The following is a 40,649-nucleotide window of genomic DNA, read 5'->3' as shown; positions in this document are numbered from 1 at the left end:
GGCCCCCCCCCCCCCCCCCCCGCCTAGCGGACCTGTTCGGCCTGGCCGGTTGATCCACGGGTGAACGAATCCGTGTCGCCGCAGCTGTGCACGTGGCGCGGCCGAACGGTGGCGACCGTGCAATGAGTGTTCGCGCTCGGTACGGCTCTCGACGGTGTTGTGGGCCGTGATGGTGGGCGTCTACGCCTGTGGAACGGTCGCGGCCGTGCTGGAACTCGCCTATACGCGCGCGCTCGCGGACACCGCCGGCCGGTCGCTGGTCGAGGTCGTGAACACTACTTCGTACACCACGGCTCCGTGGGTCGAGGAACTGGTGAAAGTGTCACCGCTCCTGCTGGCCGGGCTGTACGTCAAGGTACGTCGCCAATGGGGCCTGACCGACTTCACCGTGCTGGGGGCGGCGCTCGGCGCCGGCTTCGGGCTGCTGGAGGCGTTGCTGCGCTACTCCCTGGATGTCGACCGGTCGCTCGTCCGCTACGGCGGCTGGCTGGTCCCGGACAGCCTCTCGCCGCCGTACATCCCGGGGCCGGCCGGGGTGTTCACCTCCTGGCTGCCTGCTCCGGCCGCTGCGCTGGACCTCGGCCCGACCGGTGACGTCACCGTCGCCGCCTTCAGTCACCTGGCGTGGACGGCCGTGACGGGACTCGCGGTCGGGATCTTGTGGCGGGCGCGGGGCTGGTGGAAACCGCTGGCGGCGGTGCCGTTCGCGGCCGCGGTGGCGCACCACACGCTCACCAACTACGTGATCCGGCACCCGGGCGGACACCCCGAACGGTGGCTCAACTCCCTCGACGTCAAACTGTGGGCCGCGCCTGTGGTGGCGCTGCTCCTGGCGATGACAGCAGACTGGGCGTGCCTGCACCGCGCAAAGAGCAGCCTTCCAGACAGGGGTGGCCCTCGCCCGGTTCAAGACCCGGGAAGGACGTCTGCGAGTGCCCAGGGCGCACGTGGAACGACTCGAAGACGGCACCGAGATGCGGCTCGGAGTGTGGATCATGAACCAGAAGGCCCGGCGCATCAAACTCACTGGGGCCAAGCTTCACGCACGGGCCCACCTCGGACTGGAGTGGGCCGCGGCATAGGTGCTTGGGAGTGTGCTGGGGTTCGTTCTGGAAGCAGTGGTCGCCCGGTGCGGCGGCTGCAGGGGGCGGATCATGCGTCCGGCCTCGTGGGAGTCGGTGTAGGTGGCGTTCTTCGGGGACCTGAGTACAGCTGTTTGAGCAGCGTGGACGAGGGGATGGTCTCCTCGCTCATTTCCCTGGCCTGGGGGTTCATGGAACTGCGGACGGAGCGGCGAAATCGGCCGGGGCTGTTCCTCGCTTTCCCTGTGGTTGACCGCTCAGGCGCGAGTGGTGGCGCCGGTTCTTGGACTGGTCGGCCGTCGGAGGCGATACCGAGGGGGCGGGCGGTGGGCTGAAGCATGCTCGGTGGGGGTGGTGAGGCCCGCGCTTGTTCTTGAATGGTCGCTCATGTATCTTCGTGCCATGCCCAGACCCCGAGAGTTCGAGCCCGACGCCGTGGTGGACCAGGCCATGTTGCGCTTCTGGTGGCGGGGCTATCGGGCCACGTCTGTCGAGGATCTCGTCAAGGCGACAGGGGTGAAGCCCGGCAGCCTCTACAGCGCGTTCCCCGGCGGCAAGCACGCGCTGTTCCTGCGGTCGCTGGAGCGGTATTCCAAGCTGATCGTCCCCCAGAAGCTGGGTGAGCTGGCTGCGTCCGGCGCCTCGCTGGCCGCGCTCCGCGGGTACTTCGACGGGCTGGTGCACGACCTGCTCAGCCCGGAAGGCCGGCAGGGGTGCCTGCTGGTGAACACGGCGATCGAGAACGCCGCCGAGGACGACGAGGCCGCCGCCGTCGTCCGCGGGCATCTCGCCCGCCTTGAGCAGTGCATGACCACAGCCCTGCGCAACGCCCTCGACGCGGGCGAGGTGCGCGCCTCGGTGGACCCGGCCGGTAGCGCCAAGGTGCTGGTCGCCACCTGCCAGGGGCTGATGGTCGTGGGGAAGGCGAACCCCGACGCGACGGTGCTGCGCGCCATCGTCGACAACGCTTTCGCCGTGCTCGTCTGACGCTCGATCTGTGGAGCCACCGCATGCGGTGGCTCTTTTTCCGGACCAATAGTTGAACCACTATTCAAGAATGGATCCGTTCATGAAGGCCATCGTCATCTCCACCTACGGCGCACCCGAGGTCCTGCACATCACCGACCTGCCCGATCCCGTGCCGGCGCAGGGGGAGGTGTCGATCCGGGTCAGGGCATTCGGCCTCAACCACGCGGAGGCATACATGCGCGCGGGTGCCTGGGGCGAGGTCGCGGCCGTCCCCGGCATCGAGTGCGCCGGCGTGATCGAGGCTGACCCTTCGGGTCGCCTTGCCCCCGGAACCCCGGTCGTGGCGATCCTCGGCGGCATGGGCCGCACCCGCAACGGCAGCTACGCCGAGCTGGTCACGGTACCGGCCACCAACGTGGCCGTGGTGAACTCCTCACTGGGATGGGCCGAGCTGGCGGCCGTCCCCGAGGTCTATGCGACGGCGTGGTACGGCCTGTTCGGCAATCTGGGCCTGCGGCCCGGCGAGCGGGTCCTGGTGCGCGGAGCGACCTCCTCCCTCGGCCAGGCCGCTGTCAACCTCGCCGTCGACCACGGTGCGAGGGTGCTCGCGACCACCCGGAATCCCGCGCACGCGCCGCTCCTGAAGGAACTCGGCGCCGAGGACGTCCTCATCGACGACGGCCACCTGGCCGCGCAGGTCGACAAGGGCACGGCCCCGATCGACGCGGTGTTCGATCTCGTCGGCAACACCGTCCTGCGCGACTCCCTGGCCACGGTCCGCGTTCGTGGACGAGTCTGCCAACTCGGTTTCCTCGGGGGCTTCGAGCCGGTGCGCGACTTCGATCCCATCGCCGATCTGCCCACCGGCGTGCAGCTCAGCTTCTTCGGCAGCGCGTTCGTCATGGGCAGCCCCGAGTTCCCGCTCGCCGCCGTTCCCCTGGAAGCGATCTACGCCAAGGTCGAGTCAGGGACCTTCCCGGCAAGGCCGGCACGGGTCTTCCGTTTCGACGAGATCGTCGAAGCCCACCGGGTCATGGAAGCGGGCAGCGCGCTGGGCAAAATGGCCGTCACCGTCGGCTGAGACCTCGCCCGGCCTCACCACAGCCACAGGGGGCAAGCCGTCAGAACCAGGTTCGGCCTGCGGCTGGAGGAATCCCGGTCTGCTGAAGGCCGCGCAGCATTTCTTGGCCGAGGTGCTGGCCCGGTCCGAGGACTTGGATCCGGACAGTGACGATCTGACACCTGGCCTGGGGGTGCCAAACTACGGCGATGAGGCCATGTGGGAGGCGACGGCCGCGCTCGCCAGCTATGACGCCGATGAGTACGACAGCGACCGCTGCCCCTGCGGGCCATGGGGCGGGCGGGAGGGGTTCTCTGAGGCGGTCCAGCCGTTCGTAGAGGGCCCGTGCGAGCCGGGCGCGGTCTGGACGCGGGCGGTGCCTTCTCAGCCGCGTCCGCCACAGCTCTGGCTGGGACTGGGCCCCAGCTCCGAGTCGGCGATCTTGGCCTTGATGCGCGGATCGTCAGCGATCTCCGGCGGTAGGACCGACCAGAAGTCCCACTTCGCGGCGGTCAGCTGAGCAGCCGTCACCTGAGTGGCCTTACGGGAAGTCCAGCCGGTCGGCCTGCCCTTGACGATCCGCTGGCTGCCCGTTGCGCAGATACGCTCCCCGCAGATCCGCATTCGCAAGGACGGCGCCGCGGAGGTCTACACCGCGCAGGCCGGCATGGTGCATGTCCGCGTCAGGCATCGTGGCATGTGCGAGCGAAGCATCCACCAGGCTCGCTTCTGCCAGCTTGGTGTGCTCCAAACGGGCGTGGCCTAGATCGGCCTGGTCCAGCCAGTCCCCGCGCAGGTCGGCGTCCGTGAGGGCCGCCGTGCCGAGGGGCGCTCCGACCAGGCAGGCGCAGTGGATGTCCGCGCCGGGGCGGTTGGCATGGCTGAGGTCCGCGCCGCTGAGGTTGGAGTTCGGCAGGTGAGCCTGGTCCGCCCCGGTCAGATCCAGTTCGATGGTTCCCTTGCGGCTGGCGCTGCGTACGCCGATGTGGCGCAGATGGGATTCGCGCAGGTCCACCTCTGAACCGCCGTCTTGGCCTGGATCGCGCCGTGCCAGGACCTCGAAGGCCGCCTGCACGTCGGCCTCGGGACGGCCCGAGCAGCCGGCACTCTCCTTTCCGGCCGGCCGCGAGTGGGTGCGGATGTACGCGGAGAGGACGTCCACGACGGATGCCTGATCGGACGGGGAGTCCTTCATGATGCGCTGAAGGGCGTCGATACCGCCCAGCCGGACACCTGCCGAGGAATTGCCGAGGTTGTTGACGGCCGCCGTGTAGCGGTCAGTGATCTGCCCTGCCCTGGCCGTCTCCGTTTCGCTGCGGTTGCTCCACACACTGATGCCCAGCGCAACGAGGGCGGCGAGCACCGTCAACGTTCCCCCGACCGCGGCACTGAGCAGCTCAACGCGACGTGTCCAGCCCGGCGCCGGCTCGCCGTCGGCCCCCGCACGTCGCCGCCGAGCCGCAGGGCGCAGACGCTGCGATCTCCTCCTCCCAGAAGCTCCTCTCACCACAGCGCCATGGCAGCCGGTCGCCCAAGCCGAGCACAGGAATTCCGTACGCCACGCGCGGTCTTTCCTTCGGCCGGCCGCAGAATGCTCGGCTCCATGCAGGGCGGACGTGAAGAGGCTGGCTCATCCCCCCGGGTGACCGGCTGAGGCCGACCACGGCCAGCGCGTGGCCGCCGGGCCCCATGCACCCTGCTGGTATGTCGGTCAGCCGGTAGGCGGCTGGGCCGCGGGATTGATGTCGGCGCCGAGGCGGACGCTGGGATGTCGAGGCGGGCGGCGCGCAGCGGGGCCTTCAGGGGGAGCGTGTCCGCTGCGCGACGCCGGGGTGCCGAGACGGTGAGGTGTGCTCTGTCAGAACGGTGGCGGCCCCGTCCCGACGATGCGGATGGAGCCGGTCACGCCGTTCACGGAAGTCCAATCGGCAGCAAATGTGCCCTCGCTGCCGTCGGGCAAGCGCAAGGTGAGCTGATCGCCGCTTTCGAGCAGTGGATACAGGTCGGTGCGCAAGTTGCTGGGAGTGAGGCTGCCGAACCACTTCCCCGACAACTGTGCGTGGGACTTCCGGAGCCTGCCGTGGACCGGGATCTGGGCAGATCGGGCGATGACGACAGCGTCGTCGTTGTATGCCTTTGCTGTCATGCGCCTATTCTGGATCTTTCAGGCGCATTCGGCCGGATTGATCGGCGCAAGGTTCCGGTGCCTGCCGGCTGCGACGGCAGCCGATGGCAGGCGCGCAGCTGCGCGAGTGGTTCGGCCGACGCTCCCGGTGCGGGCGCATACCCGGCGGTCGCGAAACTGCGACACCGGCCGGCCGGGCACATCGAGCGCACCGGCGAACCGTTCTCGGCGATCAGGTTCACGCCGGCGACAAGCCGGTGCCGCGAGGCTGGTCAGGTGCAGCCCGTGCTCGCGGCCCTGCTCAAGGCTGTACGAGGCTCTTCCGGGCGGACTTGCGCCTCTTCCGCGGGAATGGCCGGCCGTGCCGCGTAGCGGGTGCGCATCGCGTCGCTGGCCGCGGGGCCCGCGGTGAAGACGTAGGCGGCGCTGTCGTCGAGCCGGCGGCCGGTTTTGGCGTCGACGACGACGGGCTCGGCTTCCTCGCCGGTGCGCGCGTCGACGAGGATCATGCTGCGCTCCGTCGGCGCGAGGCGGGAGTTGCCCCACGCGGCGAGGGCGACGATCACCGGGCGCAGGGAGCGCCCGAGTTCGGTCAGGACGTACTCGTGCCGGACGGGGCTGGTCTGGTAGGGCCGGCGCTCCAGCAGACCGTCGGCGACCAGGGTCTTCAGCCGGGTGGTGAGCATGCTGGAGGAGATGCCCAGGCTCTCCTGGAACTGGTCGAAGCGGGTGTAGCCGTCGAAGGCGTCGTGGAGGATCAGCAGTGTCCACCACTCGCCGACGTGTTCCACCGTCGTGGACAGCGGGCACTCCCGGTCCTCCAGCCTGATGCGGCTCGCCACGGCGACCATCCCCTCCGTTACTGCTAATGTCGAAGTCAGTAGCTTCTATTTTAGCAGTCTGGACGGGAGCGGCGCCTCGTATACCCGCGCCCGGGAACGGAGCACAACGTGACCACATCCATCAGCGAGTCCCTCGAAGGCCGACGCGCTCTGGTCACCGGCGGCACCAAGGGCACCGGAGCCGCGATCGCCCGACGGCTCGCCGAGGCCGGCGCGACCGTACTGGTCACCGCCCGCAGCCGCCCCGACGACGTCGAGGAGAAGACGTTCATCGCCGCCGACCTGTCCACCGCCCAGGGCGCCGCCCACGTCGCCTCCGAGGTGGACGCCCGCGTGGGAGGCGTCGACATCCTGGTCAACACCCTCGGCGGCTCCGAGGCCCCGGCAGGAGGATTCGCCGCGCTCGGCGAGGACGACTGGGCAAGGGAGCTGAACACGAACCTGCTGGCCGCCGTCCGCCTGGACCGCGCACTCCTCCCCCACATGATCGCCAAAGGCAAGGGCGCGGTCGTACACGTCACCTCGATCCAGCGCCGCATGCCGCTGTGGAACGGCACCCTGGCCTACGCCGCCGCCAAGGCCGCCCTGACCACCTACAGCAAGGGCCTGGCCAACCAGGTCGCCCCGCACGGCGTCCGCGTCAACACCGTCTCGCCCGGCTTCGTCCAGACCTCGGCCGCCGACAACCTCGTCACCCGGATCGCCCACGACGCCGGCATCAGCCAGGAAGCGGCGCTGGGCCGGCTCATGGACTCCCTGGGAGGCATCCCGCTCGGCCGTCCCAACCGGCCCGAGGAGGTCGCCGAACTCGTCGCCTTCCTCGTCTCCGACCGCGCCTCGGCCATCGTCGGCGCCGAACACGTCATCGACGGCGGCACCACCCCCACCGTCTGAACCCGCCACCACCAACAGGAGCGTCATGCACGACAACCGGACCCGGACCATCACCCCGGACGACCTGCCCGAGGTGATCACCCGCTACCTCACAGCGCACCGCGCCCACGACACCGCCACCGCGGTCACGACGTTCACCGACGACGCCACAGTGATCGACGACGGCAACACCTACCAGGGAAGCGCCGCGATCGAGCGGTGGCTGGACCGATCCGCCACCGAATTCACTTACACCATCCACCTCACGAACGCCCAGCAGACCGACACGGCCCACTACGTCGCCACACACCACCTCGAAGGCAACTTCCCCGGCGGCACCATCGATCTCCGCTATCGGTTCACGCTGCGCGACGACCTCATCGAACACCTCGCCATCGAACCCTGAACCCGCTCCCACACCACCTGTTCCCGCCCACGAGAGAGCCCTTTCGGACCGCCCCTTCCCAGCTCTCGTGCCCGCCCAGCCACCCGACCAAGAGCCAGCCCCTCAAGTTCGGCAACCCGCAGATCAGCACTTGCACGCCTGAGGAATCAAGGCGAGCAACTCCGGGGCCATCCTCAGCACAGGGTGAGGAGATCCAAGGCTCTGTCCGCAGTTTCGTGAAGCCCTGAGACGTGGCTGGATGTGGGGTCTGCCCCACCTCGTGCCCGGGGGGTTGTAGGAGTGCCTGAGGCCAGACGCGCATGATCCCCTGTTCGCACGTGAACCGTGCGAGAGAAGGTGGATATGAAGTCTCGGATCGGATACGCCGCGTGGGTTGCAGGTGTGGCGCAGTTCTTTGTGGCCCACGTGATCGCCGAATCAGGTTGGGCCAGACCATACAGTTGGGCGCGGAACAACATCAGCGACTTAGGTAACGCGCACTGCGCCATGCAGTCGGAACCCGAACCCCGCTATATCTGCTCGCCCGAACACGGCCTGATGAACGCCTCGTTCATCACTATGGGGACGCTCCTCGCCGTCGGTGTCTTCTTCACCGGCGCTGTATGGCGCAGAGGCGCGCGCCCGCTCGTGGCCCGGTGGCTGCTGGCCTGCGCCGGCATGGGATTCGTGATCGCCGGGCTAGCGCCTGCGGACGTCCACGAGAACCAGCATGTCCTGGGTGCGCTGCTCATCATGGCCATGGGCAACATCGGTCTTGTGCTAGCGGGCGTCGGACTGGCGGACGATGTGCCGGGTCCGCTGCGCTGGGCGACCAGCCTGCTGGGGGTAACGGCGCTCATAGCCTTTGGGCTCTTCCTCGCCCACCGCTATCTCGGACTCGGGATGGGCGGCATGGAACGGGTAGCGGCATTTCCCCTCTTGGTATGGGCATTGGTAACCGGAGTCCGCGGCCTGTTCCACCAGGCGACTCGGATGCGGATGCAGGATGCGCCGCCGTAAGGACATGGCATGCAGGCCCAGCTGATGCTGCTTCGTGCGGTCGGCTCGTTCGCGGTCAGGTGAGATCATGCCTGAGTGAGGATTCTGGCCCGAAGGAGCGCGAAGGAGGCCCGGCCGCACATAGCCCGCTTGAGTGTTTTCACCCGGTTTACATGTCCTTCAACGACCCCGGAACTCCAGGGCAGGGTCAGGCCAGCGGTGACGGCGTCGAGGTCTTGGCGGAGGAAGCCGGCGAAGCTCTTCATGGGCTTCGGTGCGTCCTGCTCGGCCTGCCGGATCCACTCCAGCAGCAGGTATCCGCGCTGGTGGCGGACCATGTCGGCGACCGCCCAAGCGAGATCGCAGGCCCTGGTGATGTGCGGGCAGGCGAGACGGACTTGAAGAAGTCGCTCGTCCTGGCTTTCGGTGAGCGTCTCGCGAGGCCGCATGATCCACGAGGTGATCTTGCGGGGGGCTCGGAATGTCGGCCCGGACCGGTTCGGCGGTGCCTGCGCGGAGGGCGGCGAGGTGCTTGCGGACGACCTGGCGACTGCCGCGGTAGCCGCAAGCTTGGATCTCCAGGAACAGTCGGGTGCCGCTGACCGCCCTGGGTGTCGGTGAAGCGGGTGTTGAGGTATGCCTTGAACGGCTCCACGACGCCGATGGGGCGGCGCTCGCGGGCAGAGGCCTGCAGCTCGTCGAGGCCGGTGTCGCGGAAGCGGCGGACGGTCTTGCGGCCGAGGCTGAGGCGGCGGGCGATGGCGCTGATCGTCCAGCGTTTCTCCAGCGAGGCCAGCCCCGCCGGCCCGTCCACCGGACCGACGGGCCGGCGGACGGCGAGCAGCCGGTCGGACTGCGGCGTTCAGAGGTGGACGCACTGCGCCTGTACGGAGAAAGTCCGCACCGCACGCCGGTTCGGCAACCTGTGTCGCGCATTCCGTGATCAGCGTGTGGCCAGAAGCGGGGGCCGTCGACCACCGTCCCGGGCATCGTGCGCGAGTGGCCGACGTGGGCGTCGGTCCGGATGCAGGGGCGTGGTGGCCAGGGTTTGCTGCCGACCGTGTGACCGGCGCAAGCGGCCGCTGCGTGGCCGGCGTTCCTTCAGGAGAGGTTGTCGAGTGCGGTGAGGATGTCGGCCGGCTCGGCGCGGCTGGTGTAGTCGGTGTTGACGAAGGCCCAGCGGATCAGGCCGTCCTGGCCGATGACGTAGGTCGCGGGGATGGGCAGGGTGCGGGCGTGGCCGGCGTTGGAGCGGTGGAGGTCGATGCCGAGGCCCTCGTAGACGGCTGCGAGGTCCTGCGGCAGGTCGAAGGCGAGGCCGTACTGCTTGGCGGTGTCGCAGCCGACGTCGCTCAGCACGTCGAAGGCCAGCTCGTTCTTCTCGGCGAAGGACAGCGACTCGTCGGGCACCTGCGGGGAGACGGCGACCAGGCGGGCACCGTGGGCGGTGAGGGCGTCGTGGTGCTGCTGCAGGGAGCGCAGGGCGATGTTGCAGTACGGGCACCAGGATCCGCGGTAGAAGGTCAGCACGACCGGGCCGTCGGCGAGGAGTTCGTCGAGGCCGACGGATCGTCCGGTGGCCGAGGGCAGGGTGAAGGACGGGGCCTGGGCTCCCTCGGCCAGGGCGCTCTGCGCCTGACCGGACGCGGCCAGCTCCTGGGCCGCGCGCCGCATGACGGCGCGGATGTCCGCGGGGATCTGCTGCTGGCGGCTGTCGAAGAATGCTCGCAGCTCGGCGTTGACGCTCATCGGGTGTTCCTCCCCTAGATCTTGAAACGGCCATTCCAAGATAGGGGGTGTGGTCCGCTCCGCGTCAACACCTCGGGGCGGATATCCTGGAACTCTCATTCCAACATGACGGGGAGTGGTCATGCCGGACGTCAAGCACTTCGACCCGGACGCAGTCTTGGACACGGTGGTCCGGCTGTTCTGGCGCCAGGGCCTGGCCACGACGGGCATCCAGGACGTCGTGAACGCGACCGGGCTCAACCGCTCCAGCCTGTACGCGACGTTCGGCGGCAAGCAGGAGCTGTACCGCGCCGCCCTCGAACGCTACGTCGACAGCCGTTCGCGACCCGCTCTGGGCAAGCTCGAGGAGGACGGCCGGGGACTGCCGGCCATCGCGGAGTTCTTCACCGGGCTGATCGAAACCCGCTGCACCGGCGAGTACGCCCGGTGGGGCTGCATGGTCTCCAACGCCCACGCGGGCACCGAGAACAGCGACCCCGAGGTCCAGGCCATCCTCGACCGGCAGCACGAGCGACTGCGCGAGGCCCTGCACACCGCTGTCGTCTCGGCCCAGCGCCAGCACCAACTCGCCGACGGCACCGACGCGGACACCGCGGCCGACGTCCTCGCCCTCCTGGCGCACGGCGTGAACCTGCGCTCCCGCGCCGGAGCCGACGCGCAGCAGCTGCACACCACGGTCGCGGCCGCCATCGCCGCGGTGACCGGCACGACACAGGCCTGACGCCGGCCGGCGGGTCGATACCGATGTCGCGGGCCAGCGATCAGGGGGCGCCCGGGCCGGGACCGTCTCGCCGGTCGCCCTCTCCCCCGATGGCCTGATGTGACAGATCCTGGTCGTTGCGGCCATGTCCGACCCGGCGGAATGATCAGGGCATGCCCCCACCGCACCGCGTCGTGATCGTCGCCTTCCCCGGCACCGAGCTGCTGGACGTCACCGGCCCGGCCGAGGTGTTCTCCGTCGCCACCCGGGTCGCCGGAGCCGACCGGCCCGGCTGCCTCGTGCAGATCGCGACGGCCGGCGGCGGCCCGGTGACCACCTCCAGCGGCGTTCGCCTACCGGCCGACCTGACCCTCGACGACGCCGAGAGCCGGCTGGACACCCTGCTGGTGTCGGGGGCAGCGACAGAGGGCCCACGCCCGGCGGATGAGGCTACGGATGGTGATGATCGCGGCGGCAAGGGCGATGAAGAACTCGACGCAGACGTGGCGACGTTCGGTGCACCGGCGGAGCTTGCTGAAGTTGTTCATCCACGAGTTCGTGCGCTCCACGACCCACCGTCCGTCGGTGTGGATCGGGGTCTGTTCGCCCCGTCCCCTGCCCGGGGCGGCGTCGCCGCCTGGTCAGCGAGCGGCGTTCTGGGCGACCGGCTTCTCCTCGGCCGCTGGACGTTGCGCTGTGGCGGGGGATCGCAGCAGGGTGGCGGAGAGGAGGAGAGCGACGGCGACGAGGCACGAGCCGATACGGAAGGCAAGCTGATAACCACCCGTGAGTGCCGAGGCGGTGCTTGCTCCGTTGCCCAGCAGGGCATCCGTGTGCGAGGTGGCGAGCGTGCTGAGGACCGCGAGGCCGAAGGCGCTGCCGATCTGCTGCATGGTGTTGAACATGCCGGAGGCGATCCCCGAGTCCTGGGGCGTGGCCGCTGACATCGCGAGCGTGGCCAGCGACGGCATCGCCAGTCCGAAGCCGACGCCGAGCGGCAGCAGCGCGGGCAGGACGTCCACGACATAGCTCCCGCCTGCCGGTACACGGCCGAGCGTGGCGAGACCTGCCGTGATGAGCGCGAGTCCTGGAAGGAGTACGGCACGGGGGCCAAAGCGCGCGATCAGCTTGGGCGAGAGGCGGAGGGACAGCGAGCCGATCGCAACCGAGACCGGGAAGATGCCCAGGCCGGTGTGTATCTCGTCGAAGCCGAGCACCTTCTGCAGGTAGAGCACGCACAAGAATTGGAAACTGAACATCCCGGCCACCATGAGGGCCTGGATGCCCATCGCTCCCGAGACGTTGCGCGAGCGGAACACACGCAGCGGTAGAAGCGGGTGGGGCGCCTTCGCCTGACGGGCGACGAAAGCCAGGAGCAGGGCGAGTGCCGCGGCGCCGAAGCTCAGCGTGTGTGCGGAAGTCCAGCCGTAATTGGTGGTCTCGACGACCGTGTAGACGCTGAGCATCAATGCGGATGTGACCAGGAGCGCGCCCACGACGTCGGTCCCCTTGTCGAGGCCCACACCGTGCTCGGACGCGAGCGCGCGTCCGGCCAACAGCGCGGCCACGATGCCGATCGGGGCGTTGACGAAGAAGATCCAGTGCCAGCTGATGGTCTGCGTCAGGGCGCCGCCGGCGAGGAGGCCCATCGAGCCGCCGGCGGACTGGACGAAGCTGTAGACACCGATGGCCTTGGCCCGCTCCTTCGGCTGCGGGAACAGGGTCACGACCATCCCTAGGGTGACGGCGGATGTCACCGCGCCGCCAATGCCCTGGACGAACCGGGAGGCGAGCAGCATCGCCGGGTCCTGGGACACACCGCACAGCAGCGAGGCAGTCGTGAAGACGCTCAGGCCAGTGATGAAGACGCGCTTGCGCCCGATGAGGTCCCCGACCCTTCCACAGAGCAGCAGCAGACCACCGAAGGGGACCAGATAGGCGTTGACCACCCAGGCCAGGCCCGACGAGGAGAAGCCGAGGTCCCGCTGGATGGACGGCAGCGCCACGTTCACGATGGTCCCGTCGAGGATGACCATCAGCTGCCCGGCACAGAGCACGGCCAGTGCCGACCAACGTGGTGTCTGTGCTGATGCGTTGGTTCTCCGCACGGGGATTCCTTCCAATGGTGCACGACTTGTTACAGCAGTCATCCTCTGTAACCATGACGTGCGATGGAAGGAGGCACTTTCATGTCACGCAGTCACACCGATGTGTCCGACCAGGTCACCAACGAGGCGTGCCCGCTCACCGAGGTCCTCGACCACGTCGCGGGCAAATGGAGCATCGGAATCCTCGTCGCCGCCGCACACGGACCGGTCCGATTCACCGAGTTGGAACGCACCATCACAGGCATCAGCCGGCGCATGCTCACCTTGAACCTGCGCAAGCTGGAACGCGACGGCCTGCTTATCCGGACCGTCTACCCCACCGTGCCGCCCAAGGTGGAATACAGCCTCACGCCCATGGCCCGCGAACTCCACGCAAGCCTCACCGGGCTCGTCGGCTGGGCAGAACGCCACCGAGCCGACATCACCGCCGCCCGCGCCACCTACGACGCCGGCACTGCACCGGCTCCCTGACGCCTACGGAGGGCCAGGCAGGCATTGAACGGTCGCCTACTGGCGGATGCTCTTAGCCGTGGTAAGCACACGCCACATCAGAGCGGTGCTCCCATCGGCTCGTACTCGCGGCGAGTCTTGCGCTGTGCCGGGATCGCCGATGTCGGCGAACGGCTGGCAGTGGGTGAGGAGTTGACGGTGGACCGAGGGCACGACGCTGACTCGGAGCGTGTAGCCCTGGCCGCGCCGTACCGTCCTGTCGTCGTCGGCGGCGGGCCCCAGTTCGGCGGTACGCCAGCTCAGTGCGGAGCACCGCCGGCGTCTCCCGCATCCCCTCCCGCGTCCCCTCCCGCGTCCCCGGTGCCGTCGGCGGGACAGCCACATCTTGGAGTCACCACCGCGTCCGGGTTATCGGCATCCCTTTGAAGCTGGCGACCCTTCGCAGCCACAAGGTTAGTGATGAGGCGAACCGTCCCAATACTCATTGGGACCGTGGCGATTCCGGCTTCCTTCAAAGCGTCAGCAACTTCGCCCCACAAGTTGTTATTCTGGATGAACCGCATGTGACTGTGGAAAGTATCGACGGGGACGTCGACAAGCCCCTCGGTATAAATGCCCACAGTGAATCTGCCGTCTTCAGCCTGGCCGGCTGCCGTTGCGCGGATCACTATCCCGTTGCGATCAGTAGTTACAGCCAGGTTCTTGATGCTCCTGTTTGTCAGCCTTTTCTGCATCGAAAACCACCCGCCTTCCAAACGTTGAGTCAGGCTTTAAGCCCACATGCACGTTGTTTGCATGGAACCGATGATGCGGAGATCGCCCATTCCCCAGTCCGGCAAGTGCCGCGCTGCGATACGGGTCCAGAAGGCATGAACGGTCCGAACTCACGGGTAAAGACAGAGAGGAACTGCCACCTTACCGGCGTTACTAACGATGCCCGTTGTTTCATCGACAGCGAGCACATACATTGTTCGAGATTCGGACCTCTGACAGTTTCGTCGAGTGAGCCACCTCTCGTTGAAGACGATGGTCCCATATCCGATGCGGGGGTAATTGGTTCCCTTTGCCGGCTCCCAGCTGTAGAAGGAGGAGTGCGGGCATATCCCGAGACCGCGCCCACATTGGCTTGACGGTTCTGGGTGCGGCTCAGCGGGGGAACGCACACGGGTCCGAAGGCCGGGTTTCACGCCACACGTATCATTGCTTGCACGTGTCCGGGCCGTAGGGTCCACCGCCTGGCTGCACTCGCGAGGGGCCAAGTCTATTTTCGTCCCACGCCTTAGTACGCCACTGCGGAGTTACACAGACATGGTCGCTTGGAACAGCTTCACGCCACACAAGACCCAACACGCAGGTTTAATCGGTGCGCTACCCCATGACCTCGCGGGCCGCGTCGAGAAACGCCGACCGGTTGCCCTCCAGGTAGTCCCGCACGCTCTCACCGTCGGGCAAGCCGTGCCACACCGTCCTGTTGAGGTCGAGAAAGTGCGCGTGTGCGGCGTCATGCACGGTCAGAGGGAACTGGATGCGGAGGAGTCGATCCGCGACCCACAACCTGTACATGACGTCCCGGGTCGTGAGGTACCAGTCATCGGTGTCCTCCCACTCGGACGGCCGGGTGTAGGCGCAGCGTTCCGCCTCTGCTGACACCTCGATGAACCGCTCCAGCAGCGCCAGCCGTTCCGCGCGTCGGGTCTCCGACAACGCGATCCGCTGCCGTTGCTGTTCAGCACGTTCCGCTGATTGCTGAGTCCTGTGCTGAACGAGGTAGGACAACACACCGCCGAGGACAACGCCGCCCAACGATATGAGTGACACCCAGACCTGACCTGCCATGCCGATCATCGTTCCACAGCATCGATCTTTGAGACGATCTCGCTGTGCCTGGTGTGATCACGGCGTCCGAGCCGTCCTGGATAGCCCCATTCACCGGGCTGAGCCCACGCCAGTTCGGCAAGCTGCCCACTGCGCTACGGCGAGAGGGCGCGGATCCGGTCCGCAAGGGCCGGCCGTGGAGCCTGCCGACGGAGGACCGGGTGTTGTCGGTGGCTGCGTACTGGCGAACGAATCTAACCTTGCGGCAGCTCGATCCGCTGTTCGACATCTCGAAGTCTGCAGCTGACCGCATCATCAACCATCTCGGCCCGTCGCTCGCGCTCCTGCCGCGCAAGCGGTTCCGCAAGGACACCGTACTGATCGTGGACGGAACCCTGGTCCCTACCCACGACCACACCATCGCCAAGCAGTCGAAAAACTACCGGTACTCCACCAACCACCAAGTCGTCGTCAATGCCGACACCCGACTCGTGGTCGCTGTCGGCCGGCCGCTGCCCGGCAACCGCAATGACTGCAAGGCATGGGAGCTGTCCGGCGCGAAGGATGCCGTGGGCAGGACCACGGCTATCGCAGACGGCGGCTACCGGGGCACCGGCCTGGTCATCCCTCACCGCCGTGAGCGCGGCCAGGCCGAACTCCCGCCCTGGAAAGAGGAACACAACGCGTCCCACCGCAAGGTCCGCGCCCGCGTCGAGCACGTCTTCGCCCGCATGAAGGCGTGGAAGATCCTCCGCGACTGCCGCCTGAAAGGCGACGGCGTCCACCACGCCATGCTCGGCATCGCCCGCCTGCACCACCTCACCCTGGCCGGATAACGGAGAAACGGGCTGGTCAGTCCGCACGCCGTAGATCATTTGCGGGACAGCCCTCAGGGGACCGGCCTCGGTACCGGTGGGCTCGCGTATTCACCCGCCGCCGGTTCCCCGAGGAACCCAGCCCGCTGGTGCCGGGCTGTGATCGCCAGCGGCGTGCAACTCCAGGCCTCGTTCATCGCCTTCATCGACTACGGCCAGGGACCCTTCGGGTCCGCTGACAGATTCCTTCGGTGAGCGAGAAACTACCTAGCGGCGGCATCGAGTTGTCACCCGAAGTCCTACGCCCAGCGCCCGAGGGACGAGGACCTGGTGCAGCGGCGACTTCAACCCGAAGGCCGGTGCCGTCGAAACGCCGCCCTCTCTCGTGAACAGAGCCACCCGAACGGCCCGGCCACTCCTCGCGCCCCGCGGGGCCTGGCGCCCGGCGTGTCGTCACGTCTTCGCGGCAGGCGTCACAGCGCGTCGGGTGCGTTCTCCCGGGCGGGTTCCCTGGATGCCGGGTGATCCGGACCGCCGGCCGGGGCGGCGGCACGCAGCGCCGCTTCGACCCGGCGGTTGCTGGTCATGGATGCCGTGACGGCCGTCATCGCCAGGAGGAGGCCGGCGGCGGCGTAGAGCGGGGTGCGGATGTCGTAGGTGGTGGCCAGCCAGCCGCCGAGGAAGGCTCCGAGGGGGGCGGCGCACATGGCCAGCATGCGGGAGGTGGAGGCGACCCGGCCCATGAGGTGGGCCGGGACGATCGCCTGCCGCAGGGAGGGCCCGAGCACCATCGTGGCGCCCATGGCCGCCCCGCAGACGGCGAGCGCCAGCCCGGCCACGTAGGGGTTCGGGGCGGCGGCAAGGCCCAGGATGGCAAGCCCTTCGACTGCGGCCGTGCAGGTCAGTGCGGTGCCGGTGCCGAGTCGTCGGCCGAGGCGGGAGGCGATGCCCGCACCGAGCAGACCGCCGGTGGCCTCCGCCGTGAGGAGCAGGCCGAAGCCGTAGGTGTCGATGCCGAGGCGTTCGTGCGCGAAGAGGGCCAGTACGGTCTCCACGGCGAGGAAGGCGATGTTCCCGACCGCCGGGCGGAGCGCGAGCCCGAGCAGCAACCGGTCCCGGAAGACGTACGAGGCCCCGGCCCGCGCCTGCCGAAGCAGCGACTCGCGGATCTCCGGCACGGGCCGGGGCAGGGCGGGAAGCGACCGTACGAGCAGTGCGGAGAGCGTGAACGAGACCGCGTCGGCGAGCAGCGGGACCGCCCGCCCGAGCGCGAGCAGCGCACTGCCCGCAGGCGGCCCCGCGAAGCCGGACATGGCGGTCTGGGCTCCGCGCAGGCGGGAGTTGGCTCGCTCCAGGAGTGCGGGGTCGCGGCCGAGCAGAGCCGGCAGATAGGCCGTGGCGGCCGTGTCGAAGAAGAGTCCGCCGAGGCCGAGCAGGAAGGCGACGGCCGCGAGCAGCGCAATGCTCAGCACGTCGAGCGCGGCCGCTGCCGCCGGTATCGCGAGCAGCACCGCACGTGCCGCGTCCATGACCCACATCGTGCGCCGGCGGTCCCAGCGGTCCACCAGCGCACCGCCGAGCACCCCGAAGAGCAGCCACGGCAGCGTCCCGGCGGCCGTGACGACGGCGAGCGCCATCGGATCCCGCGTGAGCGTCAACGCGAGCAGCGGCAGCGCGGCGTGCGAGACCCCGTCGCCGAGCGAGGAGACCGTCTGCGCGGTCCACAGCCGTGCGAACCCGGTGGGCAACTTCCGAATTCCTGAGGTCACTTGGCGCTCCCCTCGGACTGCTGGCGCGGTGCCGGGTGGAACAGTGCGAAGACGAGTGACGCGTCCGGCAGCGACGGATCGGACAGCTCCCGGTACTCGTCCGCCAGTGCCTGCAGCCGCGCCCCCAGCTGCGCGAACTGCTCGTCGGTGAGCCGCAGATGCGCCATCCGTACGTGCCGCTCGCCGTCCGCCGGCGACGCCTCCAGGTCCGCCACCGCATGCCGCATCAGCACATCGGGCCCTCCCTCGCCCGGATCCGGCAGCACGATCGCCCGCGCGGCCATCGCGTAGTACCGCTCGGTGACACCCCGCACCTTCCGCGTCCGTACCACCTTCACCAGGCCGGCCCGCTCCAGCAGCCGCACGTGATAGCTGGAGCTCCCCTTCGCCAGGCCCACCCGCTCGGCGATCTGTGTGATCGTCGCCGGCTCGAAGCGGAGCACGGCCATGATCCGGTGGCGCGTGAGATTGGAGACGGCGCGCAGCTGCTCGTCCGTGGTGACGTGAAACGTCTCGGGAAGATCATCGGTAGGCATGCCAACAATGGTCAACGATTCTTGACCATTGAGCAAGGGGTTTTCGCGCGGACCTCCGGAATCCGCCGTCCGGCGCGCGAGGCGCGCGGCCCACGGCCCTCCCTGGACGACGGACGTCTCCGTCGTTCGGCCCATCAAGGGCACCGGCCGCGACGCCGAAAAGGACCAGGCGGAGTCGCCCCGCCCTCGCGTTCCGGTACGCCTCCACGCCCCAGGCCGCCCCGCTGACGGCGGTCCCGTACCCCGGCCGACAGGCCCGGAGGAGATCCCGCATGCGCGTCTTCCTGCCCCTGACCGCCGTCACCACCGCCGCGCTCGTGCTCGTGACGGTCACCGGCGCGACTTTTGCCGCAGCAGACCAAAACCCCGGCGGCACTCCCCTGGTCAGGGTGTCCCACGGCGACCCGTACGCGAAGTGCGCCATCGGAGCGAGGTCCCCCGGCAGCGTCGTCTACCCGGGCACCGAGGTCGAGCCGTACCTGTCCGTCGATCCGCGCGAACCCCAGCGCGTGGTCACCGTGTTCCAGCAGGACCGCTGGAACGACGGCGGTGCCCGTGGCCTGGCGGCCGGCTGGACCACGGACGGCCACACCTTCCACCGGAGCACGCTGCCGTTCAGCCTGTGCGCCCCGGGCGGCGCGGACTACGAACGGGCCACCGACCCCTGGGTGAGCACCGGACCGGACGGCACGGTCTACGCCGGCGGGGAGGGCGTCGACTTCACGAAGAGCACGCGCAGCGCCCTCCTGGCCGTCACGTCCCGCGACGGCGGCCGCACTTGGCAGAACCTCACCACCACGCACGTCGACGAGCAGCCGTTCTTCAACGACAAGCCCTCACTGACCGCCGACCCGGTCCGCAAGGGCACCGCCTACCAGGTCTGGGACCGCCTCGACAACGACCCACCCGGCCCCAGCTCCCTCGACGGTCCCGGCTACATCTCCCTCACCCGCGACGGCGGCCGCACCTGGAGCAAGGCCCGGCCGTTCGTCGGCACCAGCACCGTGCCCAACACCCAGACCATCGGCCATCTGATCGTCGCCGACCGGTGCACCGGCACCCTGTACGACTTCTTCGACCGGATCACCTACTCCGACGACCTGAGCACCGTCGTCGAAGCCCGCTACGAGGTGGTCACCTCGACCGACGCCGGACAGACCTGGAGCGCCCCGGTCACCGTGGCCCGGGACACCTCCGTACCGGAGGTCGACCCGAACGACCCCACCACACTGCTGCGCGCCGCGTCCACCCTGCCGAGCCCGGCCGTCGACCCCGAGACAGGCACGCTGTACATGGCCTACGAGGGCTCGGACTTCTCCGGTGGAAAGTTCGACTCCGTCCAGCTCGTGCGGTCCACCGACGGCGGACGCACCTGGGGGACCCCGGAGCTGATCAGCCCCAAGGGCGTTGCGGCCTTCTCCCCGTCGATCGCGGTCACCGCGCGGGGCACGGTCGCGCTCACCTACTACGACCTGCGTTTCCTCAGGCCCGGCAACACCACCACGTTGCCCACCGCCTACCAACTGGCCACGCTGGCGCACGGAAACCCGAAGCTCAGGACCGAACGGCGGATCTCGCGGGTCTTCGACTGGCTGCAGGCACCGTTCGCCGGGGGCTACTTCCTCGGCGACTACCAAGGCCTGGCGGCAGACGGCAAGGGGGTACGGGCGGTACTCACCGAGACCCACTCCGGCACACCACACAACCGTACGGACGTGTACACCAGCAGTCTCCGCACCCGCTGACCGCCGCGGACGCCGTCGGCCGGCCCGACCGCCGGCTGCAGAGACGAGCGCGGCCTCAAGGTGCGGCCTACGGCCGCGTGAACCCCGGCAGCTCGCTGCGCTCGCGCGGGAGCGCCCCGCGGCGCGTGGCTGCGGGGCGCCTTGTAAGGTTCAGTCGATCTTCTCCCCGTTGTGCGTACCGCCCTTGCAGAGGTTGTCCGTCAGATCGGCCGTTCCGCCACCCTGCCTGCACTCAGAAGGGGTGACGTAGGAGTGGGTGCCCTGTGCGGTGGCGGCGGTGGCGACGCCTGTGAGGCCGAGTCCGGCGAGGGCCGCCGTGGCGACGACGGCGGCGAGGATTCGTCGAATACGCATGTGGTTCCCCTTTCACGGATTGCCTCGGTCGGGGCACTAGCCAGCCTGATCTTCACCCATGTGGGTGGCACGTCATGTTGCGCCATTCGGGTGAAAGTACTGTCGGGTGCGGGGGCGGTGACGCGACCCGTCGGACAGGCCCTGGGACGAAGAGACCACCCCGGCGGGACGGGTGGTCTCTTCGTTGTTCCGCAGGGAGCAGCGTCCGCAGGAAAAGTGCAGGTCAGACGGGGCTAACGAGCCCGTCGGACACTGCGGGCGGTATTTTCCCCTAACCACTCAAGTTTTGCCGGGAATGGACTTGGCCACCGCAGGAACAGTCAGGTGCAGCGACGAGAAACGTGCTGCCGGGTTCTGGAAGCGCGCCGGCACGTGTGCCGCAGGCGCGGCCCGGCCACCGAAGCCGCCGACGCGTACCTTGCTGTCCGCCGGCCTCACCACCGAAACCGACCGTCCGAGAGGACCCCGCACCCGATGTCCATATGGCCTTCGATCGTCGCCGTACTCGGTACGCTCGCCGGTGCCCTGACCGCCGGGCTTCTCCAGCACCGTTCGGCACGCACCGCGCGCGCCGAGCAGCGGGCCGACAGCCACCGCCAGGACCAGCTCGGCGCCGTCACCGACTTCGCGGCCGCCCTGGACGCGCACCGCTCGGCCATGTTCCACCGGGAGCGTCTGGCCCTGGCCGAGGCGGGCAGCGAGCACCAGCTGGAGGCTCAGACGAGGTCCCACGACACCCGGACGGCGATCACCGCGCCCCACCTCCGCCTTCAGGTCCTGGTCCCCGAGCTGGCCGGCCCCGCCCAGCAGGCCGCAGATGCCACGTACGCGCTACGCAAGGCCACCGGCCGCACCGAGCTGGACGCCCGGCGGCATGCGGCCAAGGAAGCGTCCGAGGCCTTCATCGCCGCTGCCGCCGCGCTGCTGAGCCCCCACAACCGCTGACTGAGGGGGCCACCGCCGCGTGTCCTGCCCGTGCACCGGACTTGGTAGGGGCCGACCGAGCAGACCGCGGCGGGCCGGCGTCCCGGAAGCCCCTGGGAGCCCTGTCCGCCGCGGACCTTCGGCGGCCGGTGCTCGCTCGTGGCGATCCCGTCAGGAGCGAACTTCACCTTCGAGATCCCCGCGGGCGAGGAACCCCTGGTGAACGTCATGGGCCTGCCCGGCGACGGACACGACTGCTCCGCACGGACGGCAGGCCGAGAACACCGACGCGGGTGCCGCGGGCCGGTGAGGCTTCGTCGGGTCTTCTCGGTCGCCGGCCCGAGGTGAGACGGCTGCCGCGGTGAACGTCGCCGCGCTCTGCGCCCCTTCGCCTCGTTCAGCCGTCGCGGCCACGTGGAGCGGAAGGGCACGGGCCGGCGGGCGAAGGCCGGCGCAGCAGCTGCGGCAGCCGGCCGGCGTCCGCCGGGGGCGGGTGCGTCACCGCGTCACTCACACATCTCCGTCGAGATCCACCGGACGCTCTTTGTGCAGCGCGGCCTTGGCTCCGCGACCGGAGCTGACCAGGGCTGCCGCAGATGCGGCCACGGTGACGGCGAGCAGGGGGATCGTGACCAGCTGGGCTGCGTCATCGGTGTCCATGGCCAGCGTCGCGGCACAGGCGATGCCTGTCGTCGTCACGGCGAACGCCACCGCGACCCCGGACAGGGCAAGCAGCCGCAACACCTTGGCAGATGGCCGGCACCGGGTGACGACGACGGCCGGCGTGACCGCCGCGGTGACGAGGAACGCCGCCGGCCCGAGCATCCCCAGGGCCCCGACCCAGTAGGAGACCGGGTCGATGGAGGCGAATGCCAGGAGCAACGGCGCGATCAGCCACGTGGGAAGCGTCGGGATCAGAGCCACCAGCGGGCGCCACGCGGTCCAGCTGCCGGTCCTGGAGGATTCCGCAAGGAGCGCGAGGGCGCCGACCAGCAGGACGAGGCCGGCGCCGTACATCGCGTACTGCGCGACGTCGAGCAGTCGACGTAGTGAATCCGGAGTCGGCCAGGGCTCCTCGGACAGGACGAAGCGCAGCACCGGCAGGGCATACAGTGCGGCGCACCAGGTGACCCAGGTGGTGGCGACGCTTGCCTGCATGCGGCGGCGGCGCCGTTCGGCGGACTCGTCGGGCATCACCGGGCGAAGCCACGCCCGCAGCGCACCGGAAAAGAGGTCCGCGACGACACTCGGGCCGGCGCCGGTGTCCTCGACCAGTGCTTCAAGCTCGCAGCCGTAGCGCTCCCGGAACGAGGGAGGGTATGCCCGCAAGGCCATCCGGGCCGCCATGTTGATCACGCGTTTGCCACCCCCAGCCGGGTCAACCCGGTGCGTGCGAAGCGGGCCATCGCCCGGAGTTTGTCGTCGAGCACGGTCTGGCCCTGCGCGGTGAGCCGGTAGGGCCGCCGACGCTCGTCCTCGTCCAGCGGCGCGACCAGGCCGCGTTCCTCCAGCCGCGCGATGGCGGCATACAGCGTGCCCGGTCCCAGTCTGATGGATGTCTGTTCCTCGACGTCCTTGGTGATCGCGTAGCCGTGCTTGGGTCCGTCGGCCAGGCTGGCCAGGATCAGCAGCGCGGGTTCGGCCCATCCGACGCGGTCTCGTTGACGCGGCATCAGGCACCTCCTTCGTTCCTCCCCACTACTACGTTATACGATACTACGTAATACGTAGTAGTGGCCCCATGGCCACAGCGTCCAGGACTCGCCGGAGGACCGGGCCCGACAGGTGCGCGGCAAAGTGCGCGAGAGCGGCGTCCACGAGCTCCGCCGCCCGCTGCAACTCCGCGCGCCGAGGGAGGTACTCGCGCTCACCGCCCGGTGCGCTCTCTCCATCCGAGTGAACCGTGAGGCCGTCGGCGTTTCGACGTGGAAGGGCTGTAGCGCCGGAGGCCCATGCCTCCGGCGGGGCGGAGTCCGGCCGAAGGGCTGCCGATGCCCGGGCGGCCGGCCCGCCGATGCCCGGTCCGAGCCAGGAGGATGCCGCTGTGGCTGTACCCGTGAAGATCGATCACCGTTCCACCGACTACAGCCTCAAACGCGCCTACTGGCTCGCACTGGCCTCGGACCTGGCATACAAGGACGAGGCCACCATCGAGGCACAGTCCGGGCAGTGGGGGTTCGACACCGTCCGCCACCACCGGACACGGTTCACACCGCCGTTCCCGCTGCAGGACACGCAGGCCTACACCATGGCCAGCGACGACATGATCGTCACGGCGTTCCGCGGAACAGAACCGCAGCAGATCAAGGACTGGCTCTCCGATGCCACGACCCCGCCCCGAACCGGCCCGGCCGGCACCGGCTACGTCCACGACGGCTTCGGCGAAGCGCTGGAGTCGGTCTGGCCCGACGTGAAGAACACCCACGCGGAGCTGCGCACCAACGGGCAGACCGTCTGGTTCACCGGGCACAGCCTCGGCGGAGCCCTCGCCATGCTCGCCGGCGCCCGCATGTACCTGGAGGAGCCGCGCCTGGCCGCGGACGGCGTCTACACCTACGGCCAGCCCCGCACCTGCGACAGCGTCCTGGCGAAGGCCTACAACAAGGGCTTCAAGGACCGGATGTACCGGTTCGTCAACAACAACGACATCGTTCCCCAGATGCCGCCCGCGCCTCCCTACACCCACGTCGACGCGCTGCGCTACATCGACTCCCACGGCAAGGTCCGCGAAGCAATGCCTCTGGTCGGCGGCCTCACCGACCACGCCGCCGGCCTGCTCGCCGACCCACTGGCACCCGCCAGCGACGGCGTCCGCGACCACTTCATGCACAGCTACCTGACCGCGCTGGAGAAGAACCTCACCTGACCCCGCTCCGGCGACGCCATGTGTCCGCCGGCACCGAGGCCCCGTGCGGGGCGGGGCCTCGGCGCCCCCTGGTGGACGTGCCTGGGTTCCGTCTCCGCACTCCGGTGACCACCGCCCCGGTACCGGGGCGACGTCGCACTACGCCGCTGTTCCCGGCCCTGCCTCCCTGGGATCCCCCAGCGGCCGGGCCCGCCCGTCATCCCCGTCCGCCCGGCGTCCCGGCTCCGTCTCGTCCAGCTCCCAGTAGTGCCGGCAGTCATCGCACCGGTACACCGCGATCCCCGCGTCGACCGTCAGTACGGCCGCATCCGGGCATCCGCTGCCGTCACCGCGCCCCACACACTCCTGCTCCCAGGTGTCCCCCACGATCTGACCGTGCGGCGTACAGGCCGTGTCCGTGGAGAGGGCGTGCAGGGCGCACAGGCGCTCCGGTGTGGCAACGCACCCCAGCACCCGCCAGCAGCCCCAACAGCTTCCGAGGCCGAGGAGAACGCGGCCGCAGATCTGCTCCGCCACCAGGTCGGGTCCATCGAGGTACGCCCCGAGGGCGTAACCGGCCCGCCCGCAGCGCTGGGGGCCTTGCCGGCGGCAGACGCACCGTCCCGCCGGGCTCCGGCGGCCAGGGACGGCGGGATCGTTTCCGTGGCTGCGTGCGCCCACTCTCCGTGTGCTGCCCCACCTCGCGTCGGCGGACGGGGTTTCGGGGAGCCGGCCCGAAGCCGTCCGGCACCCGCTACGGTCAGCGCCACCTGTGATGCCGGTGTCCGGGGGGCGTTTCGCCGCTCCCGACGGCGAGCACGGCCGGCTTCATCACCGCCTGCTCCGGCAGGCCCTGTCTCTCGCGCGGCAGGACTTCCGGCAGGACGCGGCCCGCGCCTGCCGCGGCATCGAAGACGCCCTGGACGAGAGCGCCGCCCGCCTCATCGAGCACGGCGTCCTTGACGACGTGCATGATGCGCCGGCACGACGGATCGTCACCACGGATTCCTGACCGAGCTCACCGCCGGACACCGGCCCAAGCCCCGGACCGTGACCCTGCTGCCGGACCGGGCCGCCGTCAAGGACTTCCTCACCGGGCGGAGGGCCACCGTCAAACGGCGGGCCCAGCCGGTCCTGCCGCTCTGACCGAACACCCGCTCGCCCGCTCGCCACGGCGCCGGCGGCGCTCAGGCACCGCGGGGGTGGGAGCAGTGTCGGCCGGTGATCAGAAGGACACGTCGATGTAGTCGATGTCATTGAGGGTGACATGGAGTTGGGCGGCACGGCGTCCGCCGTCTTTGAAGTACACCTCCTGCAGTCCCTCCGCCACGATGTCGCGCATCTGCTGGTCGCCGGCGTTCTGTGCGCGGGCGTCGAACAGGCGGCGCGCATACTCGGGGGGAAGATGGACGGTCAGGCGTCTGAGGCGAGCGTCGTCGGTCGTGCCGATCGGGGCGGTGTAGCCCAGCTGGGCGCGTGTTTCCACGGTGATCCCACCGATGGTGGCGGCCTGTTCCTGCCGGCGCCTGCGCACGCGAGGCTGCCAGCGCGAGCGTACGGCGGCATCGATCTTGTCCTGGATGTGCCGGGGCGGGTGTTTGCGGGCACCGCGCCGGTAGCGGTTGACGGAGTCGGCGGTGATGCCGAGCTCCGCCGCCACGGCCTTGGCCGTCTTCAGCTGACCCAGCAGATAGCTGATCTGGCCCTTGAGGGTCTTGGGCGGTGCCTTGGTGAACGCCTCCTGGTCGGCGCGCTCAAGGGCGTCGTCGATGTCACCCACGGCCCTACTCTCCTTCGTCGGCGACCGCGTCGTGGCCGTCGCCCTTGATGTGGCGGGCGGGGTTGTGGCCCTGCTCCATCACATCGACCGCCCAGGCCATCGTCTGCACGCCTTCGACCTTCGCCAGACCGGGGGTGGGTCCGAGGCGGAAGGTGCCGGGGATCGGCTTGCCGCTGGTGCTGTAGGGCAGGAAGTCCAGCGGGCTGCGGCCGGGGCTGGGGTAGACGACGCAGTCGGACAGCACCGCAAGCGGGTAGCGGCCCGTCATCTTGGCCATGTTGAGGATCTTGCGGTGCATGTTGACCCGCGCCTTGCTGATGACGGCGGCGCGGATGTCGGGACGCCAGGTCGGGCGCTCAAGCGCCGGCCACCGTTCCCCGTCCTTGTAGTGGCGTCCCTGCGGCCGCTCGCGCAGCTTGCCGACGCCGCCCTTGACGGTGGCCTTGACGGCCGCGAGGACGGCCGCCAGAGCGGGGTCGAGCTGCTTGTGGTGTTCCATCGCGGCGAGGAACTCGGGGTCGCTGAGGTCCTTGGTGACGCCCAGGTCGGCAAGGGTGTCGACGTAGGCGGTCCTGAGCCGGTCGTGCCACGGGTCCAGGTACGCGCCGGTCTCCCGCCGCAGGTAGGCCTCGACGGGGTGGACGTCGTAGCCGAGTTCCTGGGCGTAGGCGACGGTGTGCGTCTGGTACCAGGCCGGCCCCTCGGGGCGCCGGCCGGTGGGCGTGAACGGGGAGGGCAGGCGCGCATCCAGCTCGATGTGGGACAGGTCCACCAGCCAGGAGCCGGGGATCCGCTTGTCGAAGTGGGGGCGTTTGACGTACTGCGGGCCGGACAGGCCGACGACCAGACGGGCCGCGGCCGCGAGGAAAGCGGTGTTCAGGTCCAGGCCGACCGCCCACGGAAGGGCCGCCTCCTCACCGGTGAGCAGGTCGACGTCGCGCACCCACTGGTAGGCCTCCTCGTCCAGGAACCCGCCCGTCCAGCCGGTGCCCACGACGACGGGGTGCTCCTCGGTGGCCTCCGGCGGCGCCGGGTCGACCGGCTCGCTGCCCAGCGAGCCCGGGTTGTGGCCGGAGACCCACATGCCGCTCGCCCCGTCCTGCACCGCTCTCGTGGGTGGGCGCAGTGCGGTCATCAGCTCCAGCCCGGACACGGCCGTCGACCCACGCGGGGTGATGACGCGCTGGGCGTAGACGCCCAGGACGCGGGCGATGTCGGCCGGCTCCATCTCCGCCACCCCCGGCCAGGCCCTGGCATCCAGCGCGTCCCAGGACAGGACGGCGAGCTGCACGCACTGCCGCAGGCCCTCCCGCGCGGGACGGTAGATCCGCGCCCACGGCCCGAAACCGCGCTGGGTGAGCTTCCACTTCGCTTTCGTCACCTGCTTGACCACCGGGTGGTCGGCGGGCAGGCGCAAGGAGCGGCGCTGCTCGGGGCCCTCCAGGCGCTCTGGCAGGCCCAGCTTCACGGCGGCTGCGGCGGTGAGGACGATCAGCGGATCGCAGTCCTTGCCGTAGCGGTGCAGACGCGGCGCACCCAGCCCGGACTCGGCGAGCGTCCACTCCGCCAACTCCGCAACGGTGCGCGCGGGGCAGTCCAACACGATCCCGTCCATGCCGTAGGCGCGGCCGTCACCATCCAGCACAGCCAGCGGACCGTTCGGGAATCGCGGGTCGCCGCTTTGGACGGCACCCTTCGCGGCCGGGCGGGCGGATCGCCGCGGGGCCGGCCGGGCGGCGGGGGGCTGCCCTTCCCCGGCGGCAGGAAAGGCGGGGCGTCGTGGTGCGGCCGTGGCCGGTCTGCCGGGCAGTGCCTCGGAATCCGGCTCATCGTGGCCGGGGGACGCCGGCTCCGGGGCGGGCGCCGGGGTGTGCGTGTGGAGCGCCGGTGCAGGGCCGGTGGCGGCAGGGGCCGCGGCGTGCGGGTACTTCGCCGCCCAGCCCTCCAAAAGGCGCTGGTAGGCCTGCAGTCGTGGGGGCCGGGGCTCGGTGCGCCCGTTCTCCCAGTTCTTGACCGTCTGCACCGTGGACCGCAGGGCCTGGGCCAACTTCGTCTGGGACACACCGGCTGCCTCACGCAGCCGGGCCCGTTCAGCCGGAGCCGGCAACTGCGGCAGCCCCTCCAAGAGAGCATCCACCGCCTCGAAAAGCTCTTCCTGGCTCGGCACCGCACCCACCTCCGCCGCCACACTAGCGGAAAATTAACCCCCACACCGGTCACAGAATTAACCCGTCCGGGACGTGGCGGCCGCCTCGCCGCTCTCGTCCGCCTCTCGGGAGTCCGCCGGACGCGCATGTACGCCGCGCCGAGCGGCAAGGTGAACGGCGGTACCTTCATCAGGGGACGTCAGCGGTGGCCGAGCACGTTGACCACCCGCCCGTCGGGGTCACGGACGAAGAACCGCCGCACGCCCCACTCCTCGTCCTGCAAGGGGTGCACGATCTCCGCGCCGCCCTGCGTCATGACCGCATAGGCCGCGTCCACGTCGTCCACCTCGATGCTCATGTCGGGGGTCACGGGCGCGGTCTTGTCGCTGGTCATGATGCTGATCTGCGCTGTCGGACCGGACGGGGAGGCGAGCGTCATGATCCAGCCGTGGTTCATCACCTCCTCGAAGCCCAGCAGGCCGTAGAACTCCCGGCTCTTGTGCGCGCTCTGCGACTGGATGTTGGGCACGACACGGCGAACAGCCATCGACGACTCCAAGGAAGGACAGACGTGTTTCCCTGCCTGCCCAGGAGTACTACGGCGAGTCCGCCCTCGCACGCACCTCGGGCCACGTGCCTGTTCATGGGGGGTGGGGCCGGGTGGGAGGAGCTGGATGTGGCGATCGGGCCCACTCGCGGAGCGGCTGTGTCAGAGCGTGCGGGGTGTCGCCGGTCGCCAGATACGCAGGTCGAGCCGCGCGGCTTCCTGGTCGTCGCCCCGTTCCATGAAGCCGCCTTGCATGAACAGCCCGGTCGCGGGGGCCGGTTCGCCTGTGCGGCCGGCCCGGCCCTCGTGCCGTCGCCGTGTATCATTTATCGTCTCCATGACGATAATAGGAGGATCATGAACAGCCCTACGCCGCGCACGCCTTCCGGCCTTTCCCGGATGACGGACGAGGAGCTGGCCCAGCGAGCAGCCGAACTGGCCACGAGCTGGGTCTCCGCCACGTCCGCCTTGTCGCAGACGCGCGGATGGGCGCTGGTGGGCCTGCAGCACTCCGGTTCCGGACACATGGAGATGTACGCCTGGGCCGCACTGGAAACCTGGGAGCGGCAGCTGGCCGAGGCGCTCGCCACCGCCGGCTCCGACGAGGGCTGCGAGCGGATCGCCAGGGCGAAGGAGCAGGCGGTCCGCCAGATGCGCGACCTGCTCCTGGACGGCATCCGCAGGGCGGAGCAGCTCTACGGCCGGCGAGAGGAGCCGCACCGCGTCGACCCCCGCGCCAGACTGCGGGACTTCATCAGCCGCAACGGATGAACGACGGACGGCACGGGGGCCGGTGCCCTCTCGGTCCTCTCGGGCGCCCGGGGACGGAGGTCCGGCCCGGGGGTCTGCCGGGTCTTGGGGCGCGCCCGGCTCCGGGGCGGACCGGAATCAGAGGGGGGTGACGGGGCCGAGGGCCACGGTGGCGGGAAGCCGGTGTGTGCCGGCACCGTGCGGCGGTGTCCGGTTCCGCGGCCCGGGACGGCGGGCCGTGACCGGTCGTGGGGACCTGTGCCTGGTGGGTCAGACCGTGTTCGTGAGCTTTTGGCGTACGACGATCGCGTTGAGCCGGACCGCGAACGGTGCGGTGTCCATGAGGTCCAGGGTCCCCGCACGGGACTTGCTCAGGCCGACGGTGACGTCGGCGCAGAAGGCGACGGCGTAGAGGTACGCGCCGGCTTCCTCGTCCTGGAGGGCGAAGAACAGGTCGCGGTAGTAGCTCGTGCGGTCCGGCTGCTCCTCGTAGTAGGCCAGTCCCGGTTCTCCTTCCTGCGCCGCGAGGTGGGTGAAGGCGTCCACGAGGCCGCGTTCGACGGTGTCCCAGAACGATGCCTGGGCCGCCTCGGGCGGGAGCGCCTGGCGGACCGCTTCCTTGAGGGAGAGCGCCATCACCAGGATCGGTGCCTCCTCCTGGAGCCCCCAGCCACGGACGACCTTGACGATGTCGCTGTCGGGGAGCAGGGCGGCGGCGTCGCGGATGTGAGCGAAGTCGTAGTTGACGGTGGCGGGGGCGATCGCCTCCTGGAAGGCGCGCCCGAGGGCGTCCGCTTGGGCGAGATGGGCCTCTCCCACCTCGGTGACCGTCCTGAAACAGGCTGCCAACTGCCCCTCCTTAAACATTTTGTTGCACGAGTGGGGCGTCAGTATGCCCTAGCGGTGCGCCACCGCATGAGGCCGCCCACTCCGGCCGGTTCCGAAGTCCGGGACGTGTGCACATCGAAGAGCCGGACTCCGCGGCGGATTCCGGCTCTTCGCCTGATGGCGCGAGGTCAGAAGGGCCGAACGTGTACGGGAGCGGACCTGCGCACCGTGTTCCGGCCAAGAAACCCACGGGGACGCGCAAAGGCGCGTTCCGGCGCCGGGCGGAGCGGTCCGCCCGTCTCGATCGGCGTGCGCCCTGCCGGGGGTGCGGTGACGGCCGCCGGCGTCGGTGGCTCCGTCGGCGGCCCGTCGGCGGCTTCCTCGCCTTCGCCGGCTTCGCCGCCGCCCTCGTCTGCTGTCGCGGGCTCGGCGGCCGTGCGCCGCGGTAATTCGATGGCGCGTGTGAACGGGTGTGCCCACCCTGGTCCTTGTGGCAGAACCCAAGTACCAGATTCGAGCCCTGCACACGGAGTCCACGGTCACCGTCTACCAGGCGTACACCCCGGGGATCGGCCTGCCGGCGGCCCGGGAGGGCCGTTTCCCGGCGGTGTGGCAGCGGGACCGGATGACCTGGATCAAGCCGTCGTTCCTGTGGATGATGTACCGCTGCGGGTGGGGCACCAAGGAAGGGCAGGAGACCGTCCTCGCGGTCGAGATCTCCCGTGAAGGTTTCGAGTGGGCGCTGGAACACGCCTGCCTGTCCCACTACGAGCAGGGGCTCCACGCCGATCAGGCCACATGGAAGCGCCAGTTGAAGCGGGCTCCGGCCCGGGTGCAATGGGACCCCGAACGCGACCTGCGCCTTCAGCCGCTTGCCCACCGGTCGCTCCAGCTCGGCCTCGCCGGCGAAGCCGCACGCCTGTACGCCGACGAGTGGATCGTCTCCATCACCGACGTCACCTCGCTCGCCCGTACCGTCCACGCACAGGTACTGGGCGGGCACCTGGACGCCGCACGGCAACTCCTGCCCCGTGAACGTCCCTACCCCGTGGCCGAAGGGGCCCTGGCTCATCTCCGTCGGTGAGCCTGGTCCGCCCATCGGGATGACGTCTTTGCACGGCCGGCCCTACGGCGATGAGCAGGTCGGCTTCGGCAGCAGGTTCTCCGGGCATGTGTGCGGCGCGTGTGTACGGTTCGGCCTCCTCCTCGGCGTGCACACCACGGGCGTGCCCCAGGCACTGTGGGCCGGTGGGCCCGCGCCGAGGGCGGTGTGGGCCCGACGTGTCGGCGGGCGCGGGTCCAACGCGCCTGCCAGGGTCCTGGAACGGGTTCGGGCTTGCGACCGGGAGCCGTCAGGAGGACACCGGCGGATCGCCGTCGGTGTCGTGCTGTCCACCACCGTCTGCCGATCGGGCCCGGACCGCAAGTCCTCCGGAACAAACGGTGGGCCGCCGCGGGCCCGGCAGCCGCCGAAGACGTCGTCGCCACCGCGCGGTTCGCTCCCTGGCCGGGTGGCCGCTTCAGTGGCGGTGCGGGGAACACCGACAGGGCCGGACTTTCCCATAACGGGCAAACGGGGAGTCGGGGGGAAGCGGGGCGGGGGCGGTGCGTGGAAGGCTGTGTGCCGCGCGGCCCGCTGTACCGGCAGGGTCCAACTGCCCCTGGGCCGCGCTTCTTTGCGACCAGCAGCCCAGGTCCCGGCGTCCGGCCGGCGGCCCCGTCAGGACGGATTCCTGCGCACCATGAGCAACCTCTTCGTCTCCCGCCCGGCCGGCCCGGATGCGGCCGACAGCGTCCCTCCGTGCTCCTGCACCGCCGGCTCCGGCCAGGCGGGCACCGCCGCAGCGACCGCGGCCGCGGGGCGGTTCGGCCCCACGCACGCGCTGATCCTGCTCCTGTGTTTCCTCGCGCTGGGCAGCGGCCTGTTCCTGGCCGGCACCCCGCTGGACACGGTGTTCGCTCTGCTGAGCGGCTGCGGGGCGATCGGCGCGGCCACCCTGGCCACGGCGGGTGGCGGCCGGCGTCTGGCGGCGGTCTTCGTGGAGGCCGCCGTGCGCTCCGGCGCGGGCAAGTAGGCGGCCGCCGTGCCCCGTTCCCCCGCCGGGGGTGCCCCGGAGCGCCCCTTCGCCCACCTCGCCGAACACCTGGTCGCCCTGCGCCGGGCCGCACGGCTGCCCCAGCGTGCCCTGGCCGAGGCCGCCAACGTCTCCCGCGGCGCCGTCCAGCGCGCCGAATCCGGCGCCGCGGCCCCGTCGACGACCGTTCTCGACGCCTATGTGCGCGCCTGCTCGGGCAACCCGGCCGACCACGCACGAGCGCGCCTTCTGCGCACCCGCGGCCGCACCGCCCAGCGCGCTCGGCTCCGCCATCTCAAGGCCCCGGCTCCCCACCTCATCCACACCGAGGACGACCTCGGCGCCGCCCTGGCCGCCGCCTACGAGCAGGCCGGCGCTCCCTCGCTGAGCGACGCCCGCCTCACCCCCGGGCGCAAGCCCCTGCCGCGCACCACCGCCTGGCGGATCGTGGCGCGCAGGAAACTGCCGCCCACCGCCGAGCAGCTGGTGACGTTCCTGACCGCTTGCGGTATCGGCCCGGCCGAGCAGCACCCGTACATCACGGCCTACGAGCGCATCGTCGCCGACCGCGGCATCCGCCCCGCACCCCCGCCGCGGGACTCCCGCCGGACCGGCCGGTTCGGTCCGGACGTCGAGGGGCGCCCCGAGCGGCCGGCGCTCACCGGCCTGGCCGCCGCCATCGTCGAGCAGTTGCCGGCCGCCACGGTCGAGGAACTGCTCGTCGCGGCACTGGCCCAGCGGGCCGACCGCGAGGCGCAGCGCAACGGGACGGTCGCTCCCGAGCTGATCTCCGTCGCGGCCCTCATCGACCCCACCCGAGACGACGGCATCTCGCGCACCGCTGACGGCCTTACCTCGGTCCACGACGTCACGCACCACCAGCGCCGGCCCAGAGCGGCCCGGACCGCCCCCACTCCTTCCTGGTCCTACAGCGAGATCGCGGCATACATCAGGGTGCAGCCGGACACCGTACGGTCCTATCGCAAGCACGGCCTGCTGCCCCCGCCCGACCACATCAAGTGGGGCAGGCCCTGCTGGAACGCCGACACCATCCGCGCCTGGGTCGCCTCCCGCCCGGGCAGCCGCGCGCGCAGGGAGGGCTGATCCCGCCCACCCGAAGCGGTCGGCCGCGGCCCGCGCCTGCTGCTGATCCAGCAGGCCTGGCTGAGCGGGTGACCGAGTCGCTCGGGGCGGGCCAGGACCTTGGGCGGTGGCGACACCGAACACACCGGCGGCCGGCCATCCGCTGCTGCCTCTCGCCGATGCGCCGATCGCGGGCACTCACCGGTGGGGTGAATCGCTCTCGCCGGTGCGGGGAATGCAGCCGTCATGAGTGATCTCACCAGCGGTGGCAGCAGCGCGGCGGACCATGAGGAATCAACCCGCCGCTACTACGAGAGCGGCGATGTCGACGCCTTCTACGACGCCGTCTGGGGTGGTGAGGACATCCACGTCGGCGTGTACGCCCACCCGCACGAGGCGATCGCCGGCGCTTCGCACCGCACCGTGCAGCACGCCGCGGACCGGGTCGCGGACCTGCTGGGCCCCGATGCCACCGTGCTCGACCTCGGTTCGGGGTACGGCGGTTCGGCCCGTGCGCTCGCCGAGCGCTTCGGCTGCCGGGTGGTGGCCGTGGACCTCAGCGAGGAGCACAACCGGCGCCACCGCGCGGCCAACACCCGACGCGGGCTGGACGGCCTGATCGAGGTCGTCACCGGCTCCCTCAACCACCTGCCCTACGAGGCCGAGCGCTTCGACGTGGTCTGGTCCCTGGAGGTCCTGTGCCATGTCGAGGACCGGGACGGCGCGCTGGCCGAGGCCGTGCGCGTCCTGCGACCGGGCGGAGCGCTGGTCTTCTCGGACATCATGGCGGCCGAGGAGACCCCGGCCCGGGCCATCCGGCCCGCGCTGTCCCGACTCGGCGTGCAGAGCCTGGCAACGCCCTCGTCCTACCTGGAGACACTGTCCGCACTCGGTCTCAAGAGCGACTTCGAGGACCGCAGCGCAGACCTCGCCACCCACTACGCGCGCTTGGAGCAGGAGGTGCGGGGCCGCACGCCCGAGCTGCGCGGCGCCATCAGCCCCGCCTACCTCGACGACCTGCTGGCCAACCTGCCCCTGTGGACGGACATCACCCGCCGCGGACTGCTGCGCTGGGGCCTCTTCCACGCCCGCCGCACCGCGAGCCGTTCCCCAGGCGCTGAGAGGCGGCCGGCGTCGCCCACCGCCGGCCGGCCCGATCCGGCAGCGGGTGCGCACTGATCAGCCACCTTCTCGAAGATCCGCAACAGGGGTCGGCTGAGATGACAGGGTGTCAGGGGGTGGGGCCCTGCTGATGGTGTGCGGCCGAAACAGTGCCGGGGTCCGGGAGTTGCGTGGTACGGGTGGGAGGGATGGGGTGGCGACTGTGTCCTTGAGGGCTACGGCCGAGCAGGAGGCGGCCCGGGAGGCGTTCGCCGCGGGCCAGGACCTGGCGCTGGTGGCCGGCGCCGGTACGGGCAAGACGTCGACGCTGGCGCTGATGGGCTCGTCGACGCGGCGCCGGGGCCTGTACGTGGCTTTCAACAAGCCGATCGCGGACGAGGCCAGGGGGCGGTTCGCGGGGAACGTGCAGTGCCGTACGTCCCATTCGCTGGCCCACCGAGCGGTGGGGCACCGGTTCCAGGACCGGCTCGATGCCTCTCGTCACATGCCGTTGAAGCGTACGGCCAAGTTGCTGGGGCTGGACCGCGACCTGGCGGTCGGCAAGCGGCGGCTGAGGGCGACGACGCAGGCGCGGCTCGTGATGGAGATGGTGCGGCGTTTTTGCTACAGCACGGACGACCAGGTGGCGGCGCGGCATCTGGGGCCGGTGAACGGGCTCGATGATCAGGGTGCCCAGTATCTGGCCCAAGTGCTGTTGAAGAGGGCGCGGTGGGCGTGGGACGACATCTGCTCACCTGAGGGTGGGCTGCCGTTTCAGCACGACCACTACCTGAAGATGTGGGCGCTGACGCGGCCGAGGCTGCCGGCGGACTTCGTGCTGCTGGACGAGGCGCAGGACACCAACCCGGTCTTGGAGGAGATCTTCCTCGCGCAGGATGCGCAGCGGGTGTGTGTCGGGGATCCGGCGCAGCAGATCTACGAGTGGCGGCATGCCAAGGACATCATGAGCGGGTTTCCGGGGCGGCAGCTGGAGTTGACGCAGTCGTTCCGGTTCGGGCCGGCCATCGCCGAGGTGGCGAACCGGTGGCTGCGGGCGGCGGCGTCGACGATGCAGCTGACCGGGCGGGCCGGCGGGGCCTCGGGACTGGGCCGGGCCGAGGTCCCCGATGCGGTGCTGTGCCGGGGGAACGCGGACGCGCTCGCCGAGGTGCTGCGTTTCCTGGAGCAGGGTGTCGCGGTTGCGTTGGCCGGGGGCGGCAAGCCTCTGTTGAAGATCGCCGAGGCGGCGGTCGACCTGCAGGCGGGCCGGCGGACCTCGCACCATGAGCTGTTCTTGTTCTCGTCCTGGGGTGAGGTGCAGGAGTACGCCGAGCAGGACTCCGCGGCAGCGGAGCTGAAGGCCATCGTGGAGCTGGTCGACACCTACGGGCCGCAGCAGATCATCGCGGCCGTGAACCGAATGACCGACGAGGACCACGCGCAGGTGGTGGTGTCGACGGTGCACAAGGCCAAGGGCCGCGAGTGGAGAAGGGTACGCATCGGGGACGGGTTCACGCCGGCCGTGGACCAGCCCGGTGCGCGTGGTGTTCATCCGGCGGAAGCGCGGCTGATCTACGTGGCGGTGACGCGGGCTCGCGAGGTGCTGGACACGAGGGGGATCCAGTGGGCCGAGGCCCACATTCGGCAGGCGTCGCGCGCGTGGGTGACGAGTACGCCGCAGGGTGTGCCGCTGGCCGCGCTGCCGCTGACGGGGCAGCTGCAGTACCCGCGCTCGCCGATGTCCGTGTTCCTGGCCCGGCATCTGCCGCGTACGGAGCGGGTGGTCGGCTCCTACCTGCAGCGGTCGCGGGGACTTCCGCCCGCGGTGCAGCCCATGGACGAGCGACGCCCCGACTATGCGGCTCTCGGGCACACCATCGACTACCGCCTGCGGCTCGGTCTCGGCTGCGGCCCCGGAGGCGCGGTCGCCGCAGGCGTGGAGCTTCTCAGCGCTCCGCTCCCCATCGAGGGCGCTCCCGGTCCTCGGGTGCGCCGGGCCTTGCACACGGCCGGGACCCAGTTGCTCGCCCGTCTTCAGGCCCACCTGGAGGGTGCGCACCGGCTGGGTGAGGAGGAACTGACCCGGCTGTGTCACGTGGCGGGGTTCTACGAGGCCCTCTACCGCAACGGCGTCTTCTCCCGGCGCCGGAACCTGCTCGCCCTGGCCGATGAGCACACCATGCTGGATCATCTGACGGCGGCGGTGCCGGCGTATGTGCTGGAGGACATCGCCGAGCAGATGGAACTGGCAGAACAGCCCTTCGCCGGGTTCCGGCGGCTACCGGCCGAGCAGCGTGTGTGCGGGCCCGTCTTCGCCGGCAGCGGCGACCTCGGCGGGGCGGACGCGGACTTCATCGTGGGAGGACTGCTCATCGACTGCAAGGCCACGACCCGCCCCCACACGATCCACCGCTCCGCCGTGCAGCAGCTCGCCGGGTACCTGCTGCTCGACTACGACGACGCGTACGGCGTCGACCGGGTCGGCCTCTACCTCTCCCGCCAGGGCGCCCTGATCACGTGGAGCGTCGGGGAGTTCCTCGATGCCTCGGGCGCTCGTGCTCCCCTGCCCCGGCTGCGCGCCCTGCTGCGCGGTCACCTGCGTCAGGCACAGCGCTCGACGTCGTCAGGGAAGGGCTGAACGAGGGGCGGGCGGATCTGTTATGCGCCAAACGGCTCCGTGGAAGGGGCACGGTTGCGGGGGTCTTTTCTTTGCGTATCTGGTTCTCGTCTGGATCCTCAGCACCCCGTTCTGGGTTTCTTCTGGAGGTCCGCTCGCTCCTGGTTGGAGATCTGCTGCAGCGGACGCCGTCAACGTGTGCGGCGTTGCCGTAATCCTCGCCATCGTCACTGCCGGTTTTGGTCTTGTCCGGCGCGGTGCGGAACTGGCTGGTTCTTCGGGTGTGCTGGATGGGTGCACCGAGCATCAAATGTCGGGTGAGCACGGAACCACCGACTCCGCCCCCCACTACCGAGCAATTGCGAGGCGATCCGAGCCATGACGCAGTCCACGACGCACACGGGGATTCAGGACCCCGGCGCCACCGCCGCTCAGGGGACTCCCGTCCCCTTCCCGCAGGCCCGCAGCTGCCCCTACCAGCCGCCCGCGGGCTACGGCCCGCTGCGCGAGTCGTACCCGATCGGCCGGGTCACGCTGTACGACGGGCGGGCGGCCTGGGCCGTCACGGGGCACGCGCTGGCTCGTGACCTGCTGTCCGACCCGCGTCTGTCCTGCGACCGCACACAGCCCGGGTTCCCGGCGCCGAGCGAGCAGTTCGCCAAGGTCAGGGCGCGGGGGGTGCCGCTGATCTCCGTCGACGACCCCGCGCACAACGCCCAGCGCCGGCTGCTGATCCCGCACTTCACGCTGAAGCAGAACGCCTCGATGCGCCCGCGGATCCAGCAGATCGTGGACCAGCTGCTCGACGCGATGGAGCGGCAGGGGCCGCCGGCGGAGCTGGTCTCGGCCTTCGCGCTGCCGATGCCGTCCATGGTGATCTGCTCGCTGCTCGGTGTGCCCTACGACGACCACGAGTTCTTCGAGGCGGCCTCCGAGCGGCTGCTGCGCGGCCAGACGGTGGACGAGGTCGCCCGGGCCCGGCAGGAACTTGAGCGTTACATGGGCGAGTTGGTCGACCGCAAGCGGCGTGAGCCGGGCGACGGGCTGCTCGACGAGCTGATGCAGATGGACACCCCGAACGGTCCTCTGGGCCGCCAGGAGCTGGTGGCGCTGTCGGGGATGCTGCTGGCGGCGGGGCACGAGACGACGGCCAACATGATCTCGCTCGGCGTGTTCACGCTGCTGCGCCATCCCGAGCAGCTGGCGGCCCTGCGGTCCCGGAAGACGCCGATGGCCGTCGTGGTGGAGGAGCTGCTGCGGTATCTGTCCGTGCAGAACGGGATGCTGCGGGTGGCGGTGGAGGACATCGAGGTGGCCGGCCGGACGATCCGGGCCGGCGAGGGCGTCATCATCATGACGGCGATCACCAATCGGGACGGGACGGTCTTCGCGGCGCCGGACAGCCTGGACTGGGACCGTTCCGCGCGCCACCATCTGGCGTTCGGCTTCGGGGTGCACCAGTGCCTGGGCCAGAATCTGGCGCGCCTGGAGCTGGAGATCGCGCTGGGCTGTCTGTTCGAGCGGCTGCCGGGGCTGCGGCTCGCGGTCGCCGCCGATGAGGTCCGTTCCAAGCCCGCGACCTCGACGATCGACGGTCTGCTCGAACTGCCCGTGGCCTGGTGAGCGCGGTGCGGATCGAGGTCGACAGGCAGCGGTGCGTGGGCGCGGGCATGTGTGCGCTGACGGCGCCGGAGGTGTTCACGCAGGACGACGACGGGTTCAGCGAGGTGCTGGCCGGCCGTGAGTCGGCGGCCGGGGAGTATCCGATGGTGAAGGAGGCGGTGCGGGCCTGTCCGGTGGGCGCGGTGGCGCTGCTGGACGAGGACTGATCCTGCTCCCTGTGCGGGCGGGCGGTGGCGGTGTTTGCGGTGGGGGGACTTCGCGATTCCTCACCGGCCGCCACCGCTGTCGCTTTTCTCCACCGGAAGGAATGCGGTCGCTGAAATGCGTGTGGGCGGTGGCGGTTTGGGTTCGGCCGGTTCTTGACATTCGCGTCGAGAACGTGGCCATCATAGCGCTCACTGTTCGCCGGATTTCTTCTGTGGAGTTTTCATGCCGAGGGATGAAAAGTTACAGCGGCCGGGTGGGCTCGTTGAGCGGCATTCCATCGATTTCATACCCGAAGGTGAGCGGCATGGCAGGCCGGCCGGCCTGTTCGGTCTGTGGTTCGCCGCCAATCTGCAGATCAGTGCGGTGGTGACGGGGTCGCTTGCCGTGGTGTTCGGGCTCGATGCGCTGTGGTCGCTGGTGGCGCTGCTGGCGGGGAATCTCCTGGGCGGGGCGGTCATGGCGTTGCATGCCGCTCAGGGGCCGCGGCTGGGGCTGCCGCAGATGATCTCCTCCCGGGCCCAGTTCGGGGTGCGGGGGGCGGTGGTGCCGCTGGTCTGCTCGGTGACGATGTTCATCGGGTTCTTCGCCGGCGGCAGTGTCCTGGCGGGGCAGGCGGTGGGTCACCTCGCGCACACCGGCGAGACGGCCGGCATCGTGGTCTTCGCTGCGGCCAGCGCGGTGACGGCGGCGGTCGGCTACCGGCTGATCCACCGTGTCGCCCAGGCCGCGGCGGTGGTCGGCGCCGTCGCCTTCCTCTACCTGGGCGTGCGGATGGCCGATGCGGCGCCGCTGGGGCGGATCCTGGCGGCGCATCACTTCTCGGCGCCGCTGTTCTTGCTGGCGATGTCGCTTTCCGCGTCGTGGCAGCTGGGGTTCGGGCCGTACGTCGCGGACTCCTCCCGCTATCTGCCGCGCACGACCGCGCCGCGCTCGGTGTTCTGGGCGACGCTGGGCGGGAGTGTGCTCGGTGCGCAGTGGTCGATGGGCTTCGGGGCGCTGGCGGCGGCGTGGCAGGGCGGCGGGGAGGGGGACGAGGTGGGGCGCGTCGTCGGTATGTCGGGGTCGGCGGCCGTCACCTTGCTGCTGTACTTCGCGGTCGCCTTCGGGAAGCTGACGGTCAATGTGCTGAACACCTACGGCGGTTTCATGAGTGTGGTCACCGGGGTCGGCGGGTTTCGCCGGATCGGCCCGGTCGGCCCCCGTGCCCGGGCCGTCTGCGTCGGCGCGATCATGCTCGTCGGGACGGCGCTGGCGCTGCTGGGGCGGGGACATTTCCTTGCGTCGTTCTCGACGTTCCTGCTGTTCCTGCTGATCTTCTTCACGCCGTGGAGTGCGATCAACCTGGTCGACTTCTATGTGCTGTCCGGCACGGGGTACGACGTCGAGGCGCTGGCCGACCCCCGCGGCCGTTACGGTGCCTGGAACGTGCGGGCGCTGACGACCTACGGGTTCGGTGTCCTGATCCAGCTGCCGTTCTTGTCCAGCGAGTTGTACACGGGGCCGTTCGTCGCCCGGCTCGGTGGCGCGGACATCTCGTGGATCGTGGGCCTGGTGCTGCCGGCCCTCGTGTACTGGCTTGTGGCACGGCGTGACCAGGGCACCGTCCCCGGGGGAAAGGACGGTGCCCTGGAGTCTTTCGTGCCCGATCCCGTCGAGCTCTAGGAGCCGGCCGGGGTGTACCGGGTGCGCAGCCAGGCGGCGAGGGCGGTCAGGGGGACGGCCGTGGCGGCTGCGAGGACGAACAGC

Annotated in this window: 43 protein-coding genes and 3 pseudogenes (1 of these 46 cut by a window edge); 24 read left to right on the top strand and 22 right to left on the bottom strand. The window is 70.1% G+C overall.

Going from position 1 to position 40,649, the window contains the following annotated elements:
• Positions 1–154: 154 nt before the first annotated feature.
• The 3 genes from IE244_RS34625 (at position 155) to IE244_RS34615 (ending at position 3,132) form a co-directional block, all read left to right on the top strand.
• Positions 155–1,417: a PrsW family glutamic-type intramembrane protease gene (locus tag IE244_RS34625; protein ID WP_268252922.1), complete on the top strand. Its 1,263-nt coding sequence runs from the start codon at positions 155–157 to the stop codon at positions 1,415–1,417.
• A gap of 67 nt (positions 1,418–1,484) precedes the next feature.
• A complete protein-coding gene (locus IE244_RS34620) occupies positions 1,485–2,069 on the top strand; it encodes a TetR/AcrR family transcriptional regulator (RefSeq protein WP_191877535.1) in 585 nt (194 codons plus the stop codon).
• Between the two features lie 70 nt (positions 2,070–2,139).
• A complete protein-coding gene (locus tag IE244_RS34615) occupies positions 2,140–3,132 on the top strand; it encodes a zinc-binding dehydrogenase (RefSeq protein ID WP_229854577.1) in 993 nt (330 codons plus the stop codon).
• A 363-nt stretch (positions 3,133–3,495) separates the two neighbouring features.
• Here IE244_RS34615 and IE244_RS34610 read toward each other — a convergent pair whose 3' ends face one another.
• From IE244_RS34610 to IE244_RS34595, 4 genes are all read right to left on the bottom strand, one after another.
• Entirely contained in the window at positions 3,496–3,642 is a 147-nt protein-coding gene (locus tag IE244_RS34610) for a hypothetical protein (RefSeq protein ID WP_191877534.1), read from the bottom strand.
• Positions 3,643–3,652: 10 nt separating this feature from the next.
• Positions 3,653–4,474, bottom strand: a complete 822-nt coding sequence (locus IE244_RS34605; protein WP_191877533.1) for a pentapeptide repeat-containing protein — start codon at positions 4,472–4,474, stop codon at positions 3,653–3,655.
• Positions 4,475–4,969: 495 nt separating this feature from the next.
• The gene (locus tag IE244_RS34600) at positions 4,970–5,257 is read right to left on the bottom strand and encodes a hypothetical protein (RefSeq protein ID WP_191877532.1); all 288 of its coding nucleotides are present in this window, start codon (positions 5,255–5,257) and stop codon (positions 4,970–4,972) included.
• 251 nt (positions 5,258–5,508) lie between these two features.
• The gene (locus IE244_RS34595) at positions 5,509–6,087 is read right to left on the bottom strand and encodes a winged helix-turn-helix transcriptional regulator (RefSeq protein WP_229854575.1); all 579 of its coding nucleotides are present in this window, start codon (positions 6,085–6,087) and stop codon (positions 5,509–5,511) included.
• Positions 6,088–6,186: 99 nt separating this feature from the next.
• On the opposite strand from IE244_RS34595, the gene IE244_RS34590 reads away from it, so the two are divergent.
• From IE244_RS34590 to IE244_RS34580, 3 genes are all read left to right on the top strand, one after another.
• Complete coding sequence (locus IE244_RS34590) at positions 6,187–6,972, top strand: SDR family oxidoreductase (RefSeq protein ID WP_191877531.1); 786 nt, start codon at positions 6,187–6,189, stop codon at positions 6,970–6,972.
• A gap of 25 nt (positions 6,973–6,997) precedes the next feature.
• Positions 6,998–7,357 carry a nuclear transport factor 2 family protein gene (locus IE244_RS34585; RefSeq protein WP_191877530.1) on the top strand — a complete coding sequence of 120 codons (360 nt, stop codon included), beginning with the start codon at positions 6,998–7,000 and terminating at the stop codon, positions 7,355–7,357.
• 342 nt (positions 7,358–7,699) lie between these two features.
• Positions 7,700–8,356 (top strand): DUF998 domain-containing protein, encoded by a 657-nt coding sequence (locus IE244_RS34580; RefSeq protein WP_191877529.1) that lies wholly within the window; start codon positions 7,700–7,702, stop codon positions 8,354–8,356.
• A gap of 65 nt (positions 8,357–8,421) precedes the next feature.
• Here IE244_RS34580 and IE244_RS34575 read toward each other — a convergent pair whose 3' ends face one another.
• Complete coding sequence (locus IE244_RS34575; RefSeq protein WP_191877528.1) at positions 8,422–8,784, bottom strand: transposase; 363 nt, start codon at positions 8,782–8,784, stop codon at positions 8,422–8,424.
• A 143-nt stretch (positions 8,785–8,927) separates the two neighbouring features.
• Here IE244_RS34575 and IE244_RS34570 point away from each other — a divergent pair, with 143 nt between their 5' ends.
• The gene (locus IE244_RS34570; protein WP_191877527.1) at positions 8,928–9,278 is read left to right on the top strand and encodes a hypothetical protein; all 351 of its coding nucleotides are present in this window, start codon (positions 8,928–8,930) and stop codon (positions 9,276–9,278) included.
• 158 nt (positions 9,279–9,436) lie between these two features.
• Here the strand turns inward: IE244_RS34570 and IE244_RS34565 are convergent, their stop codons facing one another.
• Positions 9,437–10,084, bottom strand: a complete 648-nt coding sequence (locus IE244_RS34565; RefSeq protein WP_191877526.1) for a peroxiredoxin-like family protein — start codon at positions 10,082–10,084, stop codon at positions 9,437–9,439.
• 121 nt (positions 10,085–10,205) lie between these two features.
• Between IE244_RS34565 and IE244_RS42900 the strand changes: the two genes are divergently transcribed.
• Entirely contained in the window at positions 10,206–10,805 is a 600-nt protein-coding gene (locus IE244_RS42900) for a TetR/AcrR family transcriptional regulator (RefSeq protein ID WP_191877525.1), read from the top strand.
• Between the two features lie 152 nt (positions 10,806–10,957).
• A pseudogene (locus IE244_RS34555) lies at positions 10,958–11,143 on the top strand (AraC family transcriptional regulator); the annotation flags it as partial.
• Here IE244_RS34555 and IE244_RS34550 read toward each other — a convergent pair.
• Positions 11,138–11,395 (bottom strand): annotated as a pseudogene (locus IE244_RS34550) (hypothetical protein); the annotation flags it as partial. The pseudogenes IE244_RS34555 and IE244_RS34550 overlap by 6 nt on opposite strands.
• A gap of 30 nt (positions 11,396–11,425) precedes the next feature.
• Positions 11,426–12,820 carry an MFS transporter gene (locus IE244_RS34545; protein ID WP_229854584.1) on the bottom strand — a complete coding sequence of 465 codons (1,395 nt, stop codon included), beginning with the start codon at positions 12,818–12,820 and terminating at the stop codon, positions 11,426–11,428.
• Positions 12,821–12,973: 153 nt separating this feature from the next.
• Between IE244_RS34545 and IE244_RS34540 the strand changes: the two genes are divergently transcribed.
• Positions 12,974–13,363, top strand: a complete 390-nt coding sequence (locus IE244_RS34540) for a winged helix-turn-helix transcriptional regulator (protein ID WP_191877549.1) — start codon at positions 12,974–12,976, stop codon at positions 13,361–13,363.
• Positions 13,364–13,641: 278 nt separating this feature from the next.
• Here the strand turns inward: IE244_RS34540 and IE244_RS34535 are convergent, their stop codons facing one another.
• Positions 13,642–14,076 carry a hypothetical protein gene (locus IE244_RS34535; protein ID WP_191877523.1) on the bottom strand — a complete coding sequence of 145 codons (435 nt, stop codon included), beginning with the start codon at positions 14,074–14,076 and terminating at the stop codon, positions 13,642–13,644.
• Between the two features lie 634 nt (positions 14,077–14,710).
• Complete coding sequence (locus tag IE244_RS34530; protein WP_191877522.1) at positions 14,711–15,187, bottom strand: hypothetical protein; 477 nt, start codon at positions 15,185–15,187, stop codon at positions 14,711–14,713.
• 35 nt (positions 15,188–15,222) lie between these two features.
• Here IE244_RS34530 and IE244_RS34525 point away from each other — a divergent pair, with 35 nt between their 5' ends.
• A complete protein-coding gene (locus tag IE244_RS34525) occupies positions 15,223–15,993 on the top strand; it encodes a transposase (protein ID WP_191877521.1) in 771 nt (256 codons plus the stop codon).
• 452 nt (positions 15,994–16,445) lie between these two features.
• Here the strand turns inward: IE244_RS34525 and IE244_RS34520 are convergent, their stop codons facing one another.
• Complete coding sequence (locus IE244_RS34520; RefSeq protein WP_229854574.1) at positions 16,446–17,720, bottom strand: MFS transporter; 1,275 nt, start codon at positions 17,718–17,720, stop codon at positions 16,446–16,448.
• A 17-nt stretch (positions 17,721–17,737) separates the two neighbouring features.
• Positions 17,738–18,277, bottom strand: coding sequence for an ArsR/SmtB family transcription factor (locus IE244_RS34515; RefSeq protein WP_191877519.1), 540 nt, complete (start codon positions 18,275–18,277; stop codon positions 17,738–17,740).
• A gap of 272 nt (positions 18,278–18,549) precedes the next feature.
• Here IE244_RS34515 and IE244_RS34510 point away from each other — a divergent pair, with 272 nt between their 5' ends.
• Complete coding sequence (locus IE244_RS34510; protein ID WP_191877518.1) at positions 18,550–20,022, top strand: sialidase family protein; 1,473 nt, start codon at positions 18,550–18,552, stop codon at positions 20,020–20,022.
• A 150-nt stretch (positions 20,023–20,172) separates the two neighbouring features.
• Here the strand turns inward: IE244_RS34510 and IE244_RS34505 are convergent, their stop codons facing one another.
• A complete protein-coding gene (locus tag IE244_RS34505) occupies positions 20,173–20,376 on the bottom strand; it encodes a hypothetical protein (RefSeq protein ID WP_191877517.1) in 204 nt (67 codons plus the stop codon).
• A gap of 474 nt (positions 20,377–20,850) precedes the next feature.
• On the opposite strand from IE244_RS34505, the gene kilB reads away from it, so the two are divergent.
• A complete protein-coding gene (gene kilB, locus IE244_RS34500; RefSeq protein ID WP_229854573.1) occupies positions 20,851–21,321 on the top strand; it encodes a plasmid transfer protein KilB in 471 nt (156 codons plus the stop codon).
• Positions 21,322–21,810: 489 nt separating this feature from the next.
• On the opposite strand, the gene IE244_RS34495 is transcribed toward kilB, so the two are convergent.
• Together IE244_RS34495 and IE244_RS34490 are read right to left on the bottom strand one after the other, a co-directional pair.
• The gene (locus tag IE244_RS34495) at positions 21,811–22,656 is read right to left on the bottom strand and encodes a hypothetical protein (RefSeq protein WP_191877516.1); all 846 of its coding nucleotides are present in this window, start codon (positions 22,654–22,656) and stop codon (positions 21,811–21,813) included.
• A complete protein-coding gene (locus IE244_RS34490; protein ID WP_191877515.1) occupies positions 22,653–22,973 on the bottom strand; it encodes a PadR family transcriptional regulator in 321 nt (106 codons plus the stop codon). The genes IE244_RS34495 and IE244_RS34490 overlap by 4 nt, the downstream gene beginning before the upstream one ends.
• Positions 22,974–23,344: 371 nt before the next feature.
• On the opposite strand from IE244_RS34490, the gene IE244_RS34485 reads away from it, so the two are divergent.
• Positions 23,345–24,166, top strand: a complete 822-nt coding sequence (locus IE244_RS34485) for a lipase family protein (RefSeq protein WP_229854572.1) — start codon at positions 23,345–23,347, stop codon at positions 24,164–24,166.
• 138 nt (positions 24,167–24,304) lie between these two features.
• On the opposite strand, the gene IE244_RS42420 is transcribed toward IE244_RS34485, so the two are convergent.
• The 5 genes from IE244_RS42420 to IE244_RS34460 all read right to left on the bottom strand — a co-directional run bounded on the left by IE244_RS42420 (position 24,305) and on the right by IE244_RS34460 (position 28,619).
• Positions 24,305–24,682 (bottom strand): hypothetical protein, encoded by a 378-nt coding sequence (locus IE244_RS42420; RefSeq protein WP_229854570.1) that lies wholly within the window; start codon positions 24,680–24,682, stop codon positions 24,305–24,307.
• A 223-nt stretch (positions 24,683–24,905) separates the two neighbouring features.
• Positions 24,906–25,118: a hypothetical protein gene (locus tag IE244_RS34475; RefSeq protein WP_191877513.1), complete on the bottom strand. Its 213-nt coding sequence runs from the start codon at positions 25,116–25,118 to the stop codon at positions 24,906–24,908.
• Positions 25,119–25,370: 252 nt separating this feature from the next.
• On the bottom strand, positions 25,371–25,925 hold the full coding sequence (gene tpg, locus IE244_RS34470) for a telomere-protecting terminal protein Tpg (RefSeq protein ID WP_191877512.1): 555 nt from the start codon (positions 25,923–25,925) through the stop codon (positions 25,371–25,373).
• A 4-nt stretch (positions 25,926–25,929) separates the two neighbouring features.
• Positions 25,930–28,092, bottom strand: a complete 2,163-nt coding sequence (tap, locus tag IE244_RS34465) for a telomere-associated protein Tap (RefSeq protein ID WP_191877511.1) — start codon at positions 28,090–28,092, stop codon at positions 25,930–25,932.
• A gap of 179 nt (positions 28,093–28,271) precedes the next feature.
• Positions 28,272–28,619, bottom strand: coding sequence for a VOC family protein (locus IE244_RS34460; RefSeq protein WP_191877510.1), 348 nt, complete (start codon positions 28,617–28,619; stop codon positions 28,272–28,274).
• A 357-nt stretch (positions 28,620–28,976) separates the two neighbouring features.
• Between IE244_RS34460 and IE244_RS34455 the strand changes: the two genes are divergently transcribed.
• A complete protein-coding gene (locus tag IE244_RS34455; RefSeq protein ID WP_191877509.1) occupies positions 28,977–29,390 on the top strand; it encodes a hypothetical protein in 414 nt (137 codons plus the stop codon).
• A gap of 249 nt (positions 29,391–29,639) precedes the next feature.
• Here the strand turns inward: IE244_RS34455 and IE244_RS34450 are convergent, their stop codons facing one another.
• Complete coding sequence (locus IE244_RS34450; protein ID WP_191877508.1) at positions 29,640–30,218, bottom strand: Type-2Aa cytolytic delta-endotoxin; 579 nt, start codon at positions 30,216–30,218, stop codon at positions 29,640–29,642.
• Between the two features lie 469 nt (positions 30,219–30,687).
• On the opposite strand from IE244_RS34450, the gene IE244_RS34445 reads away from it, so the two are divergent.
• The 9 genes and pseudogenes from IE244_RS34445 to IE244_RS34405 all read left to right on the top strand — a co-directional run bounded on the left by IE244_RS34445 (position 30,688) and on the right by IE244_RS34405 (position 40,565).
• Positions 30,688–31,281: a DUF4291 domain-containing protein gene (locus tag IE244_RS34445; protein ID WP_191877507.1), complete on the top strand. Its 594-nt coding sequence runs from the start codon at positions 30,688–30,690 to the stop codon at positions 31,279–31,281.
• A 658-nt stretch (positions 31,282–31,939) separates the two neighbouring features.
• Positions 31,940–32,272, top strand: coding sequence for a hypothetical protein (locus tag IE244_RS34440; RefSeq protein WP_191877506.1), 333 nt, complete (start codon positions 31,940–31,942; stop codon positions 32,270–32,272).
• Between the two features lie 9 nt (positions 32,273–32,281).
• Positions 32,282–32,449 (top strand): annotated as a pseudogene (locus IE244_RS42415) (helix-turn-helix domain-containing protein); the annotation flags it as partial.
• A 759-nt stretch (positions 32,450–33,208) separates the two neighbouring features.
• On the top strand, positions 33,209–33,376 hold the full coding sequence (locus tag IE244_RS34430) for a helix-turn-helix transcriptional regulator (protein WP_191877546.1): 168 nt from the start codon (positions 33,209–33,211) through the stop codon (positions 33,374–33,376).
• 225 nt (positions 33,377–33,601) lie between these two features.
• Positions 33,602–34,534: an SAM-dependent methyltransferase gene (locus tag IE244_RS34425; RefSeq protein ID WP_191877505.1), complete on the top strand. Its 933-nt coding sequence runs from the start codon at positions 33,602–33,604 to the stop codon at positions 34,532–34,534.
• A 136-nt stretch (positions 34,535–34,670) separates the two neighbouring features.
• On the top strand, positions 34,671–37,094 hold the full coding sequence (locus IE244_RS34420; protein WP_229854569.1) for a UvrD-helicase domain-containing protein: 2,424 nt from the start codon (positions 34,671–34,673) through the stop codon (positions 37,092–37,094).
• Positions 37,095–37,451: 357 nt separating this feature from the next.
• Positions 37,452–38,696: a cytochrome P450 gene (locus tag IE244_RS34415; RefSeq protein WP_191877503.1), complete on the top strand. Its 1,245-nt coding sequence runs from the start codon at positions 37,452–37,454 to the stop codon at positions 38,694–38,696.
• Positions 38,697–38,701: 5 nt separating this feature from the next.
• Positions 38,702–38,902 (top strand): ferredoxin, encoded by a 201-nt coding sequence (locus tag IE244_RS34410; RefSeq protein ID WP_191877545.1) that lies wholly within the window; start codon positions 38,702–38,704, stop codon positions 38,900–38,902.
• A gap of 223 nt (positions 38,903–39,125) precedes the next feature.
• Positions 39,126–40,565, top strand: a complete 1,440-nt coding sequence (locus IE244_RS34405; protein WP_191877502.1) for a purine-cytosine permease family protein — start codon at positions 39,126–39,128, stop codon at positions 40,563–40,565.
• On the opposite strand, the gene IE244_RS34400 is transcribed toward IE244_RS34405, so the two are convergent.
• On the bottom strand, positions 40,562–40,649 hold the 3' end of the coding sequence (locus tag IE244_RS34400) for an MFS transporter (RefSeq protein ID WP_191877501.1). The gene runs 1,145 nt beyond the window's last position; only the last 88 of its 1,233 coding nucleotides appear in the window; its start codon lies off the right edge, out of view; its stop codon occupies positions 40,562–40,564. The two genes, IE244_RS34405 and IE244_RS34400, sit on opposite strands and share 4 nt — an antisense overlap.

Source organism: Streptomyces filipinensis, from assembly GCF_014649495.1.
In the GTDB taxonomy this organism is placed as follows: Bacteria; Actinomycetota; Actinomycetes; order Streptomycetales; family Streptomycetaceae; genus Streptomyces; species Streptomyces filipinensis.
This window is presented reverse-complemented; position numbering and strand designations above follow the sequence as displayed.

What these genes read in the sequence shown, in the direction of transcription:
- IE244_RS34620 (WP_191877535.1), top strand. Translation starts at nt 1,485, where the DNA reads ATGCCCAGACCCCGAGAGTTCGAGCCCGACGCCGTGGTGGACCAGGCC.
- IE244_RS34615 (WP_229854577.1), top strand. Translation starts at nt 2,140, where the DNA reads ATGGATCCGTTCATGAAGGCCATCGTCATCTCCACCTACGGCGCACCC.
- IE244_RS34600 (WP_191877532.1), bottom strand. Translation starts at nt 5,257, where the DNA reads ATGACAGCAAAGGCATACAACGACGACGCTGTCGTCATCGCCCGATCT.
- IE244_RS34595 (WP_229854575.1), bottom strand. Translation starts at nt 6,087, where the DNA reads ATGGTCGCCGTGGCGAGCCGCATCAGGCTGGAGGACCGGGAGTGCCCG.
- IE244_RS34585 (WP_191877530.1), top strand. Translation starts at nt 6,998, where the DNA reads ATGCACGACAACCGGACCCGGACCATCACCCCGGACGACCTGCCCGAG.
- IE244_RS34580 (WP_191877529.1), top strand. Translation starts at nt 7,700, where the DNA reads ATGAAGTCTCGGATCGGATACGCCGCGTGGGTTGCAGGTGTGGCGCAG.
- IE244_RS34575 (WP_191877528.1), bottom strand. Translation starts at nt 8,784, where the DNA reads ATGCGGCCTCGCGAGACGCTCACCGAAAGCCAGGACGAGCGACTTCTT.
- IE244_RS34565 (WP_191877526.1), bottom strand. Translation starts at nt 10,084, where the DNA reads ATGAGCGTCAACGCCGAGCTGCGAGCATTCTTCGACAGCCGCCAGCAG.
- IE244_RS42900 (WP_191877525.1), top strand. Translation starts at nt 10,206, where the DNA reads ATGCCGGACGTCAAGCACTTCGACCCGGACGCAGTCTTGGACACGGTG.
- IE244_RS34545 (WP_229854584.1), bottom strand. Translation starts at nt 12,820, where the DNA reads ATGGTCATCCTCGACGGGACCATCGTGAACGTGGCGCTGCCGTCCATC.
- IE244_RS34540 (WP_191877549.1), top strand. Translation starts at nt 12,974, where the DNA reads ATGTCACGCAGTCACACCGATGTGTCCGACCAGGTCACCAACGAGGCG.
- IE244_RS34535 (WP_191877523.1), bottom strand. Translation starts at nt 14,076, where the DNA reads ATGCAGAAAAGGCTGACAAACAGGAGCATCAAGAACCTGGCTGTAACT.
- IE244_RS34530 (WP_191877522.1), bottom strand. Translation starts at nt 15,187, where the DNA reads ATGATCGGCATGGCAGGTCAGGTCTGGGTGTCACTCATATCGTTGGGC.
- IE244_RS34515 (WP_191877519.1), bottom strand. Translation starts at nt 18,277, where the DNA reads ATGCCTACCGATGATCTTCCCGAGACGTTTCACGTCACCACGGACGAG.
- IE244_RS34510 (WP_191877518.1), top strand. Translation starts at nt 18,550, where the DNA reads ATGCGCGTCTTCCTGCCCCTGACCGCCGTCACCACCGCCGCGCTCGTG.
- IE244_RS34505 (WP_191877517.1), bottom strand. Translation starts at nt 20,376, where the DNA reads ATGCGTATTCGACGAATCCTCGCCGCCGTCGTCGCCACGGCGGCCCTC.
- kilB (WP_229854573.1), top strand. Translation starts at nt 20,851, where the DNA reads ATGTCCATATGGCCTTCGATCGTCGCCGTACTCGGTACGCTCGCCGGT.
- IE244_RS34490 (WP_191877515.1), bottom strand. Translation starts at nt 22,973, where the DNA reads ATGCCGCGTCAACGAGACCGCGTCGGATGGGCCGAACCCGCGCTGCTG.
- IE244_RS34475 (WP_191877513.1), bottom strand. Translation starts at nt 25,118, where the DNA reads ATGCACGTCGTCAAGGACGCCGTGCTCGATGAGGCGGGCGGCGCTCTC.
- IE244_RS34460 (WP_191877510.1), bottom strand. Translation starts at nt 28,619, where the DNA reads ATGGCTGTTCGCCGTGTCGTGCCCAACATCCAGTCGCAGAGCGCGCAC.
- IE244_RS34455 (WP_191877509.1), top strand. Translation starts at nt 28,977, where the DNA reads ATGAACAGCCCTACGCCGCGCACGCCTTCCGGCCTTTCCCGGATGACG.
- IE244_RS34440 (WP_191877506.1), top strand. Translation starts at nt 31,940, where the DNA reads ATGAGCAACCTCTTCGTCTCCCGCCCGGCCGGCCCGGATGCGGCCGAC.
- IE244_RS34425 (WP_191877505.1), top strand. Translation starts at nt 33,602, where the DNA reads ATGAGTGATCTCACCAGCGGTGGCAGCAGCGCGGCGGACCATGAGGAA.
- IE244_RS34415 (WP_191877503.1), top strand. Translation starts at nt 37,452, where the DNA reads ATGACGCAGTCCACGACGCACACGGGGATTCAGGACCCCGGCGCCACC.
- IE244_RS34405 (WP_191877502.1), top strand. Translation starts at nt 39,126, where the DNA reads ATGCCGAGGGATGAAAAGTTACAGCGGCCGGGTGGGCTCGTTGAGCGG.